The 56,821-nt window shown below is 65.7% G+C and carries 53 protein-coding genes and 1 riboswitch (1 of these 54 cut by a window edge); of the genes, 23 read left to right on the forward strand and 30 right to left on the reverse strand.

The genetic code is table 11. The features are described from left to right. Positions 1-72: 72 nt before the first annotated feature. Complete coding sequence (locus tag C4B30_RS31385) at positions 73-1,011, reverse strand: LysR substrate-binding domain-containing protein (RefSeq protein WP_027782159.1); 939 nt, start codon at positions 1,009-1,011, stop codon at positions 73-75. Positions 1,012-1,230: 219 nt separating this feature from the next. Between C4B30_RS31385 and C4B30_RS31390 the strand changes: the two genes are divergently transcribed. Then, positions 1,231-2,106 (forward strand): LysR family transcriptional regulator, encoded by an 876-nt coding sequence (locus C4B30_RS31390; protein WP_105133412.1) that lies wholly within the window; start codon positions 1,231-1,233, stop codon positions 2,104-2,106. 177 nt (positions 2,107-2,283) lie between these two features. Here C4B30_RS31390 and C4B30_RS31395 read toward each other — a convergent pair whose 3' ends face one another. From C4B30_RS31395 to fae, 6 genes are all read right to left on the reverse strand, one after another. Beyond that, the gene (locus tag C4B30_RS31395; RefSeq protein ID WP_105133413.1) at positions 2,284-2,634 is read right to left on the reverse strand and encodes a hypothetical protein; all 351 of its coding nucleotides are present in this window, start codon (positions 2,632-2,634) and stop codon (positions 2,284-2,286) included. Then, complete coding sequence (locus tag C4B30_RS31400) at positions 2,631-3,389, reverse strand: hypothetical protein (protein WP_105133414.1); 759 nt, start codon at positions 3,387-3,389, stop codon at positions 2,631-2,633. The genes C4B30_RS31395 and C4B30_RS31400 overlap by 4 nt, the downstream gene beginning before the upstream one ends. A 332-nt stretch (positions 3,390-3,721) precedes the next feature. After that, a complete protein-coding gene (locus C4B30_RS31405) occupies positions 3,722-5,056 on the reverse strand; it encodes an MFS transporter (RefSeq protein WP_234015476.1) in 1,335 nt (444 codons plus the stop codon). 153 nt (positions 5,057-5,209) lie between these two features. Next, on the reverse strand, positions 5,210-6,661 hold the full coding sequence (locus tag C4B30_RS31410; RefSeq protein WP_105133416.1) for an NAD-dependent succinate-semialdehyde dehydrogenase: 1,452 nt from the start codon (positions 6,659-6,661) through the stop codon (positions 5,210-5,212). Between the two features lie 22 nt (positions 6,662-6,683). After that, positions 6,684-7,706 (reverse strand): aldo/keto reductase, encoded by a 1,023-nt coding sequence (locus tag C4B30_RS31415; RefSeq protein ID WP_105133417.1) that lies wholly within the window; start codon positions 7,704-7,706, stop codon positions 6,684-6,686. 49 nt (positions 7,707-7,755) lie between these two features. Next, positions 7,756-8,280, reverse strand: coding sequence for a formaldehyde-activating enzyme (fae, locus tag C4B30_RS31420; RefSeq protein WP_105133418.1), 525 nt, complete (start codon positions 8,278-8,280; stop codon positions 7,756-7,758). Between the two features lie 326 nt (positions 8,281-8,606). On the opposite strand from fae, the gene C4B30_RS31425 reads away from it, so the two are divergent. Next, positions 8,607-9,620: a LysR family transcriptional regulator gene (locus C4B30_RS31425; RefSeq protein ID WP_234015474.1), complete on the forward strand. Its 1,014-nt coding sequence runs from the start codon at positions 8,607-8,609 to the stop codon at positions 9,618-9,620. Positions 9,621-9,996: 376 nt separating this feature from the next. Next, positions 9,997-10,563 carry a hypothetical protein gene (locus C4B30_RS31430; RefSeq protein ID WP_105133419.1) on the forward strand — a complete coding sequence of 189 codons (567 nt, stop codon included), beginning with the start codon at positions 9,997-9,999 and terminating at the stop codon, positions 10,561-10,563. Between the two features lie 27 nt (positions 10,564-10,590). Here C4B30_RS31430 and C4B30_RS31435 read toward each other — a convergent pair whose 3' ends face one another. Beyond that, positions 10,591-11,466 (reverse strand): LysR family transcriptional regulator, encoded by an 876-nt coding sequence (locus C4B30_RS31435; RefSeq protein ID WP_027782171.1) that lies wholly within the window; start codon positions 11,464-11,466, stop codon positions 10,591-10,593. 160 nt (positions 11,467-11,626) lie between these two features. Between C4B30_RS31435 and C4B30_RS31440 the strand changes: the two genes are divergently transcribed. The 3 genes from C4B30_RS31440 to C4B30_RS31450 all read left to right on the forward strand — a co-directional run bounded on the left by C4B30_RS31440 (position 11,627) and on the right by C4B30_RS31450 (position 13,798). Next, entirely contained in the window at positions 11,627-12,946 is a 1,320-nt protein-coding gene (locus tag C4B30_RS31440) for a DUF3422 family protein (protein ID WP_105133420.1), read from the forward strand. Between the two features lie 34 nt (positions 12,947-12,980). Next, positions 12,981-13,181 (forward strand): hypothetical protein, encoded by a 201-nt coding sequence (locus C4B30_RS31445; RefSeq protein WP_105133421.1) that lies wholly within the window; start codon positions 12,981-12,983, stop codon positions 13,179-13,181. A gap of 182 nt (positions 13,182-13,363) precedes the next feature. Further along, entirely contained in the window at positions 13,364-13,798 is a 435-nt protein-coding gene (locus tag C4B30_RS31450; RefSeq protein WP_027782174.1) for a GNAT family N-acetyltransferase, read from the forward strand. Positions 13,799-14,032: 234 nt separating this feature from the next. Here the strand turns inward: C4B30_RS31450 and C4B30_RS31460 are convergent, their stop codons facing one another. From C4B30_RS31460 to C4B30_RS31475, 3 genes are all read right to left on the reverse strand, one after another. Next, entirely contained in the window at positions 14,033-16,483 is a 2,451-nt protein-coding gene (locus tag C4B30_RS31460; protein ID WP_105133422.1) for a phosphocholine-specific phospholipase C, read from the reverse strand. A 416-nt stretch (positions 16,484-16,899) separates the two neighbouring features. Further along, complete coding sequence (locus C4B30_RS31470) at positions 16,900-17,580, reverse strand: HAD family hydrolase (RefSeq protein WP_105133424.1); 681 nt, start codon at positions 17,578-17,580, stop codon at positions 16,900-16,902. Positions 17,581-17,603: 23 nt separating this feature from the next. After that, the gene (locus C4B30_RS31475) at positions 17,604-18,548 is read right to left on the reverse strand and encodes a choline ABC transporter substrate-binding protein (protein ID WP_105133425.1); all 945 of its coding nucleotides are present in this window, start codon (positions 18,546-18,548) and stop codon (positions 17,604-17,606) included. Between the two features lie 266 nt (positions 18,549-18,814). Here C4B30_RS31475 and C4B30_RS31480 point away from each other — a divergent pair, with 266 nt between their 5' ends. The 4 genes from C4B30_RS31480 to C4B30_RS31495 all read left to right on the forward strand — a co-directional run bounded on the left by C4B30_RS31480 (position 18,815) and on the right by C4B30_RS31495 (position 21,383). Then, entirely contained in the window at positions 18,815-19,495 is a 681-nt protein-coding gene (locus tag C4B30_RS31480; protein ID WP_027782179.1) for an MgtC/SapB family protein, read from the forward strand. A 43-nt stretch (positions 19,496-19,538) separates the two neighbouring features. Next, positions 19,539-20,306, forward strand: coding sequence for a DeoR/GlpR family DNA-binding transcription regulator (locus tag C4B30_RS31485; protein ID WP_105133426.1), 768 nt, complete (start codon positions 19,539-19,541; stop codon positions 20,304-20,306). A gap of 141 nt (positions 20,307-20,447) precedes the next feature. After that, entirely contained in the window at positions 20,448-20,939 is a 492-nt protein-coding gene (locus tag C4B30_RS31490; protein ID WP_105133427.1) for a molybdopterin-dependent oxidoreductase, read from the forward strand. Positions 20,940-21,059: 120 nt separating this feature from the next. Beyond that, entirely contained in the window at positions 21,060-21,383 is a 324-nt protein-coding gene (locus C4B30_RS31495) for a winged helix-turn-helix domain-containing protein (RefSeq protein WP_059521914.1), read from the forward strand. 24 nt (positions 21,384-21,407) lie between these two features. Here the strand turns inward: C4B30_RS31495 and C4B30_RS31500 are convergent, their stop codons facing one another. The 10 genes from C4B30_RS31500 to C4B30_RS31540 form a co-directional block, all read right to left on the reverse strand. Further along, positions 21,408-22,754 carry a DUF2325 domain-containing protein gene (locus tag C4B30_RS31500; RefSeq protein ID WP_105133428.1) on the reverse strand — a complete coding sequence of 449 codons (1,347 nt, stop codon included), beginning with the start codon at positions 22,752-22,754 and terminating at the stop codon, positions 21,408-21,410. Positions 22,755-22,874: 120 nt separating this feature from the next. Further along, positions 22,875-23,426, reverse strand: coding sequence for a hypothetical protein (locus C4B30_RS31505; RefSeq protein ID WP_105133429.1), 552 nt, complete (start codon positions 23,424-23,426; stop codon positions 22,875-22,877). Positions 23,427-23,581: 155 nt separating this feature from the next. After that, positions 23,582-23,707 carry a hypothetical protein gene (locus C4B30_RS36140; RefSeq protein ID WP_267896665.1) on the reverse strand — a complete coding sequence of 42 codons (126 nt, stop codon included), beginning with the start codon at positions 23,705-23,707 and terminating at the stop codon, positions 23,582-23,584. A gap of 162 nt (positions 23,708-23,869) precedes the next feature. After that, the gene (gene motB, locus C4B30_RS31510) at positions 23,870-24,823 is read right to left on the reverse strand and encodes a flagellar motor protein MotB (protein WP_105133430.1); all 954 of its coding nucleotides are present in this window, start codon (positions 24,821-24,823) and stop codon (positions 23,870-23,872) included. Positions 24,824-24,833: 10 nt separating this feature from the next. After that, positions 24,834-25,703, reverse strand: coding sequence for a flagellar motor stator protein MotA (gene motA / locus C4B30_RS31515; RefSeq protein WP_105133431.1), 870 nt, complete (start codon positions 25,701-25,703; stop codon positions 24,834-24,836). Between the two features lie 270 nt (positions 25,704-25,973). After that, a complete protein-coding gene (locus C4B30_RS31520; protein ID WP_105133432.1) occupies positions 25,974-27,614 on the reverse strand; it encodes a methyl-accepting chemotaxis protein in 1,641 nt (546 codons plus the stop codon). A gap of 352 nt (positions 27,615-27,966) precedes the next feature. After that, positions 27,967-28,860, reverse strand: a complete 894-nt coding sequence (locus C4B30_RS31525; RefSeq protein ID WP_105133433.1) for a helix-turn-helix transcriptional regulator — start codon at positions 28,858-28,860, stop codon at positions 27,967-27,969. A gap of 550 nt (positions 28,861-29,410) precedes the next feature. Further along, complete coding sequence (locus C4B30_RS31530; protein ID WP_105133434.1) at positions 29,411-30,802, reverse strand: MFS transporter; 1,392 nt, start codon at positions 30,800-30,802, stop codon at positions 29,411-29,413. 213 nt (positions 30,803-31,015) lie between these two features. Next, the gene (locus C4B30_RS31535; protein ID WP_027782187.1) at positions 31,016-31,384 is read right to left on the reverse strand and encodes a hypothetical protein; all 369 of its coding nucleotides are present in this window, start codon (positions 31,382-31,384) and stop codon (positions 31,016-31,018) included. Positions 31,385-31,406: 22 nt separating this feature from the next. Next, entirely contained in the window at positions 31,407-31,787 is a 381-nt protein-coding gene (locus tag C4B30_RS31540) for a winged helix-turn-helix transcriptional regulator (RefSeq protein WP_105133435.1), read from the reverse strand. Between the two features lie 136 nt (positions 31,788-31,923). Between C4B30_RS31540 and gstA the strand changes: the two genes are divergently transcribed. Then, positions 31,924-32,562, forward strand: coding sequence for a glutathione transferase GstA (gene gstA / locus C4B30_RS31545; RefSeq protein ID WP_105133436.1), 639 nt, complete (start codon positions 31,924-31,926; stop codon positions 32,560-32,562). A 5-nt stretch (positions 32,563-32,567) separates the two neighbouring features. On the opposite strand, the gene C4B30_RS31550 is transcribed toward gstA, so the two are convergent. Further along, positions 32,568-33,578 (reverse strand): sodium:calcium antiporter, encoded by a 1,011-nt coding sequence (locus C4B30_RS31550; RefSeq protein WP_105133437.1) that lies wholly within the window; start codon positions 33,576-33,578, stop codon positions 32,568-32,570. Between the two features lie 68 nt (positions 33,579-33,646). Then, positions 33,647-33,815: riboswitch (yybP-ykoY riboswitch) on the reverse strand. A gap of 116 nt (positions 33,816-33,931) precedes the next feature. Here C4B30_RS31550 and C4B30_RS31555 point away from each other — a divergent pair. The 4 genes from C4B30_RS31555 to C4B30_RS31570 all read left to right on the forward strand — a co-directional run bounded on the left by C4B30_RS31555 (position 33,932) and on the right by C4B30_RS31570 (position 36,763). Then, positions 33,932-34,207, forward strand: a complete 276-nt coding sequence (locus C4B30_RS31555; RefSeq protein WP_012338822.1) for a metal/formaldehyde-sensitive transcriptional repressor — start codon at positions 33,932-33,934, stop codon at positions 34,205-34,207. A gap of 11 nt (positions 34,208-34,218) precedes the next feature. Continuing rightward, positions 34,219-35,268, forward strand: a complete 1,050-nt coding sequence (gene dmeF, locus C4B30_RS31560; RefSeq protein WP_105133438.1) for a CDF family Co(II)/Ni(II) efflux transporter DmeF — start codon at positions 34,219-34,221, stop codon at positions 35,266-35,268. Positions 35,269-35,270: 2 nt separating this feature from the next. Continuing rightward, entirely contained in the window at positions 35,271-35,456 is a 186-nt protein-coding gene (locus tag C4B30_RS31565; protein ID WP_027782197.1) for a DUF1289 domain-containing protein, read from the forward strand. Positions 35,457-35,554: 98 nt separating this feature from the next. Continuing rightward, positions 35,555-36,763, forward strand: coding sequence for an MFS transporter (locus C4B30_RS31570; RefSeq protein ID WP_105133439.1), 1,209 nt, complete (start codon positions 35,555-35,557; stop codon positions 36,761-36,763). Here C4B30_RS31570 and C4B30_RS31575 read toward each other — a convergent pair. Then, positions 36,760-36,999: a HAMP domain-containing histidine kinase gene (locus C4B30_RS31575; protein WP_105133440.1), complete on the reverse strand. Its 240-nt coding sequence runs from the start codon at positions 36,997-36,999 to the stop codon at positions 36,760-36,762. The two genes, C4B30_RS31570 and C4B30_RS31575, sit on opposite strands and share 4 nt — an antisense overlap. A gap of 109 nt (positions 37,000-37,108) precedes the next feature. Between C4B30_RS31575 and C4B30_RS31580 the strand changes: the two genes are divergently transcribed. The 3 genes from C4B30_RS31580 to C4B30_RS31600 all read left to right on the forward strand — a co-directional run bounded on the left by C4B30_RS31580 (position 37,109) and on the right by C4B30_RS31600 (position 41,944). Beyond that, complete coding sequence (locus tag C4B30_RS31580) at positions 37,109-38,923, forward strand: ExeM/NucH family extracellular endonuclease (protein WP_105133441.1); 1,815 nt, start codon at positions 37,109-37,111, stop codon at positions 38,921-38,923. A 698-nt stretch (positions 38,924-39,621) separates the two neighbouring features. Next, complete coding sequence (locus C4B30_RS31595; RefSeq protein WP_105133442.1) at positions 39,622-41,469, forward strand: S10 family serine carboxypeptidase-like protein; 1,848 nt, start codon at positions 39,622-39,624, stop codon at positions 41,467-41,469. Positions 41,470-41,551: 82 nt separating this feature from the next. Continuing rightward, positions 41,552-41,944, forward strand: a complete 393-nt coding sequence (locus C4B30_RS31600; protein WP_227789689.1) for a 2-oxoglutarate dehydrogenase — start codon at positions 41,552-41,554, stop codon at positions 41,942-41,944. A gap of 71 nt (positions 41,945-42,015) precedes the next feature. Here the strand turns inward: C4B30_RS31600 and C4B30_RS31605 are convergent, their stop codons facing one another. Continuing rightward, positions 42,016-43,095, reverse strand: coding sequence for an alcohol dehydrogenase catalytic domain-containing protein (locus tag C4B30_RS31605; protein WP_105133443.1), 1,080 nt, complete (start codon positions 43,093-43,095; stop codon positions 42,016-42,018). A 109-nt stretch (positions 43,096-43,204) separates the two neighbouring features. Between C4B30_RS31605 and C4B30_RS31610 the strand changes: the two genes are divergently transcribed. Continuing rightward, positions 43,205-43,996 (forward strand): helix-turn-helix transcriptional regulator, encoded by a 792-nt coding sequence (locus C4B30_RS31610; protein WP_105133444.1) that lies wholly within the window; start codon positions 43,205-43,207, stop codon positions 43,994-43,996. 93 nt (positions 43,997-44,089) lie between these two features. Here C4B30_RS31610 and C4B30_RS31615 read toward each other — a convergent pair whose 3' ends face one another. The 6 genes from C4B30_RS31615 to C4B30_RS31640 all read right to left on the reverse strand — a co-directional run bounded on the left by C4B30_RS31615 (position 44,090) and on the right by C4B30_RS31640 (position 52,977). Next, on the reverse strand, positions 44,090-45,568 hold the full coding sequence (locus tag C4B30_RS31615) for an aminotransferase class V-fold PLP-dependent enzyme (protein ID WP_105133445.1): 1,479 nt from the start codon (positions 45,566-45,568) through the stop codon (positions 44,090-44,092). Positions 45,569-45,734: 166 nt separating this feature from the next. Beyond that, positions 45,735-46,049 (reverse strand): TrfB-related DNA-binding protein, encoded by a 315-nt coding sequence (locus C4B30_RS31620; protein ID WP_105133454.1) that lies wholly within the window; start codon positions 46,047-46,049, stop codon positions 45,735-45,737. Between the two features lie 18 nt (positions 46,050-46,067). After that, positions 46,068-46,325, reverse strand: coding sequence for a PAAR domain-containing protein (locus tag C4B30_RS31625; RefSeq protein WP_027813632.1), 258 nt, complete (start codon positions 46,323-46,325; stop codon positions 46,068-46,070). Between the two features lie 79 nt (positions 46,326-46,404). Then, a complete protein-coding gene (locus C4B30_RS31630; RefSeq protein WP_105133446.1) occupies positions 46,405-47,748 on the reverse strand; it encodes a virulence factor in 1,344 nt (447 codons plus the stop codon). Positions 47,749-47,882: 134 nt separating this feature from the next. Continuing rightward, complete coding sequence (locus C4B30_RS31635) at positions 47,883-50,195, reverse strand: T6SS effector phospholipase Tle3 domain-containing protein (RefSeq protein WP_442778468.1); 2,313 nt, start codon at positions 50,193-50,195, stop codon at positions 47,883-47,885. A 19-nt stretch (positions 50,196-50,214) separates the two neighbouring features. After that, positions 50,215-52,977, reverse strand: coding sequence for a type VI secretion system Vgr family protein (locus C4B30_RS31640; RefSeq protein ID WP_105133448.1), 2,763 nt, complete (start codon positions 52,975-52,977; stop codon positions 50,215-50,217). A gap of 764 nt (positions 52,978-53,741) precedes the next feature. Here C4B30_RS31640 and C4B30_RS31645 point away from each other — a divergent pair. The 4 genes from C4B30_RS31645 to C4B30_RS31660 form a co-directional block, all read left to right on the forward strand. Then, positions 53,742-54,554, forward strand: coding sequence for a hypothetical protein (locus C4B30_RS31645; RefSeq protein WP_105133449.1), 813 nt, complete (start codon positions 53,742-53,744; stop codon positions 54,552-54,554). Between the two features lie 227 nt (positions 54,555-54,781). Continuing rightward, positions 54,782-55,597 carry a MipA/OmpV family protein gene (locus C4B30_RS31650; protein ID WP_105133450.1) on the forward strand — a complete coding sequence of 272 codons (816 nt, stop codon included), beginning with the start codon at positions 54,782-54,784 and terminating at the stop codon, positions 55,595-55,597. A gap of 8 nt (positions 55,598-55,605) precedes the next feature. Next, entirely contained in the window at positions 55,606-56,280 is a 675-nt protein-coding gene (locus tag C4B30_RS31655; RefSeq protein ID WP_105133451.1) for a response regulator transcription factor, read from the forward strand. A 51-nt stretch (positions 56,281-56,331) separates the two neighbouring features. After that, positions 56,332-56,821: the 5' end (the start) of a sensor histidine kinase gene (locus C4B30_RS31660; protein WP_105133452.1), read on the forward strand. Its footprint extends 863 nt past the window's final position; the window shows 490 of its 1,353 coding nt (coding positions 1-490); its start codon is at positions 56,332-56,334; its stop codon lies off the right edge, out of view.

Raw genomic sequence — 56,821 nt, forward strand, 5'->3', positions numbered from 1 at the left:
GGGCGGAGGGCGGACGGCGGACGGCGGACGGCGGACGGCGGACGGCGGACGGCGGGCCGAGCCGGGCAGAGCTCAGGCCAGCGGCACTTGCGGAAGTGGCGACGACGGTTCGAGGTGGCGTTTCGCGAGCCACACTTCCTGCTGCAGCCAGTCGCGGAACTGCACGATGTGCGGCAGGTTCGTCTGCTCGGGTCGCGTGACGAACCAGTACGACTGATGGCCGTCGACGTGTACGTTGAGCACCTGCATCAACTGCCCGGCCGCGAGTTCGCGCGCGACCATGTGGCGGTCGGCGATGGTGATCCCGAGGCCGTCGATCGCCGCGCGGATCGCATGATCGAGCAGGTCGAATTCGTAGCCGCCGCGCGTGTCGACGTCGGCGATGCCGGCGGCCTTCAGCCAGTGCTGCCAGGTCAGGTAGCGCTGGTCGTCGGTCGCGAGCACGTGCAGCAGCGTGAAGCGGTTCAGGTCGATCGGCGCGCCGTCCTGCCGCAGCCGCGCATACAGCGCGGGCGCACAGACGGCGATATGCTGCTCCTGCATCAGCAGTGCGTTGTCGAAGCCGTCCCATTCGCCGTCGCCGAACCGGATCGCGCAGTCGAGCACGCGGGATTCGCCGAGGCTGTCGTGGATGCGCGTCGTGAGGCTCAGTTCGAATTCGGGATGCGCATCGCGCAGCCTGCCGAGGCGCGGCATCAGCCAGCGCGCGGCGAAGGTGGGCGGCACGTTCGCGCGCAGGCGGTTCAGGTGGGTTTTTTCCTGCAGGCTGCGCACGGTCAACTCGATCTTGTCGAACGATTGCTGCAGCGCGCGCAGCAGCACGCGGCCGGCCGCCGTCAGTTCGAGCTGGTGATGGCGGCGCTCGAGCAGGGTTTCGCCGAGCTGGCCTTCGAGCTGGCGGACCTGCCGGCTCACCGCGCTCTGCGTCACGTTGAGCAGTTCGGCCGCGCGCGTGAAGCTGCCGGTGCGGCCGGCCATCTCGAAGGCTTTCAGCGCATTCAGCGCCGGCATCTTGCGTCTCACGGGACAGTGTCGTGTTTGGTGCGGGATGCTTATTGTAGGCGGGAGGCCGGCACGGCGGGGCGATGAATGACGGGGTGGACGGCGCCGGGCCTCGGGGTTTTCACGGCATGACGGGCGGCGCGCTTTTCTGCGATAAAGCTGCCCGCGGAATGGCCGGCGGCGCCGGCCGCAACCATACGAACGATACGAACGAAGGGGACACACATCATGCGACGCCTGCCATCGTTGATCGCGCTGCGATTTTTCGAGGAGACCGCGCGTCACCTGAGCTTCAATCGCGCGGCGGTGTCGCTGTGCGTGACGCAAGGCGCGGTGAGCCGGCAGATCCGGCTGCTCGAGGAAGCGCTCGGCGCACGCCTGTTCGAGCGCGATCACAAGGGCGTGCGCCTGACCGATGCCGGCCAGCGGTTGCTGCCGTTCATCGGGCAGGCGTTCGACACGATCGAGCGCGGCGTCGGCGAAATCGCCGCTGCGCGGCCAGGCGCGAAGCGGCGCCTGACGATATCGCTGCCGCCGACGTTCGCCACGCAGTGGTTTTCGCCGCGGCTCGGCACGCTCGCGGAGGCGCTGCCCGACGTCGAGCTATCGATTCGGACCGAGCCGGCCGACGATTGTCATTGCCACATCCGCTTCGGGCGCGCGGCACGCACCGGGATGCAATCGGAACTCCTGATGATGGAGCGGCACGCGCTGGTTGGCGCGCCGCGCTATCGCGGCGACGCGCTCGACGTGCTGCTCGGCCGGCTGCCGTCGCTGCACGTGTTGCACGAAGGCAAGCGCCTGGCGCTGTGGGCCGACTGGTGCGAGCAGGCGGGCGTGCCGGCGGCGCGGATCGGCGACGGCATCGAGTTTTCCACGCTCGAACAGGCGATTCGCGCGGCGCGCAAGGGCGTGGGGCTCGCGGTGGTCGACCTGAACATGATCGAGGAAGAGATCGGCGAGGGCAGCCTCGTGCGGCTGTCGCCAGTACAGCCGATCGGGCCGTTCGGTTATTGGCTCGACGTCGAGCCGGAGAGCGTCGCGGTCGAGCATGTGGTCGCGTTCGCCGCGTGGTTGCGGGGGCAGGCGGCGAGGCGGGGGTAGGGGCATGGACGGGCGGTGAGACGCGGCTGACCCGGTCGTGGAAACAATCGGATCAGTCCGCGCTTGTCCTGTCATGCTCCCGGCCTCTGTATCTGTCAAAGATCGTTACCAAGCACAGAGATCGGCAGGATCGTTGTCGACTGGGACCACGCAGTTTCTTTCCGTCGCTGCCGGTTATCAGTCGGGGTCCAGTCCGAAGTGCATGAGTGTTTCGCGGCGCGCCATGGCCTCTGCTTCAGCCGACGATATGATCGGCAACTGGCACTTCGAGAGATCGATGCGCCCCACGTTGAAGACGGCTCGTTGCGGAGGGGATGCGGCGGCGGTGGCGGCCCATGCGCCGAGCTCGACGGCGGACTTGCGCATGACGCGCGCCACGCTGCGATGGAGTTCTCTCGCGACGAACGCGTCAATGAGTTGCCGGGCTTCCGAGAGACGAACGCGACGATGCTCGCTGGTCGAGTGGCCGCGCTTCGCAGCGCGTCGCGTGATACGGAATCCGGCGATTGGAGCGTGCTTTGTGCTCATTCGTAAATCCCCTTTTCGATCAAGTATTTCTGCAACGCCTGTACGGACTTGCCGTGTGGCGCGACGTTGAAGGTCATCCAGCGATGTGATCCGGCTACGCGCCAGAAATCTCGTCCGAATCGGGTCGCATAGAGCGCGTGTAGCGACCGTAGCGACCCATCGGAAAGACCGACCGGGTACCCCTGGAAATACTGGAACAGTGCCGCTTCGTCACCGTGCTGGTCGGGAATGGGTGCATCGAAACCGAACCGGGGCCACGCGTAGTATCCAAACAGACGGCGCCCGCCAGGTTTCGGCGCGGTCTTGCGGCCACCCGCTACAAGTGTGCTGATCTGGACGATCCCCAACGTATCGCATGCTCGAACGATTCGCCACAGCATTGCTGCGCCGAGTCCCGCGATCGCATGATCGACGAGATCGATTGTCCTGAGTTCGAGGGCGGACACGTCTGACTCTCGAAAAACGGATACGCGATTTTCGGATCGGATCAACGTGGGATGCGTGACGCCGAAAGTCAACCTGTTCGCGCTATCGAGATAGGCTTGAATATCCGACCCGGCCGGCGCCCCGCACAACGAAACAAGCAATTCGTCGGGAACGTCGCCAGCGATGCCAAGCAATGCCGGGATATCCAGATCGTTTCGGCTGACCGTCGAGCGATCGTCGAAGTACGCCGTCTCGTACGGCAGGACATGGCTGAGATCGACGGATCGGGCGGGCATGGTGGCGAGCGAGGAACGGAAAGCACCCAGCATATCGCCGCGCGTCCGGCCCGCAGAGTCTGCCGAATGGCCTGTCCGAAGCAAGCCCCCGTTTCGTCCATCCGCTCGATCGGCGCCGGCATTCGCGCCGATCCGTCTGGAGATCGTCCTGCACGGCGCGCGGGATTACGCGTCGATTCTCTTCTGAGCGATTTTGCTCATCGCCGCTTATCGGGAATGCGAACAACCGCCAGCCGGAATGCACGAACCCGGCTCTGGCCGGGTTCGTTCGAATCGCGTCGCACGTCGCCGCGGCGCATGTACGGAGCGTCGATGCGAAAGCCTTGCGCGTGGCGGCTCAGGCAAGCATGAAGCCCGCGCACGCTTCAATGCCCCGCCGCCTCCTCCAGCGTCAGATGCTTCGTCTCCGGCGCCCACGCGATCGACACGATCATCCCCACGAGCAGCACGCCCGCCAGCGCGAACATCGTCGCGTGAAACCCGAGCGTCGCGATACCGACCGGCAGCAGGAACGTGCCGATCGCCGAGCCGAGCCGGCTGCACGCGATCGCCAGCCCGACGCCGCTTGCGCGCACTTCGGTCGGGAAGCACTCGGGCGGAAACACGCCGACGAGATTGCTGAACGCCGACATCGTCAGCGTGAAGATCGCGAACGCGACGATCATCGCGACGGCCGCCGACGACGGCAGCACCGCCAGCGCGACGAGCGACGCGCACGTCACCGCGAACGAGCCGATCAGGAAGCCGCGCCGCGACAGCCGGATCGTCAGCCAGATGCCGATCAGCGCGCCGAGCACGAGGAAGCCGTTCAGCAGCAGGTCGGCGCCGAAGCCTTCTGCGAGGCCGATCGTCTTCAGGATCGTCGGCAGGAACGTATAGATCGCGAAGTACGGAATCACGAGACACACGAAGAACGCGCAATTGAAGACCGTCCGGCGGATCAGGTCGCGCCGGAACAAGCGCGCAAAGCCCGTATTGGCATGCGGTTCGGCCGAACCGTCGAGCATCACATGCGGCCCGAAATGCTTCGCGACGATCGCGCGTGCCTCTTGCACGCGGCCCTTGCCGAGTAGCCAGCGCGGCGACTCGGGCGTGCCGATCCGCAGCACCAGCACGATCAGCGCCGGCAGCGCGGCCGACGCGAGCAGCCAGCGCCATGCATCGGGCGCGGCGTCGCTGTACGCGAGGCCGAGCACGTTCGCGGCGACATAGCCGATCGTCCAGATCACGCTGAACGAGCCGAGCAACGCGCCGCGATGCTTGCGCGGCGAGAATTCGGCGAGGATCGCGTGGCCGACCGTGAAGTCGCCGCCCATCCCGAAGCCGATCAGCACGCGCAGCATGCACAGTTCGAGCGGCGAGCTCACGAAGAATTGCGCGAACGCGGCCGCGGTGATGATCACGAAGCTCGTCAGGAAGATCTTCTGCCGGCCCATGCGGTCGGACAGCCAGCCGAACACGAGGCTGCCGAAGAAGATGCCGATCAGCGCCGAGCTGCCGATCATCCCCATCCAGAACGCGTCGATCGGCATCTGCTTGCCGAGCGCGGCGAGCGCATAGCCGATCGTGCCGAGCGTGTAGCCCTCGGTGAAATGCGCGCCGAACGTCAGGCCGGCGATCTTCACGTGGAAACGGTTGAGCGGCACGTCGTCGAGCGCGACGGGGCGGCGCGGTGCGTCGGCGCCGCGCGACAGCGGCAACGCGCGCGCGGTGCCGGATTGAACATTGGCTTGGGTCAAGCTGCCTCCGGAATTGTTATGCATGCGGCGCGCGGGCGTCGGACGACGCCGCGACAGCCGCGCGTGCGCCGCGCGGCCGGGCGGCGCGCGGCGCGGATCGACCGCGGGGAGCGGTCAGCGGCCGAGGCCGGCCATCAGCGTGTACTTGAGCTCCACGTACTCGTCGAGGCCGTACTTCGAGCCTTCGCGCCCGAGCCCCGATTGCTTGACGCCGCCGAACGGCGCGACTTCGGTCGAGATGATCCCGTCGTTGACGCCGACCATCCCGCTTTCCAGTGCGCCGGACACACGCCATGCACGGCCGAGGTCGCGCGTGTAGAAATACGCGGACAGCCCGAACGGCGTGTCGTTCGCCGCGGCGATGGCTTCTTCTTCAGTCGTGAAGCGGAAGCAGCCGGCGACGGGGCCGAAGGTTTCCTCTTCGGCGATCAGCATGTCGGGCGTCATGCCGGTCAGCACGGTCGGTTCGTAGAAGGTGCCGCCGAGCGCGTGACGCTTGCCGCCGGTCAACGCATGCGCACCCTTCGAGGTGGCGTCCGCCACGTGTCGCTCGACCTTGCCGAGCGCCGCTTCGTTGATCAGCGGGCCCTGGTCGACTTCACCCGCGAGCGCGTTGCCGACCCGCAGCTTGCGCACGGCGTCCGCGAGCTTGCGCGTGAACGCGTCGTACACGCCGTCCTGCACGAGGAAGCGGTTCACGCACACGCAGGTCTGGCCGGTGTTGCGGAACTTCGACGCGATCGCGCCGTCGACCGCCGCATCGAGATCGGCATCGTCGAACACGATGAACGGCGCGTTGCCGCCGAGTTCGAGCGACAGCTTCTTCAGCGTATCGGCCGACTGCTTCGCGAGCAGCTTGCCGACCCGCGTCGAGCCCGTGAACGACAGCTTGCGCACGACGGGTGAGCTCGTCAGCGTCTCGCCGATCGCGACCGCGTCGCCCGACACCACGTTGAACACGCCGGCCGGCACGCCCGCGCGCTCGGCGAGCACCGCGAGCGCGAACGCCGACAGCGGCGTTTCCTCGGACGGCTTGAGCACCATCGTGCAGCCGGCCGCGAGTGCGGGGCCGGCCTTGCGCGTGATCATCGCGAGCGGGAAATTCCACGGCGTGATCGCCGCGACGACGCCGACCGGCTCGCGCGTGACGACGATCTGCGCATTCGGCTTCGGGCTCGGGATCACGTCGCCGTACATGCGCTTCGCTTCTTCGGCGAACCATTCGAGAAAGCTGGCCGCGTAGGCCACTTCGCCGCGCGCCTCCGCGAGCGGCTTGCCCTGTTCGCGCGTCAGCAGCTCGGCGAGCGCGTCGCGGTGTTCGAGCATCAGCTCGCCCCAGCGTTTCACGCGGGCGCCGCGCTCCTTCGCGGTCAGCGCGCGCCATGCGGGAAGTGCGTGGGCGGCCGCGTCGATCGCGCGCTGCGTGTCGTCGGCGCCGCCTTTCGCGACCTTCGCGATCGTCTCGCCGGTCGCCGGGTTCAGCACCGGATAGGTCGCATCGCTCGCGTCATGCGATTCGTGCCATTCGCCGCCGATGTAATGGCCGGTCCTCAAAAATTCGTTCATCGTATGTCGTTCCTTCAGTGTTTCAGTCTGCCGCGAAACTGCCCTGCGCCGGTCGCGACTCGCGCGCGATGCGCTTGCCGGCCGTGTAATCGTTGATCAGGTCGCACGGCGTGTAGTTGCGCTCCAGTTCGTGCAGTTCTTCGTCGGTGAGCCGCGTTTCGAGCGCGCCGAGCGCGCTGTCGAACTGCGCGACGGAATCCGCGCCGACCAGCATGCTCGCGACGCCGGGGCGGCTCAGCACCCACGCCTGCGCGATCTGCGCGGGTGGCACGCCGCGCCGCTTCGCGACCTTCGCGACCGACGCGGCGATCGCGAGCGACGACGCGTCGCCGTACATCTGCGCGGTGAAGAAGTCGGTCTGGTTGCGCGTCGATTGCGGCTCGCAGGTCAGCAGGCCGCGCGCAAGCGGGCTGAACACCGAGACGCCGACACCCTGGTCGATGCAGTACGGCACCATCTCGCGCTCTTCCTCGCGATACGCGAGATTGAGCTGCAGCTGCATGTTGATCGGCTTGTTCCAGCCGTTTCGTTCGCAGGCCTGCATGATCTTCGCGAACTGCCACGTGTACATCGTCGACACGCCGATGTAGCGCGCCTTGCCCGCGCGCACGATGTCGTGCAGCGTGCTCATCGTTTCCTCGACGGGCGTGTTCACGTCGAAGAAATGCAGCATGAAGATGTCGACGTAATCCATCCCGAGACGCTTGAGCGACCCGTCGATGCCGTCGAGCACGTGCTTGCGCGAATGGCCGCCCGCATTCGGATCGCTGCCCATGTCGTAGCCGACCTTGGTCGTCACGACGAGCTCCTCGCGGCGCGCGTTGCGCTTCAGGATGCGGCCGACCACTTCCTCGCCGACGCCCGTCGAATAGAAATCCGCGAGATCGATGAAGTTGACGCCGGCATCGAGCGCGCGGCGCACGATCGGCTCGCTCTGCGCTTCGTCGAAGATCCACGGCTTCCACTCGGGCGTGCCCATGTTCATCGTGCCGAGACACAGGCGGGACACCTTCAGGCCGGACTGGCCGAGGCGGACGTATTCCATGCTTCCTCCTGATGCGGCCTGGCCGGCCGCGCGTTGTCGGTCAGTTCCGTCAGTTCTTTTTCGGCGTGTAGAACGGGTTCGACACGTCGCGTGCGGCGGCGAACACCGCGTCGCGATGCGGCAACCCTTCCATTGCCGCGATGATCGCGTTGCGGCACGCGCGGTAGTTGTTCTCGAACACGGCGTCGAGGTCGTCGGTCTGCGGGTTCACCCAGTTCGCCGACACGACGACCCAGTCGTTCTCCGCTTCGGGCGGCAGCGTGCCGTTCTCGAGCGCTTCGGCCACGGCCTTCGCGATGCCGGCCTGCGACGCACCCCACGTGGCATTGCCGTGGAAGTCGCCGGCGATCTGCGCCTTGTTCACGTACAGCGTGAGCGGCTTGGTCGGTATGCCCGGCTGCGCGATCACGACGAACGGCGCATGGCCGGCCGACGGCGTCGCGAGTGCGGTCGCGAACGCCTGGCCCGCCGGGCCGTTGCGCGGGCCGACCAGCACGTTGATGTGCGCGAGGTTGACGCCGGGGCCTTCGAAGCCTTCGCCGATGTAAAGCTGCCTGGGTTGGGATGCGGTCATTGCAATGTCTCGTCGATGAGGTTGGGTGTGAGGCGATTGTGGTGGGCCGCGATGCGGCCGGTGAATCGATGTTTCCTGATCGAGGTATGAGTTTTCGTCGTCTCCGGGAAAGCCCCGAGCCCGGCGCGCGGCCGCCCGCCGGGCGGCCCGCGGCGGCCATCTCGACGAGCGGCGGCGTGCGGGCGGCGAAGGGGCGTTCGCATACCGGCTCCGGGTTTGTCATACCCGGCCAGGGGTTGGAGGGCCGCGTGCATCCGGACAACAATCGGCGTACTCCGAGCCCTATCTTTCGTGTTCCCTTCCATTTTCGAAAGCGAGTAATTCCGATGGCTGCCATTGAGAAATCTGGCGCGCTGCGCCAGTCCCCCCAGGTGGAGCCCGCGCTCCCGGGGGCCTCGTCCAGGGCGGAGAGCCCGGGGCGGCCCGGCGTTTTCTCGAAGCCCGACTGGTCCAAGCTGACGTCGCTCGACCCGGAGCTGATCCGCGCGTTCGTCGCGGTCGTCGAAAGCGGCGGCTTCACCGCGGCGGCCCGGCAACTGCATCGCACGCAGTCGACGATCAGCCTGCGCATCCGCACGCTGGAGGAGCGGCTCGACACGCACCTGTTCATGCGCAACAGCCGGCGGCTCGAACTGTCGCGCGACGGCGAGAATTTCCTGATCCACGCGCGGCGGATCATCCAGGTGCAGAACGACGCGATCCGCGCGCTGAAGCAGGCGAGCAGCGATCGCGGCATCGTGCGTTTCGGGCTGCCGGAGGACTACGCGGAGCTGTGGCTGCCCGACCTGCTGAAGTCGTTCTATGCGCTGCGGCCGGGCGCACGCCTGCACGTGCATTGCCGCACGTCGCTCGAACTGATCGAGCGGCTGCACGCCGGCGAGCTCGACGTCGCGCTCGTCGTGCGGCATGGACCGAACGCGGGTGGGCGGCTGCTCGGCCGTCACGACGTCGTGTGGGCCGCGCATCGCGATTTCGCGCTCGACCCGGATGCGTCGGTGCCGCTCGCGCTGTTTCCCGAGACGTGCTGCTACCGGCAACGCGGGCTGCAGGCGCTCGCGACGGCCGAGCGGCCGTATCACGTCATCTATACGAGCCAGAGCCCGACCGGTATCAAGATCGCGGTGAACCACGGCGCGGCCGTGACGATGATCGATCGCTGCACGCTGCCCGAGAACTGGCGCGTGCTCGACGAGGCGGACGGGCTGCCGCCGCTGCCGGCGGCCGATCTCGAACTGCATCGCTCGCCCGGCATCTGCGATCCGCTGACCGACGATCTCGTCTCGCTGATCGAATCGATGGTCGACGAGCGGCGGCGCGCGTCGCTCGCGGCGTTCGCGTAACGCGGCGCCCGCGGCACAGGCGACGCCGCCAGCATGGCGCGCGGGGCGCGATCCCGGCGCGCATGCCGTTTTTTGCACGGCTGCCCCGTTTTTTTGCACGGCGTTGATACGGTTTCTTCCAAGCTGGGGATGTGTCGAGCAGCCGGGACGGTTTCCGTCCGCGCCATGACCTTCATTCATACCTTTCCCGCTTCGAGGTCGCCGGTCGCCGGTGCGTGCCGGTTGCGGGTCGCGGTCGGCGCCCGCCAAGCCGGGAACGGCGATTGCTCGGCTAATCCGCCGCCGAGTCGCCGGCCGCCGTGCTGTCCGGCGGCCATCGACGGTGGCCGTTTGTGCGCTGCGTCGAACGCGGCGCGACCCTGAACAGGGAGGGCCCATGTACCTTACGGAAGAAGTGCGTATCGCGCGCCCGGCTGCCCGTCGCGCGCACGCCGCGGCGTTGCCGTCGGGCGGGCAGCTTGCCCGGCAGTTGACGGTGACGGTTCGCGCGGCGGACGTGCTGCTGCGCCAGGCGATTCGCGTGCCCGATCGCCATCAATGGTCGGTCGACGCCGAGCGCGTCGATGCGGCCGGCGGGCCACTCGCCGCGTGGGATTCCCACGTGACGTTCCGCATCGTCAAAGTATTCGCGCCGGCGTTCGATGCGCACGCGTGCGCGGCCGACCCCGATCAAGTGGCGGTCGAAATCAGATTGTTTCTGCCCGAACAGGCTTACGTTGCCGAGCGGCGCATCGGCATCTTCGGCCGACGGCACGGCCAACGATTCAGCGCGACGCTGTCGGTCACGGCAGGTTCGCAGTGGGGCGGCCGGCGCAGCGAGCGCGTTCCGCCGGCAGGGCGGCACGTGCACGGCGACACGCTGGAAGCGCTCGTCGATACGGTGGCCGGCATCGTCAATGCGGCGTTGGGCGTGGTCGGGCATGGCGCGAGCGGCCACGGGTGACGCCGCGGCGAGCGGGCGCCGACGGGCTCAGGCGTCGCCGGTCTGTCCGGTCTGCCGTTGCAGGTCTTCCATCAATTGTTCCGCGAGGAAGTCGCACGGCGGCCGTTTCGACTTGGTGCTGCGCGCGAGGATCAGCTCGAGCGGCGGCAGGTCGGGCAACCCGTGCGAGCGGCCGAGCATCGACAGTTGCGCGGGAATCGCGCAGCGGGCGAGCGGCGCGACCGCGAGGCCGGCTTCGACCATGCTGAGCAGCCCGAGCAGGCTCGGGCTTTCATACGACGTGCGGTACGGCACTTTCGCACGTTCGAGGCTGCGGATCGCGTTCTCGCGCGCGACGCTGCCCGGCATGAACACCGCGATCGGCAACGGGCGTTCTTCCCAGACGCGCGGCCCGTTCGTCATCGCGGCCCACGCCATCGGCTCGTGGCGGATGAAGTCGCCGGTGAGCCCCTTGATGCGCGTCCCGCAGACGAGATCGACGGTGCCCTCCTTGATCAGCGGCGCGAGCGCGCTGCTCGGCAGCCCCATCACCTGAATCTCGACCTTCGGGTAGGTCGCGGAGAATTTCTTCAGCACCGACGGCAGCAGCGACGATGCATAGTCGTCCGGCACGCCGATCACGACCTTGCCGGTCACTTCCGGCCGCACCACGGCCGCCCATGCCTCGTCGCGCAGCGCCAGCATTCGTCTGGCGAATCCCAGCAGCACCTCGCCCTCGCGCGTCAGCACGATGCTGCGCGGCTTGCGCACGAACAGCGGCCGGCCGATCGCGTCTTCCAGGCTCTTGATCTGCATGCTCACCGCCGACTGCGAACGGTTCACGGCTTCGGCCGCGCGGGTCATGTTGCCGGTTTCCGCGACGGCGACGACGGTGGCCAGCACGTCGTGATCGAGCATCTTCATGGGTATCAGGAAAACTGAACGTAACGATCAGCATTATGCGTTTTTATTGTTGCTGTGTGTCTGCCATAGTGCGATCACGCTGGCGCTTCACCCGACGGTGGCGCGGCGGTCGGCCGGATGATCCGGCGTGCGGGACTGAACAGGAAAGCGTGGTGAATCGATGATGGACCATCCGTTGCGCGCCGCGCTGGCCGCGGAATTGCATGCGCGGCCGTTCCTGCGGCTCGCCGAAGCCGTGTCGCTCACGCATTACGCGATCTATGCGGACGGCCGGCCCGACATCCACGAAACGCTGCTGCACGCGCTGTGCCGTGACACGGGCATCGACGCGCCGCACGAAGGCGCCACGCACCATGCGGTGCAGTCGCCGTCCGGCTGGCACCTGAAGTGGGAGCGCCACACCGAATTCTCGACCTTCACGTTCGTCGCGCCGCGCCGCGACACCGGTTATTTCGACGATCTCGCGATCGAAGGCATTCCGGCCGCGTGGTTCGCGCGGCTCGCCGGCATCCGCTTCGTCGCGGTGCGGATGGAACTGCTGTCGGGCGACGCCGCGCGGCTCGTGTGCGGCGACCTGCGCCGTTGGATCGACGGGCCCGCGCTCGTCGGCAGCAGCGTGCTCGGCGGCGGCAAGGTGTTCTGCGACTGGCACGTGCGCGACGACGGCTTCATGCGTTTTCTCGTCGTCGACGAGGATTTCCGCGAGGAGCAGGGCGGCCGCCTGTTGCAGCGTCTGTACGAAATCGAAACGTACCGGATGATGGCGCTGCTTGCGCTGCCGGTCGCGCGCCGGATGAGTTGCGAGCTCGACGAAATTCACGCGGCGCTGCATGCGTTGATGCAGCGGATGGACGCGAGCGGCGCCGACGGCGACGACGCGGCGCTACTGGTCAAGCTCACGCATCTCGCGGTGCGGGTCGAATCGTTGTCGGGCTCGGGGGCGCGCTTCAGCGCGTCGCGCGCGTACGAAAAGCTCGTGCTGGCGCGCATCCAGGAGTTGCGCGAGGAGCGTATCGAAGGGATGCCGACGATCGCCGAATTCATGGAGCGACGCTTCGCGCCGGCAATGGAAACGTGCCGCAGCGTATGGGCGCGCCACGAACAGATCGCCGCGCGGATCGCGCGTGCGGTCGACCTGCTGCGCACCCGCGTGAATCTCGCGCAGGAAAAGGACGTCACGCGGCTGCTGGCCGGCATGGAGCGCACCGCGCGCAACCAGCTTCATTTGCAGCACGCGGTCGAAGGGCTGTCGGTGGCCGCCATTTCGTACTACGTGCTGTCGCTCGCGACGGCGGCGTTCAAGGCGCTGCACGTGATGAACCTGCCGATCGATCCCGAACTGGCGGAAGGGCTGCTGATCGCGCCGGTCGTGTTCGCGGTGATCCACGTCACGCGACGCACACGTGCGCAGCTTGCGCGGTCGGAGACGGCGCATGACGGTGAGCCCGCGCATGCAGTGGCGTTGAAGCGGGCAAGCTAGAACATCAACGACATATCAAAGCAAAGGAGTGGAGATGACTTTCATGCAAACGCGATTCGCACGCTTCAGCGGCATCGATGCCTTCGACGAACCGGTCCAGGACGAAACCGGCGCACCGGAAGACGTACGCGTGACCTCGTATCAGGCCGTGCTGCAGGAGCCGACGACGTCGCTCGTCGGCGGTACGCTCGATCGGCCGGATGTCGCGGCGGTGGCGATTCTCGGGTACAACTGACGCGCGTTCCGTTCGCGTCGTATCGACGTGACGCGGGCGTTTCGTTCGAGTGAAACGGCGTGGTCGTCGCGGCCTCACGGCGGCGTTTGCGATGGCGTGAGCGCATGACGCGCGCTATAGTCGTGCGACGCCCGCAGCGGGTGCTGCACGCCCGGCGGCCTATTCACGCACGCGTTCGCCCGATGACACCCGATCCCGACGTCACCCTTCGACTGACCGACACCGGCCAGCCGGCCGCTCGAGACTTCATCAGCCGCAAGCTCGGCGAATTCAACCATGCGATGGCGGGGCGCACCGATGAGGCCGCGCTCGACGTCTACGTGACCGACCGCGCGACCGGCGAGGTATTGGGCGGCCTCGCCGGCCGAACGTCGCTCGGCCTGTTCTTCATCGACCTGTTCTACCTGCCCGAGTCGCTGCGCGGCGGCGGCTTCGGCAGCCGGCTCCTGCGCGAGGCCGAAGCGGAAGCGAAGCGGCGCGGTTGCGCACGTGCGGTGCTGTACACGATCTCGTTCCAGGCGCCGGATTTCTATCGGAAGCACGGTTACGAGACGTTCGGCGAAGTGCCGTGCGAGCCGGAAGGCGCGGCGCGCGTGTTCATGGTCAAGGTGCTTTGAGCGCGTTTTCCGGGCAACGGGTTTGTTCGCGACATCTACAAGGCCGGCAATCTCGGCGATTTCGATGCCGCGCCGGCCGCCGGCCTGTGGATCCTTGAAATCCAGATTGCCCACCCGACGCGGCCGTTCGGCGCGTTTTACGAAGACCTGCTCGTGTAAGCGCGGCGCCCGGCGACGCGCGCCATGAACGCGCGCCGGCCGGGGGCCTTGGACAATGGCGGTACCCCCGCGCGCTCAGATGCTGATCGCGACGGGGCCCGCGAGCGGCGTGTAGCCGTCGTCGAACAGATACCACGCGTCGTACTGGCCCGACGCCAGCGTGCTGTTCGCGGTGGACGAGAACAGCAGCGAGCCGGTGCTTTTGGGAAGGTACGCCCACGACTTGTAGTTGCCCTTGGTCGGCTGCGCGCCGCGCGCATAGATGCCAACCCAGTTCTTCGGGCTGTGGCGCCACGGCGGCACGAGGTAGTCGAATCGCAGCGTGCCGTACGACGCCCCCTGCGACGCCAGCGTCGCGACGAATTTCCCGTTCGTATTGCCGATGGCCGAATCCGTCAGCAACGCACCGGATTGCGCTTGCACGCAGCCGGCCACGCGGCGCAGGAAATTCGGGTCGTTCGCGTCGCGGATGCTCGCGTCGTACCAGCCGGCATCCCCATACCACGTGACGGCCTGGGTCGCACCGGCGGGCACGCTGACGGACTGTGCCGTGTTCATTCCGTACGCGTTGTCGACGAGCTGGAACGTCGTCGCGCTCGAACCGGCGGAGTTGTCGAGCGTGATCTGCACGTTGCCGTTCTGCACGTCGTAGCAGAGGCTGACTTCGGCTCTCGATCCGGTGTTTCCCGACGCGCCGATGTTGCCGCGGAACGTTTGCAGGAACCCGTTCGGGCCGTAGATCGAATAGTCGTAGCCGCCGCCCGAATTCAGTGCGAGCGCATCCGACAGGGCAGCGCACGCACTCGTGCCGGCACCGATCGTGTATTGACGCGGGATCGTGCCGGTACCGTCGACCCACGCCTGCAGATGCACGCCGGCCGCGCCGGTGTTGGTCATCGTCAGCGCGAGCGTCTTGCCGGACCGGTTGACCTTGCCCTGGACGAAGAACTCGTACGGCAGCCGGCATGCGCTGTTGCGGCCGGCCGTCTGGGCCGGCACCGCGGTCGTGGTGGGGTAGGGGATCAGGACCGTCGAGCCGTTCGGATCCATGTTGCTGGCCGGCCCCGGAATCGCCGGAATCGTCTGGTCGGGATTCGCGAAATCGAACGCCGACGTGAGATCGCCGCATACCGCGCGCCGCCACGGCGTGATGTTGGCTTCCTGCAGTCCGAAGCGCGCTTCCAGAAAGCGGATTACCGACGTGTGGTCGAAGACCTGCGAATTGATCTTGCCGCCCTTCGACCATGGCGAGATCACGAACATCGGCACACGCGGGCCGAGTCCGATCGGCAGGTCGCCGCTGGCCGATCCGTCCGATGCGCCACCGCCGCTGGCGACGAATTCCGCCGCCGTCGATACGGTCGACTGGCCGGTGCCGGCGTAGGCGCTCGACGGGACGGCCGGCGGCACGTGATCGAACAGGCCGTCGTTCTCGTCATACATCACGAGCAGCACCGTGCTGGCCCACACCTTCGGATTCGACGTCAGCGCGTTGAGGACGTTGCTCACGTACCATTCGCCGCCGCTCGCGGCCCACGACGGATGCTCGCAATATGCGTAAGGCGCGGCGATCCAGGACACCTGCGGCAGCGTGTCGTTCGCGACGTCGGCCTGTAACTGGCTGAAAAGATTCGTGTCGTATTCCTTACCGCCGCCGGCTGGATCGATCTGCGTGCCGTTGAGCGCCGGCGCGAGCGGATCGTTTGCGCCGAGGTTCTGGTACTGCTTGAAGTTCAGGATGACGTTGTCGCCGTAGTTGCCGTTCCACCACAGATCCTTGCTGGAGCCGTTGTATTCGCCGTAGCCGTGGCCGGAATCCAGCCCGTTGCCCTTGTCCTGGTAGAACTTCCACGTGACGCCGGCCGCGTTCAATCGTTCCGGCATGGTGGTCCACCCGGTGCCGGTCATCGTGTTCGTCGTGTACGGCGAATAGCCGGCGACGTTGCCGCAGCATCCGGTCCACAGATACAGGCGGTTCGGGTCGGTCGGGCCGAGCATCGAGCAGTGGTAGCCGTCGCACACGGTGAATGCGCTCGCCAGCGCGTAGTAGAACGGAATGTCGTTCTGCGTGAAGTAGTACATCGTGCCGGTGGTCTTCGCCGCGACCCAGTTGTCATAGCGGCCGTTGTTCCAGGCACTGTGCGTACCGCTCCAGCTGTGATCGAGATCGCCGTAATAGGTGTCGCCGTTCGCCGCGCCGGCGGGCGGGGCAGGGTTGAACGGGAACACGTAGGACAGCATCCAGGGCTGGCGCCACACCGGATAGCCGCTCGAAATCACGACCGGCCGCGGATCGCCGAAGCCGCGCGCGCCGCGCAGCGTGCCGAGATAGTGGTCGAACGACCGGTTTTCCTGCATCAGGATCACGACGTGCTTGACGTCCTGAAGGGTGCCGGTGACGGTCGCCGCCGGAATCGACTGCGCGCGCAGGATGCTCTCGGGCAGCATGCCGGTGACTGCGGTGGCGCCCGCGAGTTTCAGCGCATCGGCCAGGAACTGGCGTCGTGTCGTGGATTTGTTTTGCATGATCGCTCTTTGTCGTGAATTGCCGGTCGGACTCGCCGGATGCGGCCGTTCGCCGTGCGGTGCGCGGGCCGTTACCCGTTTTCCGCTACCCGGCCGTGGGGCCTGCGTCGCTCAGTGGCACGCGCTCGCGCAGTGCAGGACCGGCGCGGATGCCGAACCTGGTGCCGATGCGCGGGCGGCGGCTACGTTGCCCGCCGCACTCGATTCGCCGTCGCCGCAGCCGGCCAGCGTGCACAGGAGCGCGATCATGAAAATGCCGCGCCAGTGCGGAAAGCGGCTTTCCGACTGGCGAGGCGGTACGACATGCTTTCTATCCGTTTCGAATCGGATTACTGATTGATCGAGGCTGGTGCTGTGTGCTCCGAATTTCATTACCCCTCCAGATATGAAATGGACAGCAGAGAATATCGCCCGAATCAGAACAACTTCATGACAGGCCACCCGCGTCTGTCGGCAATATCCGAAAGCTGAAGATCGGGATTGGTGGCGACCGGATGCGTGACGTAGTCCAGCAGCGGCACGTCGTTGATCGAATCGCTGTAGAAGTAGGTCCGTTCGAAATCCGACGGCGCGTAGCCGAGCGAATCCAGCCATGCGGTCGTGCGCACGATCTTCCCTTCGCGGAAACTCGGCACGCCGATGCTGCGCCCGGTGAATTGCCCGGCGGGCGTGCCGTCGTCGGTATCGAGCTCGATGCCGAGAAGATGCTCGATCCCGAACTCGGCCGCGATCGGCCCGGTCACGAAGACGTTGGTCGCCGTGACGATGCAGCAGAGATCGTCGTCGTCGCGATGCCGGTCAACCAGCGCACGCGCCTGCGGCGTGATCGCCGGCCGGATCACTTCGTCCATGAACTGCGCATGCCAGCGTTCGAGCTGCGCACGCGGATAACGCGTGAGCGGCGCCAGCGTCACCGCGAGATACGCGTCCATGTCGAGCGTGCCGGCCGCGTAATGGCCGTAGTGCTCGTCGATCAGCGCCGCATGCTCATCGCCTTCCTGCCAGCCGACCCGGGTAATGAAACGGCTCCACGCCTGGTCGCTGTCGAGCGGCAACAGCGTGTGGTCGAGGTCGAACAGCGCGAGATTCTTGTGCATGTGGGGTTCCTGGTATTGCGTGCTTACGCGCCGATGAGTTTCTCGATCGCGTCCCTGGCGTTTTTCCCGTCGATGGTCGTGACGCCGTCGAGCCACTTCGACAGCACGCTGGGGTTCTTCTTCGCCCATTCCTTCGCGACCGCGACCGGATCCGCGTGATTCATGATCGGCACCATCAGCTGGTTCTCTTCGTCGGTCGTGAATTTCAGGTTGGTCAGCAGCCGCCCGACGTTCGGGCAGCGTTCGAGATAGCCGGGCGTGACGAGCGTGTAAACCTTCGCCGATCCGTAGTTCGGGCCGAACACGCTATCGCCGCCGTCGAGATACGAAATCTTGTAGTTGAGGTTCATCGGGTGCGGCTCCCACGCGAGGAACACGATCATCCGGTGCTCCTGCACGGCGCGCGTGACCTGAACGAGCATCCCTGCCTCGCTCGATTCGATCAGCTTGAAGCCGCCGAGCCCGAATTCGTTCTTGTCGATCATTCGCTGGATCAGCGCGTTGCCATTGTTGCCGGCGCCGATCCCGTAGATCTTGCCGTCGAGCTGATCGCGGAATTTGGCGATGTCGGCGAAGTTCTTGAGACCCTTGTCGGACGCGTATTGCGGCACGGCCAGCGTGTAGCGCGCGCCGATCAGGTTGGGTTGCGGCAGCTGGTGCACGGCGCCGGCGTCCACGAACGGCTTCACCGTCGGCGTCATGCTCGGATCCCAGTAGCCGAGGAACGCGTCGATCTGCGCCTTCTTCACGCCGGCCAGCACGATCGGCGGCGATGCGATCGTCTTGCTGGCCTCGTAGCCGAGGCCATCCAGCAGCATCATCGCGACGCCGGTGGTGGCCGCGATGTCGCTCCAGCCGACATCGCCAAGCGTCACCTTCTTGCAGACGTCGCCGCCGGATGCGTGAACGGGGGCCGTCGCAAGCGCTGCCAGCAGCGTTGCGGCCAGCATCCATGCCTTTTTCATCATGTTGGTCTCCTAAGCAAGAGTTCCGGATCGGATTGCCTGGTGGGTCCGACGATCGATCGTATTGATCGGATGAAACAAACGAACTTCGGTCTAGCCATGTTGATTTTCGTACCGTATATTAGAAAGCACAAAATCGCAAGATCGCACAAAAATACAACTTGTCGGTCGTGGATGCGACGGCAAGTGAGCGAAGGCAGGAAAAGTCGGGCGGCGGTCCGGACGGGCCGTGCTTCATCAAGTGGATAGGCAAAGCAGGGAGATTTCGAATGATCAGTCAGCTGGAAATCATTGCCCGCCTGCTGCTGGCGGCATTGCTCGGCAGCATCGTCGGTATCGAACGCGAGCGGCTGTCGTGGGCGGCCGGCTTGCGCACGCACATGCTGGTGGCGGTGGGCGCCGCGCTCGTGATGGTCGTCTCGGCGTTCGGCTTCGCCGATATCCAGGACGCGAAGAACGTATCGCTGGACCCGTCGCGGGTCGCCGCGCAGGTCGTGTCGGGCATCGGCTTTCTCGGCGCCGGGTCGATCATGCTGCGCGGCGAGATCATCCGCGGTCTGACGACCGCGGCGAGCCTGTGGGTCGTGGCGGCGGTCGGGCTGGCCGTCGGCGGCGGCATGTACGTGGCCGCGATCGCCGCGACGGCGATCGTGCTGGCGATCCTGGCCGGCCTGAAGCCGATCGAGAAACGCTTCTTCGCCGCGCGGCAGCGTTGGGGCGTGCGCATTCTCGCGAGCCGCGGCGCCGTGAAGCTGACGTCGCTGCAGGCGATGCCCGGCATCGATCAGGCGCGCATCGTCCAGTTCATCATCGAACAGGATGACGCCGAGCCGGACGACGACCGCATCCACGTGGTTTTTTCACGGATGACGAACGCCGAGTTCCAGGCCGTCCGTCAATCCCTGCAGACCCTCGTCGGCATCAAAAAGATGGAGGAGAGCGCAGCATAGATCGCCATTCGAATAACATTGACGTTCACTCCGAGGACATTTCATGTGGCAAGAAGAGCGATATCAGAGGATCCGGCTTCTGTTATCGAAGATGCAGCGCGTCTCCACCGACCGGATCATGGCCGACCTGAACGTGTCGCGGGAAACCGTGCGCCGTGATCTCGTCGATCTCGAGGCGCTGGGGGAACTGAAGCGCGTGCACGGCGGCGCGGTGCAGGTGGGCGACGAAGCGCCGATCGCCGAACGCGCGCAAACGCACGTCAAGGCGAAGCTGGCGATCGCCCGCGCGGCGGCCAGGCTGGTCACGGGCTCGCAGACGCTGTTCGTCGATGCAGGCACGACCACCACGCTGCTGGCCGAGGAGTTGTCGAAACTGTCGGGCCTCACGATCGTCACGAACTCGATCGATGTCGCGCTGAAGATGCGTTCGAGCGACCCGGGGCAGGCGAAGAACGAAACGATCCTGCTCGGCGGGATGATCGGCAGCCGCGCGGCCGCGACGGTCGGCGACGGCACGGTCGCCGAAATCTTCCGCTATCGTGCCGACCTCGCGTTGCTGTCGCCGGTCGGCGTCGATCACGTCAGGGGCGCGACGAACTACGACCGGATGGAAACCGAAGTGGCGCGCGCGATGGTGAGCAACGCGGCGGACGTGGCGATCCTGGCCGATTTCAGCAAACTGGGCACGAACAGCCGGATCAGCTTCTGCGAGCCGGCGCGGATCGGCACACTGGTGACGGACCAGAAGGCGGAATCGGTTAGCGGCTTCAAAAGCATCAGGAAGGTCATCAAGAATATCGTGCTGTCATAGCGTCGGAAGGCGCGCGGCACGATCGGCTGCCGTTATGCCCTCCATGCGGCGCGCATTCTGCCCACCGGTTTTTTCCTGGCGTAATATATCCGCCGATACATCGAAGGCGCGCCGTCCGGCGGGCCGTGACGGAGGCGGGCGATGGAGATGGCAGGGACGGCGGCGCCTTCGGCGCATCAGGCGGCGGCGGGCTCGATCGCGCTGACCGGCGCATTCGTGCGGCCGATGACGGTGACGCTCGACGATCTGCGTCGGCACGCGAGCGCAACGGCCGAACCGTTCGACCTGCGTTGCTTCACGACGAACCGCTTCATCCGCTCGGTCGCGCCGTATCGCGGCGCGCGACTGAAGGACTTGCTCGATGCAGCCGGCCTGCGCAACGACGAGCCGGGCGACTTCAAGCGCACGGTGTTCATCGCACATGCGCACGACGGTTATGCGGTCACGTTTTCATGGCATGAATTGTTCAATACGCCGGTCGGCGAGCACGTGATCGTCGCGTTCGAATGCGGCGATGCGCCGCTGTCGATCGACGACGGCGCGCCACTGCTATTCTCCGGCGCCGACTTACTGCCCGCGCCGCGTCACGTAAAGCGGCTGGCCGGCATCGTCGCGCGCGTGCTCGAGGTCTGAGCCGGCGCGCATGCTGGCGGCGTTTGCCGCGTCGGCCATCGTGTATGCTTGCCCGCATCGTTTAAACGGCGGGACAACATGAAGACTTCGGTACACCCCAAGCCAGAGGTGCGGTTCAGGATGCGCATCCAGCAAGCCGACACGATCGCGCTCGGTCCGGGCAAGGTCGCGCTGCTCGAGGCCGTGCGCGAGCACGGCTCGATTTCGGCGGCGGCGCGCAGCCTGAAGATGTCGTACCGGCGCGCGTGGCTGCTGATGGACGAGCTGAACCGCTCGCTGAAATCGCCGGCCACGGTTTCCGAACATGGCGGGCAGAGCGGCGGCGGCAGCGTGCTCACGCCGGTCGGCGAGGAGATCATTCGTCTCTATCGCGGGATCGAGGCGCGCGCATACGCGGCCTGCGCGGACGAGATCGCCGCGCTCACGAAGATGGTGCGCCGCTGAAGGATGCGTTCGGTCGGCTCTTGCCTACCCGTGCCGCAGGCAGAAGCGCGGCGTGCCGCCCGTGGACGCATCCGGCGACATGACGTCACGCGCTTGCGCATCGAGCCGCCCGATCAGTTCGACGAAGCTGGCGACACTGGCGGTCCGCAGCGGGTAGTACGCGATCCGGTGGCGTTCGCAGATGCGCTTGAGCAGGTTCATCGAATCGTGGTCGACGCAGTCGACCGGGAACACGACCAGGTGCGCGCCTGGTAGCGCGGCGGCCAGCAGGCCCTTGCGATCCTCGATGCCGCCGTCGTGCATCGTCACGTCGCCGCCGGACGCCTCGACGATCCGCCGGATCGCGCGGTTCGAACCGGGCCGCCCGCCGACATAGACGATGCGTTTGCGCCGAAGAATCGACAGCGTGTCCATGGCCGGTTCGGCCGGATCGTCCGTCGATGCCAGCACCGCCTGTTCGAGCGCGCTCGCTTCGGCGCGCAGCGTTTTCACCATCGCCATCAGGTCGTCGAGCCGCGCGCGCATCGCGCGGGCGCTTGCCTGTTCCGCGGCAACCCGCTGCTCGGCCGCCTCGCGGCGGCTCGTGTGCAGCGCGAGCCGTTCGTCGCGCGCGGCCAGCGCTTCGCGCAATTCCCGCACTTCGTCGCGCAACACGGCGTCGTTGGCCAGCGGCTGGGCGTTCTGGCGCGCGTGGATCGCATCCAGTTCCTGCTGCGCCGCGTCGCGCTGCGTGCTCATCTCGTGCAGGCGCGCCTGCTGCCGTTCGATCTTCGCGTGCAGCGCGGCATTCTCTTCCTCCAGTGCGACCAGCCGCCGGATATCGGCGCGATTGGCCGCGCCGACCAGGTGCGACAGCATGTGCAGATCGCCGAACGCGGCCTGGCGCACGCTCATCGTCGTGCGCGGATGCGTCATCAGCGCCCAGTACGCGGGCGGAATGTCGCCGTTCTTGAGGGCTTCCTTCCAGCGCGCGAGGAGTTCGTCCGCATCCTTCGCGCTGTCGAACGCGCGTATCGCGCCTGCATAGCGCTCGTCGAGCGCCTTGTGCAGCGCCTTGCCGCCGGCCGCGCCTTCGATCGCGAGCTCGACGGCCGCGTGGTGAATTTCCAGGTCGGTCGCGCGCTGGCGGTCGAGATCGGTGAATTTCGGCACGAGCTTGCGCAGTTCGTGCGTGGTCAGGCAGGTGCCGATGATCGAGCAGTGCAGATGCGAATCGAGTTCGAACAGGCGCGTGCGGCGCTTCAGCTCAGCCTGTTGCGCACGGGACGGCGCGCAGCATGCGTCGATCCGCGCGCCGGTTCCCGCGGACGGATGGGCGCCGGACGACGGAAGGTCCGCCATGCGGGCAAGGCGAAAGGGCGGAGCATGCATGTTGACCTCTATCCGGCGCGGTCGGACCGGAGACGGATGCGGGAAAGATTTGCGAAATATACCACGGAATATAACGAGAGAAATTCCAGGGAAATCGCGGAGAAAGGCACTGTGGCGCGCTCAGCAGAGTGCGGTTGAACGGTCGGTGCGCGGCAGTGCGGCCGGGGCCGGCACCGGCGCTGCGGGTGAAACGGGGAGCGGTGCCTGCGCGTGGTGTTCCATCACGGACTCGACGCACAGCCCCACGAACAGCACGTCGACACGCTCCAGCGCAGCGACCGCGTCGCGCATCGCGGCCGGGTCGTTGCTGAATGAATCGGAGAACACGTCGTCGCGCGTGCGTTCAAGACGGTGCGCGTGTCCGATCGCCCGTTCGAGATCGGGCAGGTGCGTGAAGCGTGCGGCGCGTGCGTCAGCTTCGAGCGTCGACAGCAACTCGCGAAAACCCATCGCGGACAGCGCATCCTCAGGCGCGGTTGCGTTGCGCGCGGCCGAGAACATCCGGATAAAGCGCACGACGCTGCCGCGCAGGCGCCGGAATGCGTCGACGACATCCGTGACCTGCTGCGCACGCGCGTCGCTCGACAACGGCTTGAGCGCACTGATCTTGCGCGCAAGCGGCTGTTCCCGTGCGGCGCGCAGCGGGGCGAGATCCGTCGGCATGCGGGTCATGTCGTTTCTCCGGGTGTGCAGGTATCGATATATTTTACGGTATATATCGATAAAGCAAAAAAGGCGACACCGTGCCGCGAGACGCCGTATCGCCAATGACCCTAACGGCCGCACTGATCGATCGGTCGCGCACATCGCGCGTCACGCGTCTCGCATCACGACGGTCCGACGGTCGCGACGAGCCCGTCGCGCGTAGCGTGCATGACCTTGCGGCCGGCCGTCGTGCTGCCGGTAAGCGAGACCCTGTCGATCGGCGGATGCGCGGTCGGCGCTGCGCTCATGTCGGCGCCGCCATCGCCTGTCGCGAGCGGGCCGGGCCCGCATGGGTTCGCTGATATGGCGGGCAGGATGACGCCGTGATCCGTTGCCGGTGCCGAACCGATGTTTCGACTGCGGAGGCAATCCACCCGCGTGCCGCCGCCCGGACTGCCCTCGGATCGCGCCTAGTGCGGCTGCGTGACCGCCACCGGCAGGACGGCGCCCCGGGCGCCGGGCGTCTCGTCCACGGTCGTGCGGCCGCCGTCGCGAAAGAACGCCTGCTCCGCGGCATTGTTCATGACGAGGATGCTGATGCGGCGATTGGTCGGCTCGTCCGCGACGTTCTTGTCGAGCGGCAGCACATCCGCGAGCCCGCGCACCTGCAGCAGCTTTTCTTCCCGCAGCCCGCCGGCCACCAGTGCGCGCCGCGCGGCGTTCGCGCGCTCGCTGGAGAGTTCCCAGTTCGAATAGCCGGTCCGGCCGTCGGGGTAGGGTGTCGAGTCGGTGTGCCCGGCGATCGACACACGGTTTTCGACATCGTCGAGGGCCGTGCCGATCTGCGCGAGAATCGTCGCGGCATAGCTTTCAAGTGCCGAACTTCCCGACGCGAACATCGGCCGCTTGAGCGAATCGACGATCTCGATGCGCAAGCCCTCTTGAGTGATCGCGATCCGGATCTGGTCCTGGTAGGCCCGCAGCGACGGACTCTGTGCGATCGCCGCGGTCAGCTTCGCCTTCAGCCGTTCGAGCTTTCGCGTATCCACCGCGCTGGCCAGCGCCGCGGGCGAGTCGGCCGGCGACGGGTCTTTTCTGTCGATCGCCGGCGCCGGGTCCGACATGTCGCGGCCGCCACCTTGAACGACGCTCGGGCGCGGCGCGTCCGCGTCTTTTCCGCCGGACAGGAGGGTCGACAGCGGCGTGTTGAAATAGGCCTCGATGCCCTGCTTGTCATACTTGGAGACCGAGCCCAGCAGCCACATCAACAGGAAGAACGCCATCATCGCCGTGACGAAATCGGCGTAGGCGATTTTCCAGGCGCCGCCGTGGTGCGCATCGTGGTCGTCGCCTTTCTTGCGGCGCACGACGACGAGCGGCGACGATGCGGACTGTTTCGACGGGTTGGCGCGATTGTCGGCCATGACGCCTCCGTTACGCTGCCTTCGGCGACCGGGTCGCGCGGACAGCCTCGTCGAGTTCCTTGAAACTCGGGCGATCCGCCGTGAACAGCACCTTGCGGCCGAATTCCACGGCGACCGCCGGCACGTAGCCGCTCATCGACGCGAGCAGCACGGCCTTCACGCACTGAAACGGCTTGGCCGCGCCGCGGCCCTTCGCATTGAGCAGGTCCGCGAGCGGGCCGACGAACCCATAGGCGAGCAGGATGCCGAGGAAGGTGCCGACGAGCGCGCCGGCGATCATCTTTCCGAGCACGGCCGGCGGCGCGCCGACCGAGCCCATCGTATGCACGACGCCCATCACCGCTGCGACGATGCCGAACGCCGGCAGGCCGTCCGCCATCTTCTGGATCGCGTTGGCGGCGATCGATGCTTCCGCATGATGCGTGTGCAGTTCTTCGTCCATCAGATCCTGCATCTCGAGCACGTTCACGTTGCCGCTGGACATCATCCGCAGGTAATCGACGATGAAGTCGAGCAGATGGTGATCTTCGAGCACGTGCGAATACTTCTGGAACAACGGGCTCTGCTCGGGGGCGTCGACCTCGGCCTCGAGCGCCATCAAGCCTTCCTTGCGGGCTTTCTGAAGCAGTTCGTACAGGAGTGCGATCAGCTCGACATACTGCTGCTTCGTATAGCCGCCTCCCTTGAAGCAGGTCGGCAGGCTCTTGATCGTCTTCTTCAGCGTCGTGACCGGATTGCTGACGACGAACGCTCCCAGCGCGGCACCGAAAATGCACAGCAGCTCGAAGGGTTGCAGCAACGCCGGCAAATGGCCACCGACGCCGACGAAACTGCCGATCACTGACCCGATCACGACGATCCACCCGATTGCGACAAACATGATTACCTCATTTGAGACTTGTGTTGCGGTGTCCGATTATCGAAAGGCGAGCGGGACAGCTTCGGCCCCGCTCGATTCCCGCGGCGGCAGCGGAGCATCGCGTGCCGCACCAGCCGACGGTATGGACGCGATAACGTCATTATTCTGCATAACTGAACCAGTGATTACGCGTAACACGCGTTGGTCATGTTGCTCGTGCATGGGGCGGATGCACGGAGAACGCGCATGTGGTCGGGAATCCCCGAGGATTTCCATTCCGGAGTCGCCGCGTCAGTAGCCCGTTCGCAAGCGCGGATGTTCCCTGTTTCCGGAGAGCCGGTCGTGCACGATCGGCACGTCGGCGTCGCGATCGACGGCGTCGCTCACCCGGAACGCCGCCGCCGCGCGCTGCAGGCTCACGGCTTGATCCTTCAGCGACTGTGCCGCGGTCGCCGCCTGCTCGACGAGTGCGGTGTTCTGCCGCGTCATGCCGTCCATCCGCGTCACGGCGACGCTCACCTGGTCGATGCCGGCGCTTTGTTCCGCCGCCGCCTCGGCGATTTCCTGCACGACGCCCGTCACGCGCATGATCGCGTCGCGCGCTTCGTCGATCGTCGAACCGGTTTGCTCGATCAGGGCCGCGCCGCTGCCGACGCTTTGAACGGCATGGCCGATCAGCGCGCGGATTTCCTTCGCCGCGGTCGCGCTACGCTGCGCGAGGCTGCGCACCTCGCTTGCGACGACGGCGAAGCCGCGGCCCTGCTCGCCCGCGCGGGCTGCTTCGACCGCCGCATTCAGCGCGAGAATGTTCGTCTGGAAGGCGATGCCCTCGATCGTCGTGATGATCTCGACCATCCGGCCCGATTCGCTCGAGATGTCGCGCATCGCCGCGATCGCTTGCGTGACCATGTCGCCGCCGCGCACCGCGATATTCGCGGCGTTCGTCGCCAGGTCGCTTGCCGTGTGCGCGTTGTCGGCGGTCTGGCGGACCATCGCGGTCATTCGTTCCATGCTAGACGTCGTGTCCTGCAGCGACATCGCCTGGCTTTCGGTGCGCGATGACAGCTCCGCGTTGCCGGTCGCAATTTCGTTCGCCCCGCTCGCCACGTTGTCGGATGCATGCTTGATCTCGCGGATCGTATGCGCCAGCGCGCCGCGCATCCGTTGCATGACGTACAGCAGGCTCGACGTTTCGCCCGTTCGTGCGCGGATTTCGACGGCGAGATCTCCCGATGCGATCGCGTTCGCGACTTTGGCGACGTAGGCCGGATCGCCGCCGATCGTGCGCACGATGCTGCGGTTCGTCACCACGACGAATACCACGAGCACCGCCGATACCGCGACGAATATCGCGCCGATGAGCCACAGCGACTTCATGAACGCGGCGTCGATATCGTCGACATAAGCGCCGGTCGCGATGATCCAGTCCCACGGCGCATAGCGCACCACGTAGCCGATCTTGCCGACCGCCTGCGCCGACGCCGCGCCAGGATGCGGGAAAACGTAGTCGACGAAGCCGCCGTCCGGTGCCTGCGCGACCGATGCGAACGTCACGTAATGGCGGCGGCCGTCCGCATCGACGCTGTCGGCGAGACTCTTGCCTTCGAGCGCAGGCTTGATCGGATGCATCACCATCTGCGGCTTCGAATTGATCACGAGAAGGTAACCGTCCTCGCCGTAGCGGATACCGCGCAGGCTGTCGAGCGCCCGCTTGCGCGCGTCCGTGTCGGAGGCCGCGCCGCTTTGCGCCTGCGCCGCATACTCGGTCACGATGGCGAGCCCGATATGCGCGACATTCTCGAGGTCGCGCTTGCGCTCGTCGATGCGCGTTTCGCGCGACTGCCACGCGGCCGATACCGACACCGCAAGCAAGGCGATCAGGCTGACGATCATGGGCAGCCACAGCTTCTGCGAAAAACTGAGTTTGTACATCCCGAGCCCTCGTGCGTGCGAATGAAAATCGCGCAGGGTTGCCAAGTGAAGCGCCATTGAAAGGACGAGCGGGCGGCGGCCGGCGGATTGTCCGGAGACCGGACGCTCCTGCTCCGGTTATCGGCGGGTGCGGGCGAAAGTTGGATCCTGTGAAACCCGTGGTCGCCGCCGTGTCGCGCCCGGGAGGGGAGCGGCGGGTTTCAATGAAGGGATCGATGGCCGAGCCTTCTCCACAAAGGAACGCATGTGGGGACGGAAGACTGGACACGTGAAGCCTGCTTCGGCGGGGCCAGCGATGCGAGTGGCGTCGCGGCACCGACGCGGCGCAGCCGAAGGCGGCCGCGCGGTCAGGTCAGCCGGAGACGGCGGGCTGACCGGGCCGCAGCGCGCCGTCGTGCGATCCGGCGGAAGGGAATGACGTCGCGGCCGAGCCCCACGCGGCGAGTTCGCGCTTCGTGCGCACGCCGAGCTTCGCGAATGCGCGCTTCACGTACGACTCGGCCGACGCCACGCGCACGCCGAGAATTCCGGCGGTTTCCGGCACGGTCTTGCCGGAGAGCAGGTGCTTGCAGGTTTCGTATTCGCGCTTCGACAGCTTCACGCCGTCGGCCGCGAGCCGCGCATCGAATTGCGCGAGCGGATGGACGTCGGGCGTCGCGTGCGCGATGCGCCGCGCGGCGGTGGTCGACGCATGCAGTTCGAGCAGCGGAAACAGCATGTCGCTGATGTCGCGGAAGCGGTTCATCTCGGCGAGCGTGAACGGTGGCCGGCCGCGGCCGCGCTCCAGTGCGATCGAATGCTGCGAATAGCGCGTGCCCCGCGCGAGCACGCATTCATGCCCGATATGCACGTCGTCGAATAGCCGCTGGCGGAATTCGCCGGGCGGGATCGCCGCGATGTCGCGCACCACCAGCATCGTGCCCGTCTTGCCGCGCAGCCCCGCGAACAGCGGGTCGCTGTCGAGAAAGCGCTCGTAGTAGAGCGTCATCACGTCGGAGATTTCGGCCGATGCGGCGCCGATGCCGCTGCTGCCGATCCATTCGCAACGGTAGCCGGTGGGCATCGTGCCGTCGACGCGCGAACGTTCGACGTGCGCGACGTCGAGCGGCACGATGTGGTTCAGCAGTTGCGTGAGGCGCGGCACGAAGTGCGGCGTGCCGACCGTCTCGATCAGCTCGCCCAATGCCTTGAACGATACGTCGAAGCGATCGTTGTCGCGGTGCAAGGAATTCACGTTGAGCAGCATGCGGTTACCAGGGGGCTGTTTCGCCCATCACGCGCGTTCCGCCGATACGAAAAAAGCATGTGTGAGGCTGGCCATCGGAGCGACCGACCGCAAGTCCATCGTCAGCGGGAGCAGGCCCTTGAAGCGGTTGAATTCTAGCGCTTGCCGCGCGGGACGTCATCAGGGGGAAATACCGGCAGGCGTCCCGCCGATCCGTTCGCCCCGTAAAACGTCGCGTGTCATTCCGAAGAGGGCATACCGGGGCAGTGTAGACGAGTCGCCGCGTCTGGGCCTTTTTCAATCGAACGGCAAACGATTCCGATGACTACCGTGATCACGGACATCCTGCCGCCACGCGCACGCATGGGCGAATTCAAGACGCTCGACATCGCGAGAGACGAAAGCGACTGGCGGCCGACCTGCGCACCGTCGGAATCGATACCGATACATGTGCGCCCGATTGCGCGGCCGGCCATCCTCACGACCTCGCGCGTGACGGGTTGCGGCGGTCGTGACACCGCAAGGGAGCAGCGATCGAGCAGGGCGGCGCAAACGTGCCGCCCTTGTGCGTTCATGCGTCGATGCGCTCCACCTTGCCGACGAGCAGCCCGTACGACAGGCTGCCCGCGAGCGCCATCGCGGCGATGTAGGTGATCGCGCGCGAGAAGTCCGCGCCGTCGACGAGCAGCCCGATCACGATCGGCGTCGCGATCGCGGACAGGTTGCCGATCAGGTTGAATACGCCGCCCGTGAGGCCGAGCAGCCGCGCGGGCGCGAGCCCCGACACGAGCGACCACGTGATCGACGCGAAGCCGTTGCCGAAGAACGCGATCGTCATGAACGCGATCACCCAGCCGGTGGAGCTGACGTAGTTCGCGCCGATGATGCAGGTCGAGATCAGCAGCCCCGAGATGATCGGCAGCTTGCGCGCGAAGCCTTGCGACGCGCCGCGCCGCATCAGCCAGTCCGACAGCACGCCCGAGCACAGCACGCCGACGAACGCGGCGAGGAACGGCAGCGACGCGAGGAAGCCCGACTTGATGAAGTCCATCCCGCGATACTTGACGAGGTAGGTCGGGAACCACGTGAGGAAGAACCACAGCGTCGAGTTCAGCGCGAACTGGCCGAGGTAGATGCCCCACAGCTTGCGCCGGCCGAGCACGACGCCGAGGTCGCGCCACGTCGACGGTGCGCGTTCGCTGCGCGCCGCGACGCGATCCTCGAGATCGACGAGCCCGCCGCCGTCGCGGATCAGCGCGATTTCGGCCGCGTTGACGCCGCGAAACGCGCGCGGCTCGCGATACACCGCATACCAGATCGCGGCCCATGCGATGCCGGCGAGGCCGGTCGCGACGAACACCATGTGCCAGCCGAGATGCACCTGTAGCCACGCGAGCACCGGCGTGAGGAACGCGAGGCCGACGAACTGGCCCGACGTGTAGCCGCCGATCGCGCTGGCGCGCTCGCGGGTCGGGAACCACGTCGTCACCACGCGGTTGTTGATCGGGTAGGCCGGCGCCTCGAGCGCGCCGACCGCGAGGCGCAGCACGATCAGCCCGACGAACGAGCCGGCGAAACCGAGCAGCAGCGTCGCGGCCGACCACAATGCGAGCGCACCCGCATACAGCACGCGCGGCGATACCTTGTCGACGAGCCAGCCGCCCGGAATCTGCATCAGCGCATAGGTCCAGCCGAACGCGGAGAACACGAGGCCCGCGCGGACCGGATCGATGTTCAGTTCCTTGAACAGCTCGGGCGCCGCGATCGACAGGTTGCTGCGGTCGAGATAGTTGATCACGACGGTGACGAACAGCAGCACGAGGATCAGCAGCCGCTTGCGGCTCGGCGGCGTGGCGGGGGCCGCGGCCACGGTTGCGCGGGCGGCGGATTCGGACGAGGTACCGGTGTGGGCGGACGGCCGCTCCGGCGGGTTGGCATGGGTGCGTGACGCGGATTGGGCCACGGTCGTCTCCTGTGTTCTATGCGCCGGCCGGCGCTCGCGAGCGAGGCGGCCGAATCGAATGGCGTTGGAGCGAACGTTAGAGCCGTGGCGCGGCGTGCGTCAACATTTGGGCAGGCATCCCTATTAATGGGACGTTCGACGCTCAATATGTGGGAATGAATGCCGATCGGTGTGTGTCGGCGTCGTCACGAAGGAGAGGGCGCAGGCGGGCGTTCAGCCGCGCGTGCTGTCGTCGCGATAGCCGTTCTTGCCGATGAAGATTTCCTTCAACGCGGCGCGCAGCGTGACCGGATCGTACTGACCGGGCGCGAGATGAATCACGTAACGCGTCTGGCCGTCGAGACGCGCTGCGATGCCCGGCTCGATCTCGACGTCGATCGTGTCGTCGGTCAGCCGCACCGACAGATCCTTGACGCGCAGGTTGAGCTGGTCGCGCACCATCACTTCGATCAGCGTGTCGTCCGGAAAGCGCGACAGCGCGAAGCAATAGTCCTGCTCCGCATCGTGACAGTAGATGTTGGCGAAGCTTTCGTCGTCGTCGAGGTCGGACGTAGCCGCGCCGACGGTAGCGTGAAGTTCCATGAATGAGGTTCCTGCTGAAGGGTTATTCGTGGGCGTGCATCGTCGTGTCGATCGCAGCCGCGCTGTCGGGCATCGTGTCGGTCCGCACGTCGCATGCCTTCAACCAGAGCCCGAATTCTCGCATGACGTCGACCACCGGCCGCAGCCGGTCGCCGTCCGCGGTGAGATCGTACTCGACGCGCACCGGCACTTCCGGATAGACGGTCCGCTGCACGAGCCCCGCGTCTTCCAGCGCGCGCAGGTCGAGCGTCAGCATGCGCTGCGAGATGCCCGGCATGTCGCGCCGCAGGTCGCTGAAGCGGCGCGGCCCGTCGAGCAGATACGACACCAGCAGCAGCCGCCAGCGGCCGCCGAGCAGGCGCATCGCTTCTTCAACGGAACATCCTGTCGCACTCGTTTTCATCGTGCCGAATCCTGGTCGGTAAATTTTTTGTGACTACGGCACAAACGACTGCCGTCTTCTCAGCGCTGCGCCGATGCGAGATATTAGCGCCCGCGTCGCGGCGAATCGATACATGGACAACTCACGAAGGAAACGCATGAAGCTCTATCACGCTCCCGGCAGCTGTTCGCAGGCGATCTGCATCGTGCTGCGCGAAGGCGGGTTCGACGCGGAGATCGTCAAGGTCGACGCGCGCAAGCATGTCGTCGAAGGCGGCCGCGACTACTACGACGTGACCGAACTCGGCTACGTGCCGCTGCTCGAACTCGACGACGGCACGATGCTGGGCGAAGGGCCGGTGATCGCCCAGTATCTCGCGGACCAGCGCCCGCAGGCCGCGCTCGCGCCCGCTTACGGCACGCTCGCGCGCTACCGGCTGATGGAGTGGCTCAACTTTCTCGGCACCGAGATCCACAAGGGCTTCATCCCGCTGCTGTATGCGGTGCAGGCGGGGAAGTACGTGGAGCCCGTGCGGCAGAAGCTCGACAGCCGCTTCGCGTGGATCGACCGCCAGCTCGACGGCAGGACGTTCGTCACCGGCGACACGTTCACGGTCGCCGATGCATACCTGTTCGCGCTGACCGGCTGGGGCAAGGCCGACTGGATGCGCTCGGTGTACAACGCGGATATCGACCTGGGCCGGCATGCGCATCTGCGTGCGTGGTACGAGCGGGTGCGCGAGCGGCCAGCCGTGCAGCAGGTGTTGCAGGCCGATGCACGGCCGAACGCGTCCTGACGCATTCAGCGCGTCAACGTCAACGCCAGATACCCCGCATAACCCGCGCCGTTCGCGAGCAACGCCCAGAGCGCGAGCCCGCGCGTGCGCGCATTGACGCGCAGCCAGGCCGCCGCCGCGAGCGTGATGATCACGCCGGTCAGCACTTCGGGGCGCGGCTCCCACGGCGTCAGCATGATGCCGATCGCCGGCAGCAGCGTGCCCTGGAACACCATCGCGCCGGTGATGTTGCCGAACGCGAGGGTGTCCTTCCCGCGGCGGATCCACAGCACGCTGTTGACCTTCTCGGGCAGTTCCGTCGCGATCGGCACGATGATCAGCGACAGCAGCAGCGCCGACACGCCGAGCACGTGCGATACGCCTTCCACGCCGTGAATGAAGCCCTTCGCCCCACCGACCAGCAGCGCGACGCCGATCAGCAGTTGCAGCACGATCGTCGCCAGGTTGATCGGCAGGCCGACGCGCGACAGGAACATCGCGTGCGGCGCCTCGGTGCCGTGCCCGGCATCGACGAGCCCGGTCGACGCGCGGAACGTCATCACGACGTACATCACGTAGAGGCCGACCAGCATCGCGGCGAGCAGCGCGCGCACGGCCCAGTTGTGATGCGGGACGAACATCGCGACGGTCGCCAGCGAGAATGCGGCGAGGAAGGTGTTCATGTCGCGCACGAAGCCCGTGCGTTCGGGGGCGATCGTGCCGCGCGGCCCGCGCGAGCGGATCACGGCGAGCGTCATCAGGAACGTGGTGAGCGTCGCGAGCATCAGCGGCGCGCCGAGAATCGCGCCGACGCCGATCTCTTCGTTCACGGCCTGGTTCGACGTGCCGCCGGCCAGCGCGAGCAGCGGCACCATCGTTTCGGGCAGCGCGGTGCCGACGGCCGCGAACAGCGAGCCGGTCACGCCTTCGGAAATCTTCAGGCGTTCGCCGAGATGTTCGAGCGCATTGGTGAAGACCTCGGCCGCGACGAGGATGACGATCAGCATGAACGCCAGTTCGACAAACATGAAGGTCATGCGGCACCTCCGCGGGCAGCGGGGGCGTGAGGGAAGCGAGCGGGAAGGAACATGGGGACTCCGTGGTCGGACGCTGACGAACCATGACACATCCGCCGCCGTCCGACCAGGAACGACGCGATGTGCCCATGGTCTCGCCAAGCCGATCAGGCCGAACGCGCCACGGCCGCAGGCCGAGTGTGTTGACGCGTTCGCTTTCCGGGGACGGAAAGCAGGCTACTCCCCAAAGACGGAAAGCAGTCTAGCCGAGCGGTTTTCTTTCGACAAGCCTTCGTCTCGAAAAAATATATCCCTTTGCCCGGTGAGGGTAGTCGTCAGGATATATACTCCCCTACCCTATACAGGAGCTATCGATGAGCCATACCGTTCGCGAAAAACAGAAGCTGCTGAACCGCGTGCGCCGTATCAAGGGACAGGTCGAAGCGATCGAGCGGGCACTGGAAGACGAGCGCGGCTGCAACGACGTGCTGCAACTCATCACGAGTTGTCGCGGCGCGATGAACGGCCTGCTGGCCGTCGTGCTGGAAGACCACATCCGGTCGCATCTCGTCGATGCGGACACGCCCGACGCACACGAAGGCAGCGCGACCGAGCAGCTCATCGACGTCGTGCACAGCTATTTCAAGTAAGCGGATCGAACATGAACGAATTCAAGGGCCCGGCAACAGGCGGCATGCACAGCCACGCGTTTCTGGGCGCCGCACACGCGCAGAACGAGCGGAAGACGTGGATGGTCATCGGCCTGTGCACGGCGATGATGATCGCCGAGATCGTCGGCGGCACGCTGTTCGGCTCGCTCGCGCTGGTCGCCGACGGGCTGCACATGTCGACGCACGCGGGCGCGATGCTGATCGCGGCGCTGGCCTATACCTATGCGCGCCGGTACGCCGACGATCCGCGTTTCGTGTTCGGCACCGGCAAGCTCGGCGACCTGGCCGGCTTCACGAGCGCGATCGTGCTGGCGATGATTGCGTTGCTGATCGGCTACGAGGCGATCGCGCGGCTGCTGGCGCCGGTGCCGATTCACTTCGACGAAGCGATTCCGATCGCCGTGCTGGGGCTCGCCGTAAACCTCGCCAGCGTGTGGCTGCTGAGTGGCGATCACCATCACGGGCATCGCCATGGTCATGGGCACGATCATCCGCACGACCACGACCACGACCACGACCACGACCACGACCACCACGCGCACCACGCGCACCACGCGCACCACGCGCACCACGCGGATCATGGTCACGGTTCGCACTCGGCGGCGCATCGCGACCACAACATCCGGTCGGCCTACGTTCACGTGATCGCCGACGCGGCCGTGTCGGTGCTGGCGATCGTCGGCCTGCTGCTCGCGCGCGCGTTCGGATGGGTCTGGATGGACCCGCTCGCGGGCATCGTCGGCGCGCTGGTGATCGCCAACTGGGCGTACGGGCTGATACGCGATACGGGCGGTGTCCTGCTCGACGTCAACGTCGATCGCAAGCTGACGGACAACGTCCGCCGCGCGATCGAGGCGCTCGGCGACAAGGTCAACGATCTCCATGTGTGGCGCGTGGGCCCCGGGCACATGAGCGCGATCGTGTCGGTCGAATCGGGTGACACCGCACGCGATGCGCGTTTCTATCATGCGCTGCTCGCGGGCTTCGACGGCGTGTCGCACGTGACCGTCGAAGTGATGACACCTGCGAAGGCGGCCTGATCGTGGCCGTGAAATCGCCGTGTATCGACCTGTGCGCATTCGACGGCCGCACGGGTTTTTGTGTCGGCTGCCTGCGCACGCGCGACGAGGCGCGCGACTGGAAGAAGCTGACCGACCATCGCCGCCACCAGATACTCAACGACCGTACGCGCCGGCAAGCGAAACTCCGGCGCGACGACGCGCAATAGCAAGGGCGCCCGCGCTCCCGAAGCCTGCGATCGGTGTCACGGGCCTGCGGTAGTATCGCTGGCATCCAGTGCCAGGATTCCTGAACCGGGAGCGCCCCATGCAGACCGACTCATCGACCGGCATTCTTCGCCAGATTCCGCGCAGCGTATGGGTGCTCGGCTGCGTCAGCCTGCTGATGGACGTGTCGTCCGAAATCATCCACAGCCTGTTGCCGATGTTCCTCATGGCGGGTCTTGGCGCGAGTGCGACGACGATCGGCCTGATCGAGGGAATCGCCGAAGCGACGTCGCCGGTCGTCAAGGTGTTCTCCGGCACGCTGAGCGACTACCTGCGCAATCGCAAATGGCTCGCGGTGACCGGCTACGCGCTCGGCGCGCTCAGCAAGCCGCTGTTCGCGATCGCGCCGACGATCGGCGTCGTGGTGACCGCGCGGATCCTCGACCGCGTCGGCAAGGGGATTCGCGGTGCGCCGCGCGATGCGCTCGTCGCCGACGTCACGCCCGTTCACCTGCGCGGCGCCGCGTACGGGTTGCGCCAGTCGCTCGACACGGTGGGCGCGTTCCTCGGGCCGCTGCTGGCCGTCGTCATCATGCTGGCGTGGCGCGACAATTTCCGCCTCGCGTTCTGGCTGGCCGTGATTCCCGGCGTGCTGGCCGTGGCGCTGCTCGCGTTCGGCATCGACGAGCCGGCACGTGCGCCGGGCGAGAAGCGCGTGAACCCGATCCGCTGCGAGGTCGTCGCGCAACTCGGCGCCCGCTACTGGTGGGTGGTGGCCGTCGGCGGCGTGTTCGCGCTGGCGCGTTTCAGCGAGGCGTTTCTGGTGCTGCGCGCGATGGGCAGCGGCGTGCCCGTCGCGCTCGTGCCGCTCGTGATGGTCGCGATGAACGTCGTGTATGCGTTGTCCGCTTACCCATTCGGCAAGCTCGCCGATACGACGAGCCACACGAAGCTGATGGTGGTCGGGCTCGTCCTGCTGATCGCCGCCGATATCGTGTTGGCGCACGGCGCGTACTGGCCGACCGTGCTCGTCGGCGTCGCGCTATGGGGGCTCCATATGGGGATGACGCAAGGGCTGCTCGCGACGATGGTCGCGCATGCCGCGCCGGCCGAATTGAGAGGGACGGCGTTCGGCGTATTCAACCTGATCAGCGGCATCGTGACGCTCGTCTCGAGCGTCGTCGCGGGCGCCCTGTGGGACCGGGCCGGTGCTGCCGCGACGTTCTACGCGGGAGCCGTATTCAGCGCGGCGACCATCGCGCTGCTCGTGTGCGTTCGCACGTCGTTCGGTACGGTGCGGGATCGCTAGCGCCGCACGCGGTGGCGCATGACCTGACTGCCCGTGCCGCTCGGAAAGTACAGCGCGAACGTCGTGCGCCCGTCGCGGCTTGCGACCTCCACCTTGCCGCGATGCCGTTCCCTGATCGACTTCACGATCGCGAGTGGCGGCCGTACTCGTCCCGAGCGCGCTGCGGGGGATGGTCTGGCGCGGCGGTTTTCGTCGGAAGATTCGCTGCGTTTTATCGGCTCGATCGTACGGCGCATGGCGATCGCGGCGTGATGACGACAATTACATCGGCCTGTCTGCCGATTACCAAAAACTGTCATTGAGCGCCGCTAAGCTTTCGCCACCCTCACAACCGGGATTCCCGCCATGCGCTCCACAATCCGCCTGTTTGCCCCGCTATTGCTGCTTCCGACGCTCGCCGCGCCGGCATTCGCCGCCACTGCCGCGCCCGTCAGCCCGAACTGCGGCGGCAGCACGACGCCGATCGCCGAGATCCAGGGGCCGGGCGCGCCGTCGCCGCTCGCCGGCCAGAACGCGTCGATCGAAGCCGTCGTCACCGCCGATTTCGGCGGCACGGACGGCTTCGGCGGCTTCTTCGTCCAGCAGGCCGACGCGCAGCGCCGCAACCAGCCGGGCGTGTCCGAAGGCCTGTTCGTCTATGCACCGAAAGCGCGCGCGAAGGCCGGCGATCTGGTGCACGTGACGGGCAAGGTCGAGGAGAAATACGGGCAGACGCAGCTCACGCTGTCGGGCGCGATCGCGGTGTGCGCGAACGGCCAGACGGTCACGCCCGCGACGCTCACGCTGCCGGTCGACAGCCCGAACGCGTTCGCCGCATACGAAGGGATGCTCGTGCGCCTGCCGCAGACGCTGAGCGTCACCGACAACTACGAGCTCGGCCGTTACGGCAGCGTGATGCTCAGCAACGGCCGCCTGCGCACGCCGACGAGCGTCGTGCCGCCCGCACAGGCGCAGACGCAGATCGACGCGAACGCGCGCAACCGCCTGATCCTCGACGACGGCTCGAACAAGCAGAACCCCGCGACCGTACCGTATCCGGCGCCGGGCCTGTCGGCCGCGAACACGCTGCGCGCGGGCTACACCGTGCGCGACGTCGAAGGCGTGCTCGAAGTGCGTTACGGCGCATGGCGCGTGCAGCCGCTGCCCGGCGCGGCCGTGCCGGCATTCGACGCGCGTGCGAACCCGCGCACCAACGCACCGGCGCGCGATCCGAAATCGAACCTGCGCGTAGCCTCCTTCAACGTGCTGAACTATTTCAACGGCAACGGTCTCGGCGGCGGCTTCGACGATCCGAACAACCGCGGCGCGAAGACGTTCCAGGAATTCCAGCGCCAGGAAGCGAAGATCGTCAGCGCGCTGAAGGCGATCGACGCCGACGTGATCGGCCTGATGGAAATCCAGAACAACGGTTACGGCGAACTGAGCGCGGTGCGCCAGCTCGCGGCGAAGCTCGGCAACCAGTGGCGCGTGGTCGATCCGGGCACGTCGCGGCTCGGCGGCGACGCGATCGCGGTCGCGCTGATCTACGACAGCCGCAAGGTCGAACCGGTCGGTCGCGCGGCGACGCTCGCGATCGACGACAAGAACCGCCAGCCGCTCGCGCAGTCGTTCCGGCTGGCCGGCGGCAACAAGCAGGCGCTGACGGTGGCCGTGAACCACCTGAAGTCGAAGAACTGCCCGGACGCCGCGAACGACGATCTCGACCAGGGCGATGGCCAGGGCTGCTGGAACCCGACACGCACGCGCGCGGCGGCGAAGGTGGCCGACTGGCTGGCCGGCAATCCGACGGGCATCAAGAGCCAGGGCGTGCTGCTGATCGGCGACTTCAACAGCTACACGTACGAAGACCCGATCCGCACGCTCGAATCGCGCGGCTACCGCAACCTCGTCGCGCGCTGGATCGGCGCGAACGCGTACAGCTACGTGTACAACGGCGAAGCCGGCTATCTCGACCATGCGCTCGCGACGCTGCCGCTCGCGTCGCACGTGAAGGCCGTGCACGAATGGCACATCAACGCGGACGAGCCGCTCGCGCTGCAGTACACGCTCGCGTACAAGTCGGCCGAGCAGCAGAAGACGTTCTATGCGGCCGATGCGTATCGTTCGTCGGATCACGATCCGGTGCTGATCGATATCGCGCTGCCGGGCGGCGGGAAGTGACGAGGGTTTGAGTTTTTGCGACAGGCGTGGCGCACGGCAATGCCGTACGTCGCGCCTGTCCGGGAAATCCGTTCGAATATCGGGTAAATAATGCCGCGAAGAATTAATCGAACCGGTATTTTATGGATGACGCAGTGCACATCGATTCTGTAATTGAAGAATGATGGAAGTGAATCGAATTGCCGAATGACGTGCGTATGCCGCTGCGTCGTCCTAATCGATTGTCGATAATAAAAATGAAAGAATAATTCTGTCGATCCGAAGGCTTTGAATGCGCTGCGCCGATGCAGGAAAGGCTTCTGCGTTATGCGGAAAAAGTAAAATATTCGACGCGGCATTGCCGATAAGGCACCCCTTTCACGAATAATCCCGTTTTCTTTCAAATTCCAGACACTATCCGCCCTTCGCATCATTGCGGGATTTTTAATATCCGAATGATCTTTGACAACGCGGCGCAGCACCGCCTATTTTTGTCATGGCTTAAGTTTCAGTTATACAAAAGTTGTCCAAACTGCAGGGGGCGCGTCCGGCATCATTCTCGCCAAGCAGTTTGCTGTGTCTGTATCACGTTCAGTCTCTTGGAAGTCCGATCCCCAACCGCCGACTGCCGACCGTGCAACGCGAGTGGCGGGTAGGCCTGCGCGTTTCGCGGGCGTTGGCGGCCTTTGTGACGCGGTATCCGAAATCAAAGGGCAGAGATGAAACCAGACAGGAGCAGTATCGGCAGCCGCCGTGTTCGTCGCGGCCGGCTGGCCGGGCTAGGCGCATTGACCGCCATGACACTGGCGCTCGCGGCATGCGGCGGCGACGATTCGTCGTCCGTCGGCGCATCGAGCCTCGCGCAGGCCACGGCGAGCCAGCAGGCCAGCGCGCAGGCGGCCGGCAATCCGGCGCCGACGGCCAACCAGCCGTACGTCGACCCGGTCGCGTACTCGATGAACGCGACCGACGGCCTCGCGCCGTCGCAGGTGTCCGAGAAAGCGGCCGTCATGCATTACCAGTGGAAAGGCGGCGGCAAGACGATCGACTACACGACGACTACCGGCCACCTGACCGCGCAGGACGCGAACGGCAATGCGGAAGCGTCGATGTCGTATGTCGCGTACACCGCGCCCAGCACGAACGGCAAGCCGCGCCCGGTCACGTTCGTCTATAACGGCGGCCCGGGCTCGTCGTCGATCTGGCTGCGGCTCGGCTCGTTCGCGCCGACCCGCGTGGCCACGCCCGATCCGCTGTTCGGCAACAACTGGCCGAACTATCCGCTCGTCGATAATGCGGAGAGCCTGATCGACACCACCGACCTCGTGTTCATCGACCCGCCCGGCACCGGGCTGTCGGAAGCCGTGTTGCCGAACACCAACCAGAAGTACTGGGGCTCCGACGTCGACGTGAACATCATGCGCGACTTCATCCAGCGCTACCTGAACGTCAACAGCCGCGGCACGTCGCCGATCTACCTGTACGGCGAATCGTACGGCACGCCGCGTACCGACATGCTCGCGCTCGCGCTCGAATCGGCCGGCGTGCACCTGACGGGCATCGTGCTGCAGTCGTCGATCCTGAACTACTTCGCGGATGCGGTGGAAGCGGTGGCGATCACGCAGTCGACCGAAGGGCTGCTGCTCGATACCGATACGGTGGCCGGCTATCTGCCCGGCTACGCGGCGGTCGCGGCGTACTTCAACCAGGTGTCGCCCGCACCGGTGAACCAGGATCTGTACGCATTTCAGACGGAGCTGTTCACGACGCTGATCTACAACCAGCTGCAGAAGTACTCGCAGTCGTGGGTGTTGAGCCAGCTCGGCATTCCGGATGCGCTCGGCACGCCGGTGTTCCCGAGCGATGCGACGCTCAGGCTGTGGTCGATCCCGTCGAGCCTCACGCAGCAGGCGCTGCGCGGCTACTTCAACGCGAATCCGTTCGGCACGAGCCTGCTGCCCGGCACGACGATCGGCCGGTATGACGGGCGCGTGTCGTTGCCGAATTCCGACCCGCGGCTGCAGACCGACGGCGATCCGTCCGACATCCTGATCTCGCAGCCGTTCACGAACGCGCTCGCGACGCAGATGCCGGACTACCTCGGCTACACGGCCCCGAACGCGACGTACCTGCCGCTGAACGACAACATCATCGGCGTCTGGGACTTCTCGCACGACGGCCAGCCGATGCCCGACACGATCCCCGATCTGCTCGGTGCGCTGCAGCTCAACCCGAAGCTTCGCGTGCTCGCGGAGAACGGCTACCCCGATCTCGCGACGCCGTTCTTCAACACGGAGAAGCAACTCGCGCGGCTGCAGACGGTGAAGGGCCTGAATCCGAAGCTGCAGGTGAACTTCTTCCAGGGCGGTCACATGACTTACCTGGACGACGTCGCCCGTCCGCTGATGAAGCGGGACCTGCAGACGTTCTACAAGGGCGCGCGGATTCCGACGGCGCTGACGCTGCACACGCTGCCGCCGCCGTGGCCGGATGAAAATCCGCCCAGCGTACCGACCGGCAGCGTCCCGGGCGCGGCGGCCGCGACGACGCTGGCGGCAGCCCCGTGAGCGACGGATGCCTGGTCATCGGAACCCTCTATTCATCCATTGAATGCGAGCGATCATGTCCCTAATCCAATTGATGCGGCGTATGTCCCCGTTGATCGTGCTCGGTGCCGTGATGAGCAGTGCCTACGCGTTGCCGCCGCAGGCGGTGGCGCCGGTGAAGCTGCCGCACGGCGGGCGCGGTGTCGACGGTCCGTTCTTTCCGGCCACGCGGGCGGCACCGGTGTTGCCGTCGACCGGCGCGGCGTTGCAGCAGCAGGCGCAGCAGCGCGTCGACGCGAGGCTCGGCGGCAATACCGTGCTGAGCAACGGTGCAGCCGTGACGAAGGCGCAGGCGCAGAGCAGCGGGCTCGGCTTCGTGTCGAAGCACTTCGACGAGATCGATGCGAAGCACACCGGCCGCGTGACGATGAGCGACGTACGGCAGTTCATCCGGCAGCGGCAGGTGCAGGCGCAGCAGGAACAGCAGGACGAGTGACGTAGCAGGCAGGACGGCGGCCGGTGCGGCTTTCCAGCGTACCGGCCGCCGAAATCGTCGGCGGGCGCGGGCTAAGGCGCGATCACCGTCATCCTGAACGGCCCGCCATGCTCCGCCGCATGCGCGACCGCGTCGTTCGCGTCGTCGAGCGCGAAGGCCGTCACGTCGAATTGTCCGAGGTCGAGCAGCCCGCCGCGGACGAGCCCGGTCATCAGCGTCACGGCTTGCGTTGGGTACATCCATTTGCCGCGCAGCGTGATGTCGTTGCGCATGATCCACGGATACGGCAGCTCGAGCCCGGCGCCGCCGAGCATGCCGACGCCGCCCATCAGCACCACGCGCCCGTACGGGCGAACCGCCATCACGGCCGCCCGCACCGTCGTCGCGGGCACCGACGGCGGCATCAGGTCGATCACGCAGTCGATCGGCCCCGGCGCCGCCTGCTGCATGCGGATACGGTCTCCGGTTTCGTCGCCGCTCAGTTCGACCGTGCGCACGCGGTCGCCGAAGCGGCGTTCGAGATCCGCAAGCACGCGCACGTTGCGGCCGGGCGCGACCACGCAGCGCGCGCCCATCGCCAGCGCCACCGCGACGCAGGCGCTGCCGAAATTGCCGGTCGCGCCGCTGATGAGCAGGATTTCGCCGGCGCGCAGGTCGGACGCCAGCAGTCCGCCGTAAGGCACGAGCAACGTATTGAGCGCGCACCAGCGTGCGGCGTCGGCCGACGCGATCGCGCCGATGCGCACCGCGTTCTCGGTCGGCACGCGCAGCCGCTCGGCGAACGGACCGTCGTGAAAGTAGCGCTGCAACTGCTTGCCGCCTTCGCCACGCGTGCTCCAGCCCTGCAGCACGATGTCGGGCATCCGTGCGTCGTCGCGCGAGCGTACGGTCGGGTCGCAGAACACCCAGTCGCCCGGCTGCAACTGCGTCGCGTCGGGGCCGGTTTGCCGGACTCGGCCGATCGCGCCGCAGCCGGGCACGATCGGCAGCTCGATCGGATAGCGGCGCTCGCCGCTGAACACTTCCCGCGCATAGGACAGAACCGGTGTCGCGACGACGTCCACGATGACTTCGCCGGTGCCGAGCACGGGGTCCGGCATCGTTTCGATCGCGAGCGGCCTGCCGAACGACTTCAGAATCGCAGCTTTCATGACGCTTCCTGACGGTGGGGATGCGTCGATTCTGGCAGGCTTAGAATCTGCAACAAGGCCCGGCGCGAGCCCAGGATCGGCCGATACCACCCTGCTCGGAGCGAACCCGATGACCGTCACCACGCGAACCCCGTTCGGCGATTTCCTGCGCTCGCGGCGCAAGAGGCTGCGCCCGGAGGCCGTCGGCCTGCACGACGGTCCGCGCCGCCGCACGCCCGGCCTGCGGCGCGAGGAAGTCGCGGAACTGGCCGGCATCGGCGTCGACTGGTACGTACGGCTCGAGCAGGGGCGCGACGTCAACCCGTCGGATGCGACGCTCGACGCACTGGCGCGCGCGTTGCGGCTCGACAAGGCCGAAGCTGTCCATCTGCGCACGCTCGCACGGCGCGATGGGGCCCGTGCGTTCGTGCCGGAACGCGTGCCGCCGACTCTGGCGCGGCTCGTCGCGCATCTTCAGCAGCCTGCGTACGTGACCGGCCGGCGCTGGGACATCCTCGCGTGGAATGCCGCCGCGGCCGACGTGCTCGGCTTCGACCGGCTCGCGCAAGCCGATCGCAACATCCTCGTCTACATGTTCGAGACGCCGCACGCGCGTGCGCTGTTCGCCGCGAGCTGGGCCGACGAGGCGCGGCGGATGATTGCGCTGTTTCGCACGAGCCACGATCTCTACGCGGGCGATCCGGCGTTCGTCGCACTGGTCGCGCGATTGCGCGCCGGCAGCGGCGAGTTCGCGCAATGGTGGGATGCGCATGACGTGCGCAGCGGCGTGTCGGGCGAGAAGGTGCTCGTGCATGCGCAACGCGGCACGCAGCGCTACGAGTACGCGACGTTCCAGGCGAACGACGATCCCGCGCTGAAGCTGGCGATCTATACGCCGGTGAATGGCGATGAAGAAACCTGATGCGGCTGCGGCCGGCGCCACCAGGCGGCCACGCAGCGAAGCATCGGCTTCATGCGCGACCGCGGATGGTCAGGCGTAATGGTGGGGAGCGGCTCAGGCCGCCCGTCGAGCGGACAGTCGATTCCACAGCATGCCGGAGCGGCTGCCGCTGCGGCAATACGCGAGCACCGGCTTCGGCAGCGTGTCGACCAGTGCGCCGAACGCGTCGACTTCCGCGTCGCCGATGCGGTCGCGCTCGACCGGCAGGTAGCGCGCGTCCATCCCCAGTTCGCGCGCGGCAGCGGCGATCTCCTCGAACGGCGGCTGATCCGCGCCTTCGCCATCCGGCCGGTTGCAGATCACCGCACGAAAGCCCGCATTGCGGATCGCCTTCAGGTCGGCCGGCGTGATCTGCCGCGATGCGGTGAAGCCGGTCGCCGCGGCCGCCCGGCATTGCTCGATCGCCCGCGCGAAACAGCCGATCGCGAAGTCGACGTCCTGCTCCGTCGTGAAACGCCCGAAACTGATGCGCACGGTACGCCCGGCCGTTTCCGCGTCGAGGCCGATCGCGGTCAGCACGTGGGACGGCGCGCCGCTGGTCGAATTGCAGGCTGAAGTGGACGACACGGCGAGCGCTTCGCCGAGCATGAACGGGAAGAAGCCCGGCGCATTGACCGTCAGGCTCAGCGTGTGCGGGATGCGGCGGGCGGCGGCCGCGTTCTGCGTGACGTCGCCGAGCGCGAACAGCGCCTCGGTGAGCCGCGCGCCGAGCGCGGCGATCCGCGCGGCTTCGCCGTCGAGTTTTTCGGCGGCGAGTTCGCACGCGAGGCCCATGCCGACGATCTGATGCGTCGCGAGCGTGCCCGAACGCAGCCCGCGCTCGTGGCCGCCGCCGTGAATCTGTGGCGCGATCCGGCTCGCGATCTCGCGGCGGACGAACAGCGCGCCGATGCCCTTGGGGCCGTACACCTTGTGGGCGGACATCGACATCATGTCGATGCCGAGCGCGCGCACGTCGATCGGCGTCTTGCCGAGCGCCTGCGCGGCGTCGACGTGGAGCAGCGCGCCGGCGGCGTGCACGATGCGGGCGATCGCACCGATGTCGGTCAGCGTGCCGATCTCGTTGTTCACGAGCATCAGCGACACGAGGCCGGTGTCGGGGCCGATCGCGGCCGCTACCGCGTCGGCGGTGATTTCGCCGTCGGCGTCGGGCTTCAGGAAGGTGACCTGCATGCCGTGCCTCGACAGGTTCGCCATCGTGTCGAGAACGGCCTTGTGTTCGAGGCGGCTCGTGATCAGATGGCGCTTGCCGGTCGCGTTTTCCGCATAGCCCTTCAGAGCGAGGTTGTTCGATTCGGTGGCGCCCGACGTCCAGACGATCTCGTCGGCGTGGGCGCCGATGAGCGCGGCGACCTGCGCCCGAGCGTGTTCGACCTTGTCTTTCGCGAGCCGACCGGCGGCGTGCGAACTGGATGCGGGGTTGCCGAAGATGCCGTCGAAGCCGAGGCAGGCCGTCATCGCCTCGATCACGCGGGGATCGGCGGGGGTCGTGGCTGCGTAGTCGAGGTAGTGCAGCGGGGTGGGTTCGGTCATGTCCGTCTCTTGCTCATTGCATGGTGACGGAAATGATACGGGGGGCGGAAGGGAAAAAGGATCCAAAGTTGGCTGACGATGCGGCTCAAAGTGGAATTATGTTTTCTCTATGTTGGAAATAGGGGAATTCGTTTCTCCGTGGCTTCGCTGGCCGGAATCGTCGCGATTACGTCGCCGCGTCGGGGCCGGGTTGGGTCGATAGCCGGTGCGCATCCCGCACCCATGCCAGCAGCGCCTGCTCGTACTTCGACGGAATCGTGACCGTGAGCGTTGTGAGGCGGGCGGCGTTACATGGCAGATCGAGATAGCGTCGCCAGGCTTTTCGCACAAGTTGCGACATCGCGGAGTGCGTCATGCCGAGTTCGGTGGCCAGCGCCCGCTGTGATCTGCCCTTCACGAAAATCTCGTGCAAGGCCCACTGGTTCAGCGGCTTGATCCGCGTATCCTGCATCCGCAACAGCAGGAACTGTTCGGCGGTCATGCGTCGGGTCGTCGGCATTCAGATTCGCCCCGAATGTTGAAGCGACGAGATCAATTCCGCGCCGCACGAAGTCTTGTGGCCGTCGAATGCGGCGGCCCCGCCTTCGATGTCGAAGGCCGGGTCGCCTTCGGCAATCGTGCAGGCGCCATGAATCGGACACGAGCACGCGTCGCCGATACGAGCGACCGCGCGTCCCATCACCGTGCTTTTTCGGGCGCCGGATTCGACCCGGCCGCCGTGGGTGTGCGTATCTTCTACCCGGATAATTCCCCGCATGGGATTCCGTCCTCCAAATGGTTTGAGGTCTGACGCGGCGATCACGGTCGGATGAAGCAATCTGCCGCACCGGTGTGCATCACCATGAATAGCCTTGCATGCCGTAGTTTGTGTCGTGTCGGCGCCCCCACCACGGCAGGTAGGCGTTGTTTCCGCCGCGTGCGCGGAACCAGTCCTTGTCGGGATCGATCGGCGTGAGCTTCGACGGTGGCAGGACGACGACCGCGACCGGGTGCTCCGGATCGGTCGTACCGGCGACGAGTGCGTTGCCACCGAAGTGATTGATCCGGCCGATGGCGAGCGCGACGTCGGTCAATGCGCTGCCTGTTCCCATGTCGCCGAGTAGCGCGGCCGTGTTGAATGTCTGCTTGCGGTAGTCGTATTCGGAAAGGGTTTCGGTCAAGGTCTGCGCGAGCACGGCAAGACGTGCCGACGATGCGTCGCTGCCCTTACCTGCGTCGTGGACGATGTAGTTGAGGTCAGGGACTGAGATGCCGGCGTTGCGTGCCGCTTGATCGATGGTCGCTTTCCACGCCTGCACGGCGCGGGTCGTGCCGACCTTCTTCGGAAAATCATGCGTGTTGCCGGTTGCGGCTTTGCCGATCCAGGCGAGCGGTTCGCGCTCGGTGTTGAACGTCGGACCGGCGAGGAACAGCGCGACAAGGTTCTCATTGATCTGTGCATCCGTGGGCGGGAAGTTGGGTGCGTCCCAGTTCACTACCCAGACGCTCTTGTCGGGGTTCGCCTGCAAGTAGTCCAGTGCGTTGTTCAGGGATGTGAATCCGGTGTTGGGGCCGCCCTGTGTGACTTGTACGTCGGGGAGCGTGTTGCGGCTCCACATCGTTGGAAAATACCGATTCCCGATCGAAAACGTCCTTCGAATCGAGTCCTGCAAGTAGCTTTGCGATTCGGCCGCGTCGAGTCGTTCCGGAATCGCAAGCTCGACACGGATGCCAGCCAACTCACGCCAGTCCCTTTTATCGTCAGGTTTGACCGTGTAGAAGTATTTCGCGTTGCTCGCGTAGCGTGAGTGAAGCAGTAGCGGAAATTTGGTCATGTACTTGCGATAGAACCCCCTGAATGTTTCTGCGCCTTCGTTGCCGTATGCGATACCCGCTACCGACTGGAGCGTCGTAAAGGACTTCGGATCGGTCCGCACCATGTCGTCGTTCTTGTTCGGAGACGCGAGTCCTTGCGTCCACAGCAGTTGCCATTCGGTCGGGTAGTCCATGCGTTGCAACGGATTCAACCAGATCAAACCTACGACCTGCGCGACGAATGGCTTCGCTGCTTCTTCCGCAGAGGGTTCCGCATGCGTTACAGGTTCCGTCGAAGGTGCCGCGTGCGCCGGCCGTACCGTGGCCGTGGTGAACAGAAGCACCATGAGCGCAGCCAGGCTGGGCACGACTAAAAATCGTTTCATCCAATCTCCTATTTCCAGTTGTGTCGGGTCTGGCTGTTCTACGTGCGCCATTAACGACGCCATGAGTACGGCCGTGATCATCCATGCTGCGAGCGCAACAGCGGCACGTCGCGGCCATGTCGCGATTAGTGCCTTCATATCGTGCCCCCGACCTTCAGATAGAACTGACCTTCTCGTTCATTCGTGATGGCATCCGGCATCTTGCCTTCGCTGCTCTCCGCATGTACCCATTCATGCATCGGAAGTTCGTCAAGTTTTCCGCGCACAAAGTACTCTGTGTATTTCTTGTTCGGGTTGTCGTCGGGAATACCGTCTTCCATCCGCCAATCGGCTTCAATCCGCAACGCATTCAATTGCTTGGGCGTCAGATAGCAAACCCCGATCGCCACATCGTACGCAAGTGCCTTTTTGGCATGATCCGGATTGGTCATCGTCGTGGAGTGATTTGTCGGGCTGTTGGTCGAGCCACGATCGAGCCAATCGACAATCTGCTTGTCGCGCCATTCCTTGTAGCCCTCCGGCATTTCGCTCTTGCCGTCCTCGCCGATCACGTGGCCGTCGCCATCGAGCCATTCCGTATTCAGCGTGCGCCGTGCCTCCATCCGCATCAGCGCGCGGTCCTCGTAACGCTGTCCGGCTTCGCTCTCTGCCGTACCTTGCGCGACGCTGTCCGCGTTCTTCGCCTCGTACTGATCGTAAGGATCGTCCGCGCGCTTGTCTGCCTCGCTCTTGCTTGCGTCACGCCATGCGGCTGGCGGATCGTTGCCTTCGTTGAAGTCGCTTTTTGCATTGCCGTCCTTCGTTTCGATGGGTTTGCCGAACCGCAACGCTTGCGGCGGGAACGGTTCGTCGAGTGCCGGCGCGTCCGCTACCACGGTCCAGCCCTTCGGCGGAAGGGCGTTCACGCGGAACATATTCAATGCCGAGCTGATCTGGGTCACGAAAAACATGATCGGCGCGGATGCAAGCGTGGCCGCCACCCCGAACACGGACTCGTTTCCCTTGAGCGCACCGATGAGATTGAACTTGGCAGGTGGCGAAGGCGGATACCAGAATCCCGACGTCTTTCCCTTTTGCCGATGCCGCCAGTCGTCTTCCCAATACTGATAGCGCTCCTGCACGCCAACCTGGAAGCCGGAGGCAAAGACGCGCTGCGTCAGCACGCCGGGGACGCTGATATCGTTCAGCTCGTTCTGGTCGATGCCGCGCCAGCCGATGCCTTGAACCGTGACCGCCGAAATCACCTGGTCGTGTGGACAGCAATACGCGGTGACGCGACCATATGTCGATCCGTTCAGGCCGTGGCGAGCCCGATCCTCTTGTGCCGTATAAGACCGCTTGCTGGTCGGCGATACCCGCTCGTTGGCCATGTCTTCATCGATCTTGCCGGCGGGCACTTCGTAGGCTTTGCGCGTGCCGGTGATCGACAGAAACTTGCCGAACGTTTTCGTGCGCGCGGCGTAGGTCTGCCGTCCGCGACGACCGCTGCCGTCCCTGGTCGCGCGTTGCGACCAGGTATCCATGAACGTATCGGATGGATTCGGGCCGTCTGCGCGCGCAAGGCTGTACGGCGCATTCGCCAGTACGTAGGCATCCGCCACGCAATGCCCGCTACGTCCCCACGGATCTTCGACATCGGGCAGTGCATCGCCGAAGAATGCCGCCGTCAGGCCCACGATGTTGCCCTGGCTATGGCATACGACGGTAATCGGCACGTCGGCCTGCATGCGGCGAATCGACTCGATCAGCCTCGCAAGGCGCAACGCCGCGAGTACGCCATATGCGCGGGGCGGCGCGCGATACAGCGGCCGGTTGGTCGGGTTGATCCCCTGGACGGTCAACCACCCGGCTGCGCGGTCGTCGAGGCCGCCGTGCCAGAGATCGGGCAGGCTCGCGCAGCCGTTCGTGAACGGACCGCCGCCCCAATAGTCCTTCTCGTTCAGGAAAATCTTGTCGCCGTACTCTTTCAGTTCTGCGGCGGTTGCCCGATAGCCCCATCGGAAATGAATGACGGGCGAGAACGACGGGTCAGATTTGATGTAGTTGCCGGACCAAAACTTCGGATTCAGAAACCCATCTGGCGTCACGCTTTCCGTGTACTTCGCCGGCACCAGCTGCCCGGCGTCGATGCCGTGATACATCAATTGATCGTCCAGCCGCCCGAGCCGGCGATTCAGGCCATCGCACAGCCCTTGCTCGGCGGCTTCGAACCATTCGCCCTCGGAATTCACACCATGGACGAAGATGACGACACCAGGCAACGGCATTTTCTTGATGCAGATCAGCCGGGTGTCTTTCGTCCACATCGAGACCCCGTCGCTCCGACCGACGACGATCTGAGGTGGCTCCGGGCGCGGCGCAGCCGCGTCGGGCACGTCGCCCGTCGCGGCGTGCTCGTCGGTGCGTGCGTCCTCTTCCGGCCGAGGACCGAGAGATGAATCAATCATCGGGACTCCTGCGCTTGCGTTAAACATTCTTCTTGGTGAACTGCACCGCCAGCCTCTCGAACCGGTCGGTATAGACCGCCGGCAGTTCCCCGGCCGTGTCGGTCGTCATATTCGACAGCGTTCCCGATGCCTTTCGGATCTGTCCTTCGAATCCCGGCGCCGCGTTACCGTCCGTCGGCCGGATCAGCTTCGGGATGCGGCCGAGCGGACTTTGATCGAATGTCGGCAGGTCGACGCTCATGCTGGCGGGGCCGTCCCACGCATGACCATTGGATTTCACGGTGAACTTGCCGGGGCAACCCAGTTCGATATCGCTGCCACGCAGCTTGAGATACGCGCCGCCGGATGTGACGAATACGACTTCGTCGCTCGCCGTGCCGGCAAGCTTGCCGTCGGCCGCGGTCAACTGGATGTTTTTGCCAGACTCGATTTGCGTGTCGTCGTGCTGCGATTGAAGGGCCACTTTCCCCCGATGCGCGATCGCCGAGACACCGTCGCCGTGCGCGAACATTGCGACGCCATGCCCGGCATGCAGATTGATTCGCTCGCCGCTCGTGATTTGCATGTGTTGCTGCGCGATCTGATCGATGTTCTCGCCCGCATACATGACGTGCGTTTTCGGCGTGACGTTCAGCGACCCCGCTTGTGCACCGAACGCCATGAACGCGGATGCGTCGTCGGTGGCTCCGGATTCCGACCGGCCGGGTTTCCAGTGACGGAATGCGTTGGCGATGTTGTCCTGGCCGGCCGTGTCGGCGGATTGCCCACCGTGCTGGCCGGCGTGATCGCCGAGCGACTTGAACAGCGCTGTGCATTGATCGAGCAAATGGATCAGCTCATCGCGATCGAGCTGACCACCGGTTGCATGCGACCGCGCATAGGTCGTCAGCAGCATGCCCTGGGCGGCGCGCAACGCCGCGGCGGCGTCGGTGCGCAGCTCCGCGCCTTCGCCTCGATCGTCCCCGTGTCCGTCCACGCGCGGCTGCGTCAGGTAGCCGAGATTCAATTGGGTATGCGCATGTTCGCTTGCCAACTGCGCGGAGATTTGCGATGGCGTATCGTCCAGGCGAAGCTGGTTGTGCCGGCGGCCCTTGATCTCCCGCGTCTTGATCCCGGACACGTAGCGATTGCCCGGCAGCGCGCCGGTATCGCTGAAAGTCGCGGGTGGATTCGCGCCGTTGCTCAACACGCCGATGATCACCAGACGGTCCGGATCGCCCGACAGGCTCCCCAGCAGGACCTCCATCCCGACACGCGGCAGGAACAGCGCTCCGAAGCATTCGCCCGCGAGACTCGCCGCGACGCGAATCGGCGCGCTGTCGCCGGCCAGACCGTTCGTGCCGGCGCCTTGCGCGTGCGCATGGTCCGCCGGATCCAGCCCGTGAATCTGCACACGCACGCGGCCGGCCTTGTCGCAAAACACCTCTTCACCTTGCGTGCCGACGATCGTGCCGGTCAGCAGGTGAACCGGCGGCACGTCGATCGCCGGATCGTAGGCGGGCTTCAGCGGCACACCGCGTTGCACGCACGTGAAACTGTTCTCGTAGCGCGTGTCCGTTGATCCCGATGCATCGGGCCGCGGGGCGGTCGGCGTCAGGTTGCGGCTTGCCGCGAACAGCCCGCTTGTGCGGCCCGACAGGTCTTTCGGCAGGTTGTTCCAGATGGCGTGTCGAATCGACGTGGCGACGAACCGACGACGATCGATCGACTTCATATCCAGCTCGGGGTCGCCCGCCAGCGTGAATCCGTGCCCCACCAGCATGTCGCGCACGGTGCCGATGCCTTCGAAGCGCGCGGCTTCGAACTGATGGGCCAGCATCCGGTCGTGCGCGATGCGCGCGTGATCGTTCCACGAGTCGCCGACGTGCGGGATGTCGATCGCGACGTCGGTCAGCAGGCGCGCAAGATCGTTGCCCGACTCGCCCTGGTCGAGGCCGGTGACGGCCTCGAAGTCGTCCATACGAGCGGTCTTGTAATCCCACGACGGGCGGCGGACCTTGCCGGGCGACAGGCTCTGGTCGTACGCAAAGAGGGTGACGGTGTCACGTTGCTCGACGCCGGCGTCGCGCGGGTGAAGGCGCACGGTGCCGGCCGGTGCGTCCGGCAGACGATGCGGATCGTCGCAGAACACGAGCGTGTGAATTGGCCGCTCATCGGTCACGCTGCGCCTTCCGTCGACCGGCGCGGCCTTTGCAAAGACCGTGATGCCTTCCCGGCGCAGCAGACGCCGGATGAAGCGTGCGTCGGATTCGTTGACCTGCCGCGTCAGTTCGCGTGCGGGATACCGATCGGCCCGCAATGCCGACAGGTCGAAATCGAACGCTCGCGCGAGTGCGGGGCTACGCTGTTTCCACTCGTTCATCAGCGTCGCGAGAATGTCCGGCACGCTGCGCGAGCGGAACAGGCGGGCGTTCGTGCGACGGTCCATCAGTGAAAGGGCGTCGCAAACGTGCAGCTGATAGACGGTCAGTTCGCCGTCGGATTGACCGGCTCGCACGTCGCGCACAATCGCGTTGATCGCCTGGATGTTGCCGCGATCGGTCGTCAGCCGGACCGATACGGGCAAACCGAGAAACAGCGCAGGCGGCAGATGATCGTAGGTCGACACGCAGGTCAGTTGCCCTTCGATGCCGGACATCAGTCCCTCGCGGATGTCGGCGTGATGGAGCGCCAGCAGATGGCCGACCGCACGTTGCGCCTGCCCGAAATGCAGGGAGACTGGACGCTTGTTCAGGTCGACCAGACCCGACGCAAAGTTTCTCAAAGTTGCTGCTATCGACATAACGACAATCTCGTTATTTTTTGTTTCTAATTCGGATGGGTTCGCATCCGCCTCGCAGGGTGGTAATGCGACGGCACTTGGAATTTCGGTGCGAAGAATATCAAGCTATTTTTATCTTTAACTAATATTTTTTATTTTGAGATGGGAAATAATTTCTTTTGAAGCAATGGTTAATGTTTGGTGGGTTTGAGTGGTGTTTTTTGTTCGGATGGGAATATGTCGAGTCGATTGTTCTGGATTGGTATTTGTCGTACCTCGTTTTCCAATATCGTCTAAATGGGTGATTTTTTGTCAGGACATGATTGAATTGGAAGTTGAAGATTCGGAATTGTCCCGAATCGAAATGAGCAACGACACGTCACGCCATTGAAATCGGTGCGAACGGGGCTTGTGCACCGGCGCGCGGTGTGTACGCCCGCCGATCGGATGCCGGAAAAGGCATCTTTCAACGTACGAATTCGCGGCCGGATGGTTCGGTTGCCCAGGTGAATGGCGGGCTGGATTCGGATGAATTCCGCGAGTCGGGCGATGGCGCGGGACGCCTTTGCGGATGGCCGATGGGTGCCGCTGCTCGCTTTCCGTCGGTTGTTGTCGCCAAGGCAACACGGTAGTGTTGCCTTGGCCGTTGACGTGCCGCCGGGCCGACAAGGAATCTACGACGACGCGTACCGGCATCGACGGATTTCGAACGGCGGGTGCGTTGCCGATCATTCCACCCTATAGTGCTCGTCGTTGTTCGATCTGGACGCAATCGGGAGTTCGTCGTGTTTCACCGGAAATTCAAATTGGGTTGTTCGCGCTTCGCGTGCATCGTCGCCGTGACGACGATGCTGGCGCCCGTCGCGGCACATGCAGAGGGAGCGGCCGGCGACGCCCCGACGCACGTCGCGTCGGCTGTCGATCACGACATGTCGCCGGCACGACCGATTGTCGGCGACGATCCGGTTGCCATCCGGGAGGCGCTGCGGAAGGTGCACGCCAGCACGCTCCCACCTTCGTTGCGCGACCGGGTTCGCGGCGCGGTCGCCGGTGCCGCCGGCCGGCACGGCTCGAACCCCGACCTGGCGGCCGTCGGTCTGGATCGTGACGTGACCTTCGTGGTGCCGGTGCGGTACGGGCTGAGATACCGGTCGCGGCGGCAGCTGCTGACGCTTGATGTCGACCTGTTCGATGCGGAGCGCGACGGCCGGGACGGCATCCTGCTCAGCAAGGTGACGAAGGGGCCGCGCGGGCGCGGGCTCGTGATCGCACCGGAAGCGAAGGCGAAAGGGTACGTCCAGCACGTCGACATCATCGAGCTCGACGCCGGACAAGGCAAAAAGACCACGGTTCGGAGCCGCTTGCGGCTTTCGCCCGCCGAATACGCGCAAACGCACGGCGACTTCGCACTGGTTTTTTCCGGACGCCTGGTTCGGCCTTACCTGACCGAACAAACCGAACATGCCGATCCGAGTATCGAGGAGCCGACGGACATTTCGACGCGGATCTCCACGTTGCACATGGATCTCCGCGACATCTGGCTGGTGAGTCCGTCGAGCGGCGTCGTGGTGTCGAAGAAGTTGCGGCTGTCGAAGTAGCGGGTTTCGGCGGGCGGGCCATGCCGGCGCGCGGGTGGGGAAGGGCTGGATCAGCGAAGCCATCCGGCCGCAGAACCACTTTCCGAGGCTGCCTGTTCAACATCGGTGGCGATGCGATAACCAAAGTCGGTCCTGTCCTTGGACGATATTTTTCCTGGTAAGTGAGCGGTAAGTCGACTGGTCCTACAGTAGCCCCCGTTTTGACCGCCGACTCCAGGAAAACGATTGTGAAAATTGCCTCCCGCCGCGAACGCCCGTTATTGTTGCTTGCCGCTTCATTTGCACTTTCATCTATTTCCGCGTGGGCGGACGAGGGCACGAACCCACCCGACCCCGACAATACGGGGCTGACCATCCTCGACCACGCGACGAACGTCACGCATTGGGGGCTCGGCGCCGGCGTCGGCATCGAGCCATCGGTCTACAAGGGCGACGGCACCCGCGTGTTGCCTTTTCCGCTGGTCTACTTCGACAACAAATGGGTGCAGGCCATCGGCACCACGGTCGATCTGAAAATCGGCAGCTGGAGCGGCGTCAGTGTCGCACTTCGTGGCCAGTTCTCGCTGTTCGACGGATACAAAGGCTCGGACGCACCGATCCTGAACGGCATGGAAAATCGCAAGGGCGCGTTATGGTACGGCCCTGCACTGTCATGGAGCACGCGCTTCGGCACCTTGTCGGGCAGTTTCCTGCTCGGCGGCAACAAGGGCGAGCGCGCGAAGATCGGCTTCGAGAAGGCGTTCGCCCTCGGCGCGTTCTCGATCGCGCCGCATGTCGGCGTGGAATGGCTGAGCGACAAATACGTCGACTACTATTACGGCGTGCGACCATCCGAGGCGCGTGCCTGGCGTGCCGCATACAGTGCGGGTTCCGCCGTGAACGTATCGGCCGGCACCCGTGTCGACTACCGGCTGACGAAGCAGCAGACGATTTTCGTGGACGTGGGCGTGTCGCGTCTCGGCGACGGCATCACCGACAGTCCGCTCGTCGGCAGACGGTTCGTTCCCGAGGCCAGAATCGGCTACATGTATCGGTTCAAGTGAGTGCGAGTATGCCAAGAGTGGCGATTGTCGAGGATCACGAGCGCCTGGCCGGCCTGTTGGCACAGGCCCTGGCCGCAGCCGGGATCGAATCCGATCGGTTCGGTAATGCTCGGGAAGCCGCCTACGGTGTCGAGCGGGCCGACTATGCGCTGCTGATCGTCGACCGCGGATTGCCCGACGGAGACGGCCTGGCGTTCTTGCGGACGCTGCGTGCGGTGGGGCGCATGATGCCTTGCCTGATGCTGACGGCACGCGATGCGTTGCATGACCGCATCGACGGGCTCGAAAGCGGCGCCGACGACTATGTGACCAAGCCGTTCGAAATGAGCGAACTCGTCGCCCGCGTGCGCACGCTGATGCGGCGCCCGGCGCTGCTCACGACCCTCGTCGCATCGTTCGCGGACGTGACCGTGGACCCGGCCCAGCGCGCGATGCGCTGTGGCGATCGGACGGTACTGCTGGCGCCGGCCGAACTGCAGGTCATGCTCTGCCTGATCGAAGCCGGGGGGCGGACCGTCCGGCATTCGATACTCGAGCATGCCGCATGGGGGCTCGCGGAGGCGGTCACGCCGAACGCGCTCGAGGTGACCGTGCACCGCTTGCGCAAGAAACTGACGGCGATCGGCGCCACGATGCGGCTCACCAATATCCGCGGCGCCGGCTTCGCGCTGCGGGGCGCGTGACGATGCTTCGCCGCGCGTCGCCCGTTGCCACTCCCTCGTAAGAAAACCGCCATGTTCCGTCATTGGATCCTGCGCCTGTCGACGCGTCTATGGGTGACCAACGTCGTCGCGTTCGCCGTCAGCCTGGCGCTGCTGTCCGCGCTTTCCATGTATTTTCTCGCTCGATATCCGGAACTCCTCGGGCGGCGCCAGCAGATGGAGAGCATCCGTCATATCGAGGCCGGCATGCGCTTCGACGCGACCGGGCGGCCGGTATCGGTGCGATTGGGCGAGCGTCCGGCGGCGATGTTCCGGCTCTTGCCAACCGACGCGATGTACCGCGTGCTCGATGCGACGGGGAAGGTGTTGCTGGCGTCGGCGCCGTCGAACGGGGATCGGCCGTGGCTGACGGAGGATCTCGCGACGGCGGCCGGCAAGGTATTGCCCGTCACGATCGACGGCAAGGCGTATGCGATCGCGACGCAGCGCGCGTCGAACGGTAGCGTCGTCCATTACGTGCAGGTGGCGCAAAGCAGGCAACTCGTCGATGCACTCGTCATGA

The organism is Burkholderia sp. BE12, assembly GCF_002959955.1.
In the GTDB taxonomy this organism is placed as follows: Bacteria; Pseudomonadota; Gammaproteobacteria; order Burkholderiales; family Burkholderiaceae; genus Burkholderia.

Excerpts from the sequence above, each read along its gene's own strand:
- C4B30_RS31500 (WP_105133428.1), bottom strand. The coding sequence starts at position 22,754 with ATGCATGCTCCGCCCTTTCGCCTTGCCCGCATGGCGGACCTTCCGTCG.
- C4B30_RS31415 (WP_105133417.1), bottom strand. The coding sequence starts at position 7,706 with ATGGAATACGTCCGCCTCGGCCAGTCCGGCCTGAAGGTGTCCCGCCTG.
- C4B30_RS31485 (WP_105133426.1), top strand. The coding sequence starts at position 19,539 with ATGTGGCAAGAAGAGCGATATCAGAGGATCCGGCTTCTGTTATCGAAG.
- C4B30_RS31570 (WP_105133439.1), top strand. The coding sequence starts at position 35,555 with ATGCAGACCGACTCATCGACCGGCATTCTTCGCCAGATTCCGCGCAGC.
- C4B30_RS31575 (WP_105133440.1), bottom strand. The coding sequence starts at position 36,999 with ATGCGCCGTACGATCGAGCCGATAAAACGCAGCGAATCTTCCGACGAA.
- C4B30_RS31525 (WP_105133433.1), bottom strand. The coding sequence starts at position 28,860 with ATGCTGCTCAACGTGAATTCCTTGCACCGCGACAACGATCGCTTCGAC.
- C4B30_RS36140 (WP_267896665.1), bottom strand. The coding sequence starts at position 23,707 with ATGAGCGCAGCGCCGACCGCGCATCCGCCGATCGACAGGGTCTCGCTT.
- fae (WP_105133418.1), bottom strand. The coding sequence starts at position 8,280 with ATGACCGCATCCCAACCCAGGCAGCTTTACATCGGCGAAGGCTTCGAA.
- C4B30_RS31480 (WP_027782179.1), top strand. The coding sequence starts at position 18,815 with ATGATCAGTCAGCTGGAAATCATTGCCCGCCTGCTGCTGGCGGCATTG.
- C4B30_RS31555 (WP_012338822.1), top strand. The coding sequence starts at position 33,932 with ATGAGCCATACCGTTCGCGAAAAACAGAAGCTGCTGAACCGCGTGCGC.
- C4B30_RS31385 (WP_027782159.1), bottom strand. The coding sequence starts at position 1,011 with ATGCCGGCGCTGAATGCGCTGAAAGCCTTCGAGATGGCCGGCCGCACC.
- C4B30_RS31640 (WP_105133448.1), bottom strand. The coding sequence starts at position 52,977 with ATGTCGATAGCAGCAACTTTGAGAAACTTTGCGTCGGGTCTGGTCGAC.
- C4B30_RS31600 (WP_227789689.1), top strand. The coding sequence starts at position 41,552 with ATGTCCCCGTTGATCGTGCTCGGTGCCGTGATGAGCAGTGCCTACGCG.
- C4B30_RS31620 (WP_105133454.1), bottom strand. The coding sequence starts at position 46,049 with ATGACCGCCGAACAGTTCCTGCTGTTGCGGATGCAGGATACGCGGATC.
- C4B30_RS31490 (WP_105133427.1), top strand. The coding sequence starts at position 20,448 with ATGGAGATGGCAGGGACGGCGGCGCCTTCGGCGCATCAGGCGGCGGCG.
- C4B30_RS31425 (WP_234015474.1), top strand. The coding sequence starts at position 8,607 with ATGGCTGCCATTGAGAAATCTGGCGCGCTGCGCCAGTCCCCCCAGGTG.
- C4B30_RS31400 (WP_105133414.1), bottom strand. The coding sequence starts at position 3,389 with ATGCTGGGTGCTTTCCGTTCCTCGCTCGCCACCATGCCCGCCCGATCC.
- C4B30_RS31460 (WP_105133422.1), bottom strand. The coding sequence starts at position 16,483 with ATGCAAAACAAATCCACGACACGACGCCAGTTCCTGGCCGATGCGCTG.
- motB (WP_105133430.1), bottom strand. The coding sequence starts at position 24,823 with ATGGCCGACAATCGCGCCAACCCGTCGAAACAGTCCGCATCGTCGCCG.
- C4B30_RS31390 (WP_105133412.1), top strand. The coding sequence starts at position 1,231 with ATGCGACGCCTGCCATCGTTGATCGCGCTGCGATTTTTCGAGGAGACC.
- C4B30_RS31440 (WP_105133420.1), top strand. The coding sequence starts at position 11,627 with ATGATGGACCATCCGTTGCGCGCCGCGCTGGCCGCGGAATTGCATGCG.
- motA (WP_105133431.1), bottom strand. The coding sequence starts at position 25,703 with ATGTTTGTCGCAATCGGGTGGATCGTCGTGATCGGGTCAGTGATCGGC.
- C4B30_RS31410 (WP_105133416.1), bottom strand. The coding sequence starts at position 6,661 with ATGAACGAATTTTTGAGGACCGGCCATTACATCGGCGGCGAATGGCAC.
- C4B30_RS31450 (WP_027782174.1), top strand. The coding sequence starts at position 13,364 with ATGACACCCGATCCCGACGTCACCCTTCGACTGACCGACACCGGCCAG.
- C4B30_RS31635 (WP_442778468.1), bottom strand. The coding sequence starts at position 50,195 with ATGATTGATTCATCTCTCGGTCCTCGGCCGGAAGAGGACGCACGCACC.
- C4B30_RS31445 (WP_105133421.1), top strand. The coding sequence starts at position 12,981 with ATGACTTTCATGCAAACGCGATTCGCACGCTTCAGCGGCATCGATGCC.
- C4B30_RS31495 (WP_059521914.1), top strand. The coding sequence starts at position 21,060 with ATGCGCATCCAGCAAGCCGACACGATCGCGCTCGGTCCGGGCAAGGTC.
- C4B30_RS31610 (WP_105133444.1), top strand. The coding sequence starts at position 43,205 with ATGACCGTCACCACGCGAACCCCGTTCGGCGATTTCCTGCGCTCGCGG.
- C4B30_RS31625 (WP_027813632.1), bottom strand. The coding sequence starts at position 46,325 with ATGCGGGGAATTATCCGGGTAGAAGATACGCACACCCACGGCGGCCGG.
- C4B30_RS31470 (WP_105133424.1), bottom strand. The coding sequence starts at position 17,580 with ATGCACAAGAATCTCGCGCTGTTCGACCTCGACCACACGCTGTTGCCG.
- C4B30_RS31475 (WP_105133425.1), bottom strand. The coding sequence starts at position 18,548 with ATGATGAAAAAGGCATGGATGCTGGCCGCAACGCTGCTGGCAGCGCTT.
- C4B30_RS31595 (WP_105133442.1), top strand. The coding sequence starts at position 39,622 with ATGAAACCAGACAGGAGCAGTATCGGCAGCCGCCGTGTTCGTCGCGGC.
- C4B30_RS31395 (WP_105133413.1), bottom strand. The coding sequence starts at position 2,634 with ATGAGCACAAAGCACGCTCCAATCGCCGGATTCCGTATCACGCGACGC.
- C4B30_RS31435 (WP_027782171.1), bottom strand. The coding sequence starts at position 11,466 with ATGAAGATGCTCGATCACGACGTGCTGGCCACCGTCGTCGCCGTCGCG.
- C4B30_RS31540 (WP_105133435.1), bottom strand. The coding sequence starts at position 31,787 with ATGAAAACGAGTGCGACAGGATGTTCCGTTGAAGAAGCGATGCGCCTG.
- dmeF (WP_105133438.1), top strand. The coding sequence starts at position 34,219 with ATGAACGAATTCAAGGGCCCGGCAACAGGCGGCATGCACAGCCACGCG.
- C4B30_RS31535 (WP_027782187.1), bottom strand. The coding sequence starts at position 31,384 with ATGGAACTTCACGCTACCGTCGGCGCGGCTACGTCCGACCTCGACGAC.
- C4B30_RS31655 (WP_105133451.1), top strand. The coding sequence starts at position 55,606 with ATGCCAAGAGTGGCGATTGTCGAGGATCACGAGCGCCTGGCCGGCCTG.
- C4B30_RS31580 (WP_105133441.1), top strand. The coding sequence starts at position 37,109 with ATGCGCTCCACAATCCGCCTGTTTGCCCCGCTATTGCTGCTTCCGACG.
- C4B30_RS31520 (WP_105133432.1), bottom strand. The coding sequence starts at position 27,614 with ATGTACAAACTCAGTTTTTCGCAGAAGCTGTGGCTGCCCATGATCGTC.
- C4B30_RS31630 (WP_105133446.1), bottom strand. The coding sequence starts at position 47,748 with ATGAAACGATTTTTAGTCGTGCCCAGCCTGGCTGCGCTCATGGTGCTT.
- C4B30_RS31615 (WP_105133445.1), bottom strand. The coding sequence starts at position 45,568 with ATGACCGAACCCACCCCGCTGCACTACCTCGACTACGCAGCCACGACC.
- C4B30_RS31505 (WP_105133429.1), bottom strand. The coding sequence starts at position 23,426 with ATGACCCGCATGCCGACGGATCTCGCCCCGCTGCGCGCCGCACGGGAA.
- gstA (WP_105133436.1), top strand. The coding sequence starts at position 31,924 with ATGAAGCTCTATCACGCTCCCGGCAGCTGTTCGCAGGCGATCTGCATC.
- C4B30_RS31550 (WP_105133437.1), bottom strand. The coding sequence starts at position 33,578 with ATGACCTTCATGTTTGTCGAACTGGCGTTCATGCTGATCGTCATCCTC.
- C4B30_RS31430 (WP_105133419.1), top strand. The coding sequence starts at position 9,997 with ATGTACCTTACGGAAGAAGTGCGTATCGCGCGCCCGGCTGCCCGTCGC.
- C4B30_RS31605 (WP_105133443.1), bottom strand. The coding sequence starts at position 43,095 with ATGAAAGCTGCGATTCTGAAGTCGTTCGGCAGGCCGCTCGCGATCGAA.